The following is a 57,671-nucleotide window of genomic DNA, read 5'->3' on the forward strand; positions in this document are numbered from 1 at the left end:
CCACATTCAAGCAATATCTAGTTTAAATAGCTACAAATTTTGTAGAAAGTCTTTAACTAAATAAAGTATGGAACCCTTATTTAACATAATGGTGGTTATACGCAATACACTTGTATATTAATATAAATATCAGATACTTAATAAAACCAGAAAAATCTAAAAATGCACAAAAAGCCGATTTTGAAACAAGTCGGCTTTTTTATGAGCGGTTTTGATATTTTTTGCCAACATTTTTGCTCAAAAAACACTCAAAACAGAAAATCACCTACAATCTATAAGGCTTTCAACCTGAAAAAAATCCACAATTTATGGGGATAACTCTGGGGCTATTTTTAAGCCATTTTTGTACGCTTTGACGTACAGTAATTTAAGGAATCTGCTTCTAGCTGATCAAAGCTTTATTTCTTATGATGTAGTCAAGGAAAGCAGGAAGCTCCAAACAACAAGAATAAGAAAGATCAGCACAAGGATGGTTAGGTACGACAGAAGTTATACCTTGCAACCAAACACGAAAAACCCCGACAGGATGTCGGGGTTTTTTATTACCATTTGAAAACTGACTAAGTTCACTATAAAATATAGACTATAATCTATATTTTGGTTGTGATATGTGGACAGTCATCACAACAGATCTGTTTAATGAGTGGCTTGAGCAGCAAGATGAATCAACACAAGAGAAAGTCCTCGCAGCTTTGGTCGTTCTACAGCAGCAGGGACCTAGCTTAGGTCGCCCTTTAGTGGATACCGTGTATGACTCTAAATTTACCAATATGAAAGAGCTACGCGTTCAGCATAGAGGTAAACCACTTAGAGCCTTTTTTGCATTTGATCCATTACGACAGGCCATTGTGCTTTGCATCGGTGATAAAGGCGGTAAAAAGCGTTTCTATAAAAGAGATGCTGGACATTGCAGAACAGCAATACGAACTTCATCTCTCAACCCTAGGAGAACAATCTAATGGCTAAAACCTTACAGGAATTATTGGTTAGTCGCTCTCCAGAGAGCCAAGCACGTATTAAAAAAATGGCTGATGAGCTACTGTTAGAGACTCAGCTCCATCTTATTCGAGAAGAGTTAGAGATTTCCCAAAAAGAACTTGCTGAAACTTTGGGAATAAAACAGCCATCACTTTCAGCAATTGAAAATCGTGGTAATGATTTAAAGATTTCAACCATGAAAAAGTATGTTGAGGCAATGGGTGGTAAGCTCCGTATTGATGTGGAGCTTCCAACAGGAAAACATATAGGATTTAATGTGTAACGATAAAAAAGGTAGCTATAAGCCACTGCTGTCCCACAATTTTTCACAAGAGGAAGCTTAAATAAGCTTCCTCTTGTTTAATGGGGATTTTATCGGGTGAGAATAAAGCTTTTAACGTTTTTCTTTCAAACAAATTCACTTGAATGATTCTGAGTAAGCGCTGCACTGTCCAGCCTTCTTTCCCCAGATGTTGAGCGAAACTCACCAGCAAATAGGCGATTAACGCGATCCAAATTTGAGTTTGTATGGCATTACGGCTTCGGCCTAGAAATGACTTTAATTTTAAATTCTGTTTAAGTGCTTTAAAGAACAGCTCCACTTTCCAACGGTCTTTATAAATTGCAGCAATCGTTAATGCTGCCAGATGAAAGTTATTACTCAGAAACTCAAACGTCCTGTTCTTATCGGTATCATAAAATTCTATACGTCTTAATAATTTGGGAGCACCTCTTTTCTTTGCATAAGCACTACTTAATTCAATCCATTCATCCGCAATAATACCTTTAGATGCTAATACGCTGCGGCTAGATTTCACTTGATAAACTGTCTTTGGGCGCAATCGGGTGACAAAACTGACCTTTTGATGAGTCAATTGGGCAAACCATTGATAATCAATATATCCTTTGTCAAATACGACAATACTGCCAGCAGGAAATTTGAATGCTCTGCCTTGTACCATATCATTTTCAATGCCATCCCCAAGCGCCACAAATTCAGGAATGGTATTGCTGTAATTTAAGCCAACGCTAAGTTTCATGCTGGCTTTGGATTCATGCACTTTGGCCCATTCACATAAGGAAAATGACAGATCAATATGGCTGGCATCCAGGGAATATAAGGGATTCTTAAAGCGGAATTTATGAGCTACTTTTGAGTGTTCATAAGATTTAAGCAAGGTGTAAAATAGCTGTTCATACAAGGCTGCAGGCTGTTCCTGATTGATTCGAGCCAGTGTACTGCGAGGGTGATAGACTTTGCTCCGAGAGCATTCAGCTTTTCTTGTTGACACTCTAGATTAGATTGAATATCCCGCAGACTTTGTCTGCAGGAAAGTTGAGACATCAGTATGGCAATGAACTGATCCCATCTTGAAGCGGCTCTAAATTTCTGACCGACATGATGTATTTGAACAAGACGTTCAAAATCTTGTCGGAGTATGGGTTTAATCAATTGATGAAATACGGTATTCTGATATGACAAAACCTGAGTCCTTGGTCGTTAAAGTGTTGGTTCGCACTTATATTTTAACGATTCAGACTCAGGTTTTTTTATTTAAATCAAACTATGGGACAGCAGTGAGCTATAAGCTCCCTTTTTTGTGTTAGAAACCATTTAAAGTGTCTGTATTCTCACCATTAAAAATGTCTGGTTTATGATGATCTAAATAACTTCTCAGGATATGACTCTATGAACGACACTGAAAATCAAAAAAAACTCCCATTCTCAGAGGATGAATTACTCGAAAATATAGATGAATATAAAGCACATGCAGATGAAATTACTGTGCTTACAGAAACCGAATTCGATTATTCATATTTCAAACACTCTACTCCATTTTTTCAAAAACAAATTAATTACTGTAGAGACAAAACCCTTGCTACATAAGGTTTTGGAGTCGTTTGTCTAAAAATAATCATAAAACAACCTAGAGCCTGTTTATTTCCTCTTTGTATCCTTAAACGGATAAGATTTTAGAAAAACCGATGGCTCAGAATTAAAAATCATTTAACTTTTATTTGTAATTGTAAACCGAAAGTATCGAGTAATTTCTGCATGGATTTCAAAGTAGGATTGCTCCCTGGTTGCTCCATTTTTTGCAGTGTCTGTGGCGCAATCTTAGTAATTTTAGCCATATCATTCAGTGTTAAATGTAGCTCTGTTCGAATAAATCGAGCAACTTGATAAAAAGACCAGTCTGGATGATTATTGATGGTTTCAAGCACAGATAGTCTTTTTTCCATTTGTTGAATAGGGGTCAATGGTTTAAAACGTTTATCCATGGCTGATCTCCTCCAACTGCTGGCAAATATTGATTATTCGATATTGGCTATTTTCCAGAATTTCATCCGCTACTTGAAGAGCCTGCATCTTTTCTAACAATCCCCGATAAATTGGTAACTGTTCAATTAATAAAGTTTTAATTTCTTGTGGACCAATCGAAGTGCTTTCAGCTATCTGCTCAATCACAGAACTCAAAAGTGGCATACCACCATGATCATCTCTTTCCCAACGAGTAGTACGTGCAATACCATCAGGATGTAACCACATTGGCGCAAAATCAAATAATGGTGTGAGCTGAATTTTACCATTATTGAAGCGTTGGATTGCTGTATTGCGAGTATGGTTATCTTTATTGCCTAAGGCAACATTTGCGAGATCACGCTTCAAATACTCAAATACTTCCTGCTTTGGTTCGGTACAAGCCTCCATAAGCAGGGTACATATTTGATTATGGGTCATTCTAACCCCAAAGCCCGCCTTCCCACCTAGAGATGCAAGGCTTTCCTGAGCAATTCTTTCAACTTTGCCATTAATTACTTTGCGATCAAATCTTGGAATAAACAAAGTCTTGCCATGTAGCTCAAGATCCCGGTGTACACGTAGTTGCAAGTACTGAGCGACTTTCATATACAAAGCTTCGTTCATCAGGATTTTATTCAAATTTTGATCACTGCCGCGGCTAAATTTAACCAACCAATGCTGCTTAACTTGATCATCTGGAAGAGTATGATCTAGATAGAAAAGATCATCATAACCTTGTGTTAACAACAATTTTGGCCACTCACCCTGAATACCAGATGAACCAGCAATAAAAAGTCCATAAGATGCGAGCGATTCAATAAACTTCTCTTTACGTTCAATAATTTGGCTTAGGCTAAATCCCTGATTCTGCAGCTTTGGGAAATGACTTTGTAACCACTCATGAGCCTCTTTGACTCGCAGATTCCCAATTGGATTTCCTGCGCCTGCTTTTAAAAGCGCCCAGTCCGCTTGTTCCTGAACATTCTCAGAAAAATCAAGCTGTATTAGTAATTCTTTGCGGCCGTATCCTTGAGGTAATAGATCCATAAGAAATGCTGGCCAAGTTGATTCCAATCTATTTTGAACGTTCACTGGTAAGTCATAAGCAAGCGCATGACCATCTCTTAGATCCATATATGAAATAGCATATTCGAACAAATATGATGTACGTGTAGCTGCCTGCCATCCAGCATTTTGATCATCCGTAACCTCAACCAAAGCACAGTCATGCCATTCATAGTCTTGGTAGATTTGCAGTGTACAGTATTGCTTCATAATTTTATTAAAATAGTAAAATATAATGATTTTATTGATTATATATCTATTTTAATATAAAAGTATAATTAAACTAAAAATCTCAATGATCACTCTAGGTGTCTAAGAAGAACTTATACATTTCTCAAAATTGCAATAAACTCATCTGATTTGCAGTAGAATTGATCAATATTAGGTTAAATCTCACCTCCTTATATTTTAGCTATCCTTTACATCATGTCAGAACGTCAACAACTCAGCCTTAGTGAATACCTTGCCACTGTACAGGAAGTCATCCATCTGACTTTTGATGGGGCAGTGTGGGTCAAGGCTGAGATCCGTAATTTAAGTATTAAAGGCGGTCACTATTATCTTGAGTTGGCTGAGAAAGATGAAGAAAGCCATAAGGTGATCGCTAGTTGTAAAGGCACCATTTGGAAATTTACGGCACAAAAAATAGTTCTAAAGTTTGAACGAGAAAGTGGTATTGAACTGTCGAAAGACCTGAATGTACTGATCAAGGTCAAAGCTAGATTTGATCCGCAATATGGCTTCTCGGTCAATATCGAAGATATCGACTCTAGCTTTACTCTAGGAGACATCGCCAAACGCTATCAGCAGATTCTGCTGCGACTGACTGAGGAAGGCCTGCTCAATAACAATAAACAGTTGCCGGTACCCTTTGATATTCAGAATGTCTTGGTCATTGCACCGGAAAATGCTGCAGGGTTAGGTGACTTTAAAAAAGATGCGGATGCCCTGGCTCAGGCTGGTGTCTGCCATTTCGTTTATCATTCAGCAACTTTTCAGGGTAATACTGCTTCTGCCAGCATCATTCAGGTTTTGGGCCGTGCCTTAAGACAGTGGGCTCAAGATTACTTGATAGCACCAGACCTTATTGTGATTATCCGTGGTGGTGGAGCCGTGAATGACCTAGCTTACCTGAATGATTATGATCTGGCCGCACTGCTGTGTAAAAGAACTGTGCCTATCTGGGTCGGTATTGGCCACGAGAAAGACCACACTATTTTGGATGAAATTGCACACCGTTCCTTTGATACTCCGAGTAAAGTGATCGCAGGGATCCGTAACCTGATTGTGGAGCGAGTCAATGAAGTTAGTACTGCTTTGCAGACCATCAAGCTACTGTCACAGCACCAGTTGATCACCTACCAGAGCCAGAGTGATCAGTATCTGAAAACTATCAAAACTCTGACACAGAACCAGATCAATGAAGCCCAACGTAGAGTTGATATGCTGAAGAGTGATACTAAGTATCTTGCTCAACAACAGATTAAACTAGCTTCACAGCAGGTAGAGTCATTGATGAGGGAAACCTTGCTACAGAATCCACGTAATGTGATGGCCAAGGGCTATGCAATTGTCCGTAGCCAAGGCAAAGCCATCCGTTCCATACAGCAGATTACTGACCAGCAATTACAGATTGAACTTAAGGATGGCACCATTGATGCCACCGTGACACAGGTAAACGCACATGAACAATGAAGAACTAAGTTTCAAGAAAGGTTATGAAATTCTCAAGAAAAATGCCGAATTTCTTGAATCTCAGGAAGAACCGGATATTGATAACCTTATGGCGATCGTTGAAGAGTCCATGACTGCCTATAAAGCCTGCAAATTACGTATTGATGCTGTGCAACAGGCGTTGAATGACACCTTTAAAGAATAAAAATTCTAGGTCGAGAAAAGTCTAGAATGTTCTAGAAATAAAGGACATGAGATGGTGAAAACTGACAGTTAACCCAATAAATTTGCTTGAGCAGAGTTTTATTACTAACCACCTTTTCCTCGAGAGGTGTTACATGGATCCCAAACAACATACTTACGTTGTTAAATGGTTGACTGAGGATCAAGCCTGTGTCGGCTTATGTGTCGAGTTCTTCATTAAGCTGACTTAAACCAAATAGGTGAGGCTAATTAATTTAATGGCTGATCTTTAATAATCCCTGCCAGCTGAAATAGTTTTGGGTCAAATGGGTACGATTCATGGACCACTTTCGTTGTGGCAAGTAGCAGCTGCCAACAGCTAATTTAGTTTTCCCATATCTCGCCTGTACCGCTTCTAAAGTCTGCATGAGGCTTTCATTACTTTCACGCTGGCTGTGGTCCGTCAGCAGGTCAGGAGTAAAGCGCTGCTTAGCAATTAAATCCGTCAGAATTACACCACACTTTTTATATTTCACGTCAGATTTATAAATGTGTTCCAGCAGTTGCATAGCTGTTTTAATCAGATCCAAAACACAATCCGTCGGTTCAGGAAACTCAAAAGCCAACGATTTACTGTAATAGGGAACCTTTGAATCAAAAGGATTCGATTGCACAAAAGCAATGACACATCCACATAAGGAAGCGTCTGCTCGTAAACGTATGACCGCATCCTGTACATACTTGCCCATAGCCTCTTTGAGATCATCTTGCTCGGTAACTTTTTCACCAAATGAACGACTTGCTATGATTTGCTGTTTGGGGGGAGGGGCATCATCTAACTGCATACAAGAAACACCTTGCAGCTCCAATACTGTTCTTTGCATTACCACAGAAAAAAGGCTCGCCATGCGATGAGAATCTTGCATCACTAAATCCAGTACCGAATAGATTCCCATGGCATTTAGTTTTTTAACTAACTTACGACCAACGCCCCAAACTTCACCGACCTCAATGTCTGAATAAAGCATTTCCTGATCTAGGAAATCCATATTGAGTAAGTTACACACACCCTTGAAACCCTGTCTTTTTTTGGCAAGATGGTTGGCCATTTTGGCTTCAGTTTTACTACGCCCGATACCAATCGAGACGGGCAAGCCAATCCAATCCAACAATCGTTGTTTCATGTGATGCGCATACTGAGTTAAGTCAAAATTTTGTGCATAACTGGTCAGGTCTAAAAAACACTCATCAATTGAATAGATTTCCTGTTCAGGTGGCGCAACAAAACTAGCCAAAATTGAATGAAAACGCTTGGACATTTCAGCATATAAAGCATAGTTACTGGATAACACCACGACCTGATGTTGCTGAACAATATCTTGTATTTGAAAGAGAGGAACGCCCATTTTGATGCCCAGCGCTTTGGCTTCATTACTTCTTGCCACAGCACAGCCATCGTTATTGCTGAGAACAATGACAGGTTTGTTGTTTAGACTGGGATTAAATACCCGCTCACAACTGACATAACAGTTGTTAATATCAATCAGGGCATAAATCCGCTCGTAACTGCTCATCTGAACTTCTTGATCACACTGGTAACCACACCCCAAATCAGCATGGTTTGATTATCTTTCAAATAGATATCAGCAAAATCAGGATTAGCCGCCTGCAACCAGCATTGATTACCCTCAATCATTAAACGTTTAATCGTAAAATCATTGTCTATCAATGCCAGAACAATATCCCCATGCTTGGCTTCAATACTACGGTCAACGATTAGCTTGTCATTCAGATCAATCCCTGCATCACGCATGGATAAGGATTCCACTTCAACGATAAAGGTTGCCTGTTGGTTTTGAATAAGAAACTCGTTTAGATCAAGGGTCTTATCGATATAGTCCTGAGCAGGGGAAGGGAAGCCTGCAGCAACTTTTTGCAAAGCAACAGGAATCTCATAATGTGTTTTTGTCTCAAGCAATGTAATAGAGGAAATATCGTTAAACTTTGGAGTGTCATTTTTTTTCAGGTATTTCTTGATTTCCAATACACGAGACTCTGGCACCCGAATGACCTTGGTCGGTTCGTTATAGACAAAAGGACGGCCAGAACCTTTGCGTGCACCACCATGCTTATTTTGCGTCATTTTTATTATCAATCTTGATTATGTAACATAATTAAGATTATAGAAAACTCAGAATATAAAAACAAGATTGTCCGTTCTTTAATAAAGTATTATCCCAAATCTTGGGATTGCCATGATATTAGCAAAGCCACAAGATCAGTCAGACGACACAATAAAGATTGTCTAATCCTTGATCGTAGAGACTTTATATTTGAAGCAACAGAAGACCTAAAGGGCTTTACTGGTATCCATTGATTGTTCAGCAACATTAAATAAAACCGTGGAACATTGATTAAAGAATAGGCGTGGAACGTGAAAAATCATAAAAAAAGCCCACTCGAGGGTGAGTGGGCTGTAAACTAGGTGTTAGCATACTGAATTATAACACAATTTAAAAAGCTGTTGTTATTCACCAATTAAAATGTCTATGCGATAAACCATTTAAAATGTCCTGTTTTTAACTGCAAGAGTCAAGAACAGGATTTAAATTTCTTTGTTCATTGCTAGCTTTCTGAGCTTTACGACTCGGCATACTTTTCTTGGCACGGGAACGTTTATTCTGTTTTTCCAACTCTTCATGCTGTTGTTGGATATGGGCCAGAACTGCGCCTAACCGTTTATTCTCAACCACTTCATTCTGCTGCAGTCCAGTCAGTTTATTGAAGATACTGTAGTTGATCTTCCGTCCTTCATACATGATCGCAACAGTGCCATCCGGGTACTCCAGAAATGAAATGTATTGTCCAACTAATTTCTGGTTCAATTCAGTCGGTTCAAGCATATAAATACATTTGTCATACGTCAGGGTTAGATTCTTGGTGACCTTACGTGGTTCCTGCCAGGTAAAAATATCATCCAGTTCAAGATCAGATTCGGTTAATGGTCGATGTAAATTCTTTGAGTTACGCGCACACTTGGCGAACTTCTGATTGAACTGCTCAATGAAGCAGGGTAGCCAAGCATTGGCTTCAGCAATCGAACTGATGCCTTCCAGACGCATCTCTTTGATCAGACGATCCTGAAGTGTCCTGTTAGCACGTTCCACACGTCCTTTGGCCTGTGGTGAGTTGGCAAAAATAATATCGATGTTTAACTCATTCAGAATCCGCCCAAATTGCGTGATCTTGCTGTCTTGGCTCGATTTCTGATTCACTCGGAATACTGAGTGTTTATCGCTATAAAAGGCCAAAGGCTTGCCATATTGCTTAATGTAGGCTCTCGTGGAAAGCATATAGTCGAAGGTCGTTTCAGCCTCACAAAAGCGCAGATGCAACAGCTTTCCAGTGGCGTCATCGATATAAACCAGCAAACAGCATTTGGCGGATCGTCCTTCAAACCAGTCATGATAGGAGCCATCAATCTGGATCAGTTCACCGAAGCAATCACGGTTATATCTAGGCTGATATGGACGTTTCAGACGCTTGGATCGCGGAATCCAGAGCTCATTGGCAGTCATCCAGCGACGAACTGTTTCCACAGGAATATTCAGCTCAAACATGCTGCTGAGCTTCTCATGCGCCAAGGTGGGCCCAAAGCCCAGCAGATGTTCAGAAATAATGGAAAGGCACTTTGCTTTTAACAAGTCATCATGGCGACGATGGCCAGGTTGACCACGACTGGCATGAGCCAGACCTGAAACACCATCTTGATTGAGCTTCTGCAATAACCGGGTAATTTGACGGGGGAAAGATTCAGGATTTCAGCAGCACGGACTTGGGTAATACGATGATCTCGAACGTCTTGCAGAACCGCAAGACGTTGAATTTCTTTGTCAGACATAGTGATCAGCATCTATATTTCATATCCAGTCCATGATGGTTAAATCATCATAAACTAGACATTTTTATTGGTGAGAATACAGACACTTTAAATGGGTTCTAACATCTGTATTTCGTATAACATTGATTATGTTAAATAGAATAGAATTTGAACGATAAAAAATTAACAGTCATACATTATCATTAACAAATAATAGGGGACATTTTTTATGGGTGATAAATTGAAAGAAATACCAGCACTTACTGGGTGTTTTATTGCGGGTACTCTAGTGCGTGTACAGAGGGATCTAAATTTACCACGGAGAATTTGGAAAAAAATCGAAGATATACAGGTAGGTGATCTAGTTTTTGATCCTAGACAGTATCGTGGACAACAAATCCCTCTAAATTCTTGAAATATTTCTGTTCAAAGGCTTCTGGGCTTAAACAGCCGTTTGCAGAATGTCTTCTGATTCGATTGTAATAAATCTCAATATAGTCAAACAAGACAGCATTCGCTTCTTTTCGAGTGGCAAATACACTGCCATGGACCACATGAACTTTCAATGTATGAAAGAAGCTTTCGGTCACTGCATTATCCCAGCAGTTTCCCCTGCGTGACATACTTTGAACGCAGTTATTCGTCAATAATAGCGCCCTAAAATCACGACTACAGTACTGTGAGCCTTGGTCCGAATGTACCATGACACCCATTGGATACCCCTGACGAGCCATTGCATAATGAAACGCATCACATACCAATTGACGGTCTATTCGATAGCTGGTTTGCCAACCGACAATACGACGGCTGAATAGATCCAGCATCACACATAAATACAGCCAACCTTGCTTAGTACGGATATAGGTAATATCTGTTGTCCAGATCTTATTGGGTTCATTGACCGTAAATTGACGATCTAACAAGTTAGGTGCTGTAGGCAAACGATGGTTTGAATCAGTCGTATGCTTGTATTTACGTGCAATCCTGCTACGTAAACCAAGCTTTTTAAGCATTCTTCCAACGGTTCGTTCGCTCATGCTGTAACCTAAATCATGCATGTCATGTACCAATGAAGGTGCACCCAATCGTGCATGATGCTGCCAATATACGGCTTTTAAATCATTATATTTCTGCGCTAGATTGGTCTGGCGCTTTCGCCAGGCATAATAGCCTGAAGTGCTGACACCCAGGCATTTACAGACAGAAGATACAGTGACTTCATTCACATCCAGATCTTGAATTACCGTGTACTTTTCTTGGCATGATCTGTCAGAAAGTACACATGCGCTTTTTTTAAGATGTCATTGACTTCCCTAAGCTGTTTGACTTCTTTCTCTAATTCCAATATCCGCTGTTGTTCTGGTGAAAGTTGACGTTTGCTTGAACCCACTGGATTGGCTTCACGAATCCATTTGTCTAAAGTTGAATAACCCACACCTAATTTCTGGGCGATTGCAGCTGTAGGCTCGTGTGAGTTTGAAAGTGCATAATCAATTGCTTGCTGTTTAAATTTGGGATTAAAACGTTTGGCCATTTCTTGGATCTCCAAAGTTAACGTTACGTTATCTTTAGAGGGAAGTACTGTCCATTATTTTGGCTAGGATCAACATGATGAAATAGCTCTCTTAAAATCAAAGGTTCAGCTTGATCAAATGCAATATCCCTAGTCTGAACGATCTGCTTCAAGAATTTATTCACATTGTTGTCGATATGAGTGACTGTGATCTCCTGCCAGATACTAGGCACAATCAGGGCTAAAGGACGTATTTTATAAAAATGAGAGGCAATATTAATCCCATACGGATCAAGATCACCATAAAATGCCAACAAGCAGTTATCCGATACTTGTTCTAATAATTTAACTACTGTTTTAATGTTGGCCCCATGCCCACGATAGACAAACAGGCTCGACTGCCACTCAAGAGGCAACTGCATATACCAATCAAATACCCTATTCATCATGGCACCATTTTCAATAATAATGATGCGCTGTATCGATTGTATGTCATCCCTGGATGAATTTGGTCAAAAGTGAGACGATAAATATCCTCAAATCAGTAAATCATGGCTTGCCAACTGGTCGAATCTCAACACGTTCTTTGCCTATCCAATGGACATTCGCAAGGCGATTTATACCACCAATGCAATTGAATCCTTGAACAGTGTCATTCGCCATGCCACCAAGAAAAGAAAAATCTTCCCAACCGATGAATCTGTGAAAAAAGTGGTATATTTAGCGATTATGGCAGCAAGCAAAAAATGGACGATGCCCATTCAGAATTGGAAAGCTGCCATGAATCGTTTTAGTATCATGTTTGATGAACGTGTAACCAAGTATTTTTAAAACCACATTTACACAGAATTATTTACACCCTCATTAAATAGTGTAATTATCAGTAGATACCAAATTTACAATCTTCAATGGCTTGCATTTTTTTAGTAGTTGACTCAGCCAACGTTTTACGTTGCTCTTGAATTGCAGGGTCACGAGTAAAAATAGGTAGTTCTTTAACTTTAGTCCGATATTCTGTTTCAATTTCATGACACACTTTAATATTTTCTATTGTTTTATTGACAAAATTTTCATCTACTTTTTTGTACTGATTTTTAGAAATACGTAATGTTTGACCATCATCAGATAAATGTAAGGGCATAGCAGCTAAACCATTATTAACCGCTAAAGTATCATCTTTTTTTTCCAATACGAGAGAACTTCCCTCTTTACCATTCACCACATTACTACGAGCAACCACATTTTCTTTAAGAATATAACTATCTTTACCCTCTTTAAAAATTTGCATAATGCGCTTTCCTTGCACATTTTCTAATTGCCAGTAGCCAACCATTTTGTCATGTTTATTACCACAAGCTGATAAAAAAACCGTCGACATTGATAATAAGATTACTAACTTTTTCATAAGTAAACCTCTGAAAATAATAAAGATTCTTCTAAGCACAACTTTTTATAACTATCACTAGTCGTTTTTAGGTTAAACTGAAATATATCAAAAAATAAATAAAATACATACATTTATTTTTAATTGAATTATTTCAAGTGGAAACTACACCCCAAATTTGCTAAATAGGTTTTCCAGCGTTTCAGTTATACAATGTTTTATGAGATCTGGACTAAATTCAACAGCATCATGAAAAGTTAGAACAACAAAATATCCGAAACTATTCCCAAAAGATGTCAAACAGGAAGCCCATTTGAAACTTTACTTAATGGAAAACGAATTTGGGCTGATAAGAATTTAGCCCAAATTTAACCTGACAGGCACAATAAAAAACGGGGAACTGTCAGATCAGTTTTGAGCTAGTATAAGTGAAGGGTTGTCCTTGTTAGCAGCAGTGTAAAAATGCCCCCTTGGTTATGGTTAATATAGCGGTCTTTTTGAACACTATCTGTACCCTATTCTTTTGAACTGGAAAGCTCTTCAGCCAACTGCTCAGCCTGTTCCAATACAGTTTCTGTAGCCAATAAAGCCATATCAGGTGGATAGCCATACTTCTTCAGCAATCTCTTCACGATGACTCTTAACTTTGCTCTAGCAGCTTCCTTGATCGTCCAATCCAAAGTCACATTCTTACGAATAGAATCAGTGAGTACGACTGCAAGTTCTCTCAATATGTCTTTCTGCATCAATTCTCGAGCACTGTCATTGTCTGCTACTGCTGAGTAGAACGCATATTCGTATTCAGTCAGGTTGAGTTCTTCAGCCAGTTTGTCTGACTCCTGAATTGTCTTAGCTAACTTGATCAGTTCATCAATGACTTCTGCTGCAGTAAGTACCTTGTTCTGATAACCCTTAATTGCTGAAATCAACATATCCATGAGCTTCTTACCTTGGGTGACACTGCGTTGCTCTCGTACCTTAATCTCATCACCAAGTAACTTCTTAAGTGTTTCAAGCGCAATGTTCTTATGCTTATAGTCTTTCATCTCCTGCATAAACTCATCAGAGAGAATCGAGATATCTGGTTTCTGAATCCCTGCAGCATCGAAGATATCTACCACTTGCTCTGTGACTAGAGCTTGGTCAATGGTTTGCTTTACCTTGGCTTCAAGCTCAGCATTACTTAAGCCAGAAATCTTGCCTGTACCATCACTAAACTTAGCAAGACGTGCTTTGACTGCTTGGAAGAATGCCACCACTGGTGCAGCTTCCATAGCATGTGGATGAGGTACAGCTAATGCGAATGCCTGTGACATCGCTGTGACTGCTGTCAGGAAGCGAGTCTTCCCTTCTCCTTGATCTACACCAAGGATATGCTCTTCCGCTTCTAAAATGATGTTGAGCTTACGAGAAGTATCTGCAGTGAAGTACTCTTGGTAGTTGAAGCCATGCAAAATGCCATCAAGCACTTCTAGCTTTTCTTGCAGGATCGTTGCAGCTTCATCCTGCACCAATGCAGGATCACCTTTACCACCTGCTTCTGAGTAAAACGATAAGGCTTCTTTCAAGTCAGATGCGATACCAAGATAGTCCACAACCAAGCCACCAGCCTTGTCTTTGTAGACACGGTTGACTCGTGCAATCGCTTGCATGAGGTTGTGACCTTTCATTGGTTTGTCGATGTAAAGGGTGTGCATACTTGGGGCATCGAAACCAGTCAGCCACATATCACGAACAATAACGAGTTTGAGCTTATCATCATTGTCTTTCATACGATCTGCTAAGCGTTGGCGCTGTTGCTTGGTAGTGTGATGTTTAGCAATCACCTCACCATCTGAAGCTGAGGCAGTCATCACAACTTTGATTACACCATCATTCAGATCATCACTGTGCCACTCTGGTTTGATCTTTACAATCTCGTTGTAAAGGTCTACAGCGATCCTGCGAGACATGCTGACGATCATGCCTTTGCCTTGGTTTGCATTGGCTTTAAGACGCTGCTCAAAGTGTTCTACGATGTCCTTTGCAATGGCTTTGATACGTTCTTTACTGCCGATCAAACCTTCGACTCTTGCCCACTTCGCACGTTCTTTTTGAGTTTGGTTTAAGTCATCTTCAGTAAACTGGTCATCAAAGTCTTCAATCAGCTCTTTGCCTTCCTCACTGATGGCAATCTTAGCTAGGCGGCTTTCATAGAAGATACGAACAGTTGCACCATCCTCCACTGCTTGCGAGATGTCATAGATATCTACATAGTTCCCGAAGACTGCAGGTGTGTTTACATCCGTCTTCTCAATTGGTGTTCCTGTGAAACCAAGGTAAGTAGCATTAGGAAGTGCATCACGCATGTACTTGGCAAAACCATAGACAGTACGTTTACCGACAACCTTGCCATCTTCATCTTTGACATCGACTTCCTTGGCATTAAAGCCATACTGAGAACGATGTGCTTCATCTGCAATCACGACAATGTTGGTTCGGTCTGACAGTTGCTCGTAGACGCTAGTGCCATCATCCGGTTGGAACTTTTGGATGGTGGTGAAGATCACGCCACCTGAACCCACCTTGAGTAACTCTTTGAGTTCTTCTCGGCTGTCTGCTTGTCGTGGTGTTTGTCTAAGGAGTTGGCTTGATGCAGCGAATGTACCAAAGAGCTGATCATCTAGATCATTACGATCTGTGATCACAACGACTGTTGGATTATCCAAAGCCAAGACAATCTTGCCTGTGTAGAAAACCATAGACAAAGACTTACCTGAGCCTTGGGTATGCCATACCACACCGGCTTTCTTGTCACCGACTGCTTGTTGCTGTACCAATTCGAGCTTACTTCTACCTTGATGTTGCATGGCAACTTCTGCTGATTTCGAGTCCGAGTTCACTGCAGACGCACGAATAGTCGAGAGGACTGCTGCATTCACTGCATAGTACTGATGATATGCAGCCATCTTCTTGATGGTCTTAATGGTGATTAAGCCATTGGTATCCTCGTGCTTCGTTGATTCATAGACAATGAAGTGTCGAATCATGTCGAGTAGTGTGACTGGATTCAGTAAACCATGAATCAGGACTTCTAGCTGTGCTTGTGTCTTCTTGGCTTTGGTTTGACCATTGTTTGTCTTCCACGCCATGTAGCGACTGTAGTCTGCTGAGACAGTACCTGCTTTCGCCTCTAAACCATCAGAGATGACGTTGAAAGCATTGTAGGTAAACAAGCTAGGGATTTGGCTTTGATAGGTCTGTATTTGCTTGTATGCGCCTTCTACAGTGGCATTCTCGTCTGTTGCATTCTTGAGTTCAATGACCACCAAGGGTAAGCCATTCACATACAAGATAATGTCTGGTCGTCTTGTCCAGCGATCTTCTTTGATGGTTACTTGATTGACGACAAGGAATTCGTTATTGGTTGGATTCTCAAAGTCAATCAACCAAGCATACTCACCTTGAGTGTTACCCTCTTTGCTCACCTCAATGTTAATGCCCTCAGTGAGCAGTCGGTGGAATGCTTGGTTATTACTGAGTAGATCAGGGGATTGAATATTGGTGACTTGCTTTAGTGCTTCAGTACATTTGTCTTGGCTTAAATGAGGATTTAAGCGTTGTAATGCATCAAGCACTTTGTCTTCCAAGATGACCTGCTTATAGCTTCGTAGAGGGTTAGTGCCCTTCGATTCAATCTCAGGTCCATACACATAGGTATAGCCCAATCCCTCTAGTTGCTCTATCGCCATCAGCTCAATGTCTGATTCGGTCATCTTAGTCACTTGATTATTTCCCCCTAAACTTATCCATATAACCTGGACTCATTAATTTTTTATATGATGTAAAGCTAAGAAACCTTATTCATCGTCCTGCACGTTATAGCCATACTTCTGCACAGCATTCTCAATAGCGCCCTCAAACTTATGGCAAACATATAGATAGAGTTCAGCATCTACCATCAGTACTCCAGGAACACCTAAACCATCATTGAGTGGAATCAGAGTCTTTTGTGAACCAATCTGAACTGTTGGTCGTTGGTATGAGCAATTCACAGTGACTTTATGTGGCGATCTATTCCAGTCAATTTTCTTGGCTTCCCACTCACGACTACCGCCCAGCAAGGTGACTTGAATCTTGGATTCAGTCGCTGTCTTATTCAGTTGTTTGTAAGAGACAAACTTGGCGACTGAACAAGGAGAGTGATAACAGGTTTCTATGACTTTACCTTTTTGTATGCCGCTATGATTGAATTTAGCCGGTGCTGCTTGAACGGTTGCAGCAAAGCTAACTACAGCAATCAAGCCAAATCCCATTTGAATCATGCGCTTTATCATTCTGTTTTTCCTCTTTGTTCTCTTTTACTTAATCCATCGGCACAGCGATCTTATTCACTTTCCAACTCAAACCATCACGAACCATTTTGACAGTGACGGCTTTGGAATCATTTGGATGTTGGATCACAACCTCAAAGTCACTGAATGAGGTATAGCGAGTTTTGTACTCTGCTTGATCTTCTTCTTTGGTTTCTGTTGTTGATGCTCCCTGTGATGAATGTGCTGCATCTTTAAGGTCTTTGCCTTGCATCATCATGGTCATCCCTTCAGGTGTGACAAAACCATCAATCATCTTGTCTACCATGGTAGATGCAAGCATGGCACCTAGTGCTGCGAAACCATCATCTTTATGGGTTGCCATCTCTTTCATCATCATGGCATTCATTTGATCTTTGAAGCTCTGACGCACACTTGGATAGTCGATGTACTTGGACACCTTTTCGCTATCACCTACTTGTGCAGCATTCTTGATGTTATTGATGGCAATGTATGGCGAAGCATACAAGTAGCCACAGATCACTACGACTAAGGCAATGATTGCCCCTATAATTTTTTTATTCAATTCAGCCCCCTGAATGTAAAAAAGGTGAAGCCATCAAATGACTTCACCTCAAATGTTATGCAACTTCTTCTGTTTGGTATTGGACTCTGACTTCGCCGCTCATCAGCTTAGGAAGCAAGGTATCTCGTAGTTGTTCAAGTGTTTGGATTTGCTTCTTGTTAGATGAAACCTTTTGCATCGAAGGAGTAATCAACAGCGAATACTCTTCAAGGTAGTCTAAACTTGGAGTCTTAAAAGAGATATTTAACATATCTTCTGGCTTAACCCTTTGATGACTGCCACTGGTTCCCGAAGCACTCATTGCTAATTCATCAATAACATCTCTTGAATTGAATAAGCTATACAAGAACATTAAATGAGATCCTACTTTAGGCTTCAAATTCTGAAACTCTGTTGAACATACATAATTATCTTTGACATCAGTTAATAACCATATACGAGGCACTCTTGGATTCAGCTTTGAGACTAAAATTGAGTTCTCACATACTCTGTACTTATTACTCAGAATTTCCGCACCCAATTCAATAGTAGGCTTTTCTCCTGAATCAAAAGCAGGCAAACTAAAATGATAGTATGTCTTAAGAGGATCTTTTGATGGGTTCACATTGTCTTTGATATGAGTAGCTATATCACTTACTAGTAAATCATCCCAATCCTCTTTCGCTTCCTCAATAAACCATTGACGAAACAGTGTTTCAGCCATGGCTTCCAAAGTCTTGTTCTGACAGTGCAGTAAGTCGATCTTGTCATCTAATGATGAAAGGATTGAGGCTATGGCTTTTTGTTCAGGGAGAGACGGAAAGCATATCTCTTCTTGATGAACATCATTACGGTTAACTCCAGGCACCGCACTTTTGTCACTAAATTTTTCCCAATCCAATGTTTGCAAAAAGTAGTAGATGAACTTTTTGTCATTCCCCTTAAAGTCGTTTACATAAAGAGATGTGTTTAATGGCCAAAATGGTACATCACTGAAAAAAACTGAACCAATGGTTCCATATCGGCCCGTCACAACACCTGATTCATTTACTTTGGCTTCATTATGAAAATCAGCAAAACCTGAAGAAGCAATGATGGGAACACTACCAGAAACACGAGATTGCTTTGGTAAGTCATAACCACGTTTTAGGGTAAAGAAGCTATCTAATCGCCCAACCTGCCACTCACTCATACAACCACCTTTGCTAAGTTCTCAGCAATGGCTTGGTTTAGCTTGGCTTCCTCAGCAAGCTGTGCTTCAAACTCTGCCTTTAAGCTTGTAAAGCGTACCTTGAAGTCGAACTCATCTTCATCATCAGCTAAACCAACATAACGACCTGGCGTCAGTACATAATCAAGCTCAGCGACTTTCTCAAGTGGTACAGATGCACAGAAGCCTGCAACATCCTCATACTCACCACCCTTGTTACGCCAATTGTGGTAAGTGTCTGTGATGAGCTTAATATCTTCATCAGACAAGACTTTGGTTCTGCGGTTAATCAGATGACCTAGGTTACGAGCATCAATGAACAGAATCTCATTGCTACGATCTTGGTATTGGCTTGAGTTAACACGGTCACGACGCATAAACCATAAAGCAGCAGGAATCTGTGTGTTCAGGAACAGCTTGGCAGGTAGGTTCACAATACAGTCGATGACATTGGCTTCTGAAACCAAGGCTTTACGAATCTCACCTTCACCACTGGTCTTAGAGGTTAATGCACCTTTAGCAAGCACAACGCCTGCCTGACCTTTAGGACTCATGTGATACAAGAAGTGTTGCATCCATGCGAAGTTCGCATTGCCTGCAGGTGGTGTACCTAGAGACCAACGAGCATCACCCACTAACTGCTCACCGCTCCAATCAGAGACGTTGAATGGTGGATTAGCAATGATGTAATCCGCTTTCAGGTCTTTGTGTGCATCATTCAGGAATGAACCCTCAGAGTTCCATTTCACATGCTCTGAGTTAATGCCACGAATGGCTAAGTTCATCTTGGCCAAACGCCAAGTTGTCTGGTTACTTTCTTGACCATAGATGGAGATGTCGTCCACTAAACCCTGATGCGATTCTACGAATTTCTCAGACTGTACGAACATACCACCTGAACCACAGCAAGGATCGAATACACGTCCTTTGTATGGCTCTAGCATTTCAACCAATAAGCTCACGATGGATTTAGGCGTGTAGAACTGCCCACCTTGCTTACCTTCAGCTAAAGCGAACTCACCTAGGAAGTACTCGAATACGTGTCCTAAAACGTCGGCAGAGCGATCTTTTGCATCACCTAGGGCAATGTTACCAATGAGGTCTATCAGCTCACCTAGGCTCGTAGGATCGAGATTTTGACGTGCATAGACTTTAGGTAGTACACCTTTGAGCTGAGGGTTCTCATTCTCAATGGCTTCCATTGCATCGTCTACAATCTTACCAATGGTGACTTGCTTTGCTTGGTTTAACAGGTATGACCAACGTGCGATCTCAGGAACGAAGAAGACGTTGTATGCAGTGTATTCATCACGATCTTCAGGATCAGCTCCTGCAAACTCTCCCTCACCTTCAACCAATAGGTTGTAGTGAGCTTCAAATGAGTCAGAGATGTACTTGAGGAAGATCAAACCAAGGACTACATGCTTGTACTCAGCAGCATCAATGTTCTTACGAAGTTTGTCTGCAGCTTTCCAAAGAATGACCTCAATGGGTTCTTGTTTGGTTTGCTTTGGAGTACGTGCCATGGAATTGTCCTGCAATGAATAGGTTATCTAGTTTTAGTTAAACCAATAGTACCCAATAATACGCTCGTGTGTAAGTATTGATACGTCATTTCTTGTCGTACAATTTAAGTATTAAAAAAGTGTAGCAAGTTGCTACACTTTTCAGACTAATCACAAACCCCACTTTAGCGATCGTTAAAGTGGGGGTATTTTCTAAACTTCTATCGCTTATTCATAGTGATTTATTTTTAAGCGTATTGATGGCTAAAAAATACAATAAAAATTAACTTCGATAAGTGCAAGGCGATTTTCTTCAAGTTTTGTGCTGTAACTGACAGTAAACATTGCTGCGTTACTTGCATAACAGAGACCCTGTAATTATTTTGCAACGGCAAAATTCGTTCAACAGTCTCCTTATCGGGACAATATAGATGCGCGACACGTTCATGAATGATATTGAGATCAATCGCTTTGTCTATTTTACGTATAAGATAATTTTTAGGAATAAACTCTTCTAGCGTAACCATATCAATTTCAGTTTGGGTGGTATAATTTTTCGCATGTGATAATTATAAAAAATTCTCACGTAAGTGTGAGAGTTTTATGAGCAAACTGAAAAGTGTAGCAAGTTGCTACACTTTTTCACTTTTCTGAATAAGCTGTTTTAAAAAATCTTCTAGTTGTAAAAGACTAGCTTCATCAATTTCTGAAATTTTAAGAGAGATATTGAGCTGTTTTTGATTCAGTTTGATATTTCCAGCAACCTTACCATCATATTCGATTTTTCTTACCACTGATGTCGTGGTTACTTTTTCTGGATCTTGACTCAATAGTTTTTCAGCATAAGAAGTAACTTTGCTTTGCTCCAGTTTTTTTTCTTTTAATTTCTCCCAAGCACCGAGTAAAGCTGTTTCCGCCTCCGAAAGTTGCTCTATATGATCCGATAAAAATTTCTTGAACGCTGTTGCAGCAGTACGACCGACTAGACCTGGCTCCAAATCCAGGTCATTCAACATTGCTTTAGGCAGCTTTTCATACGATAGATATTTGTACATATCTTCGCGATTTAAACCCAATGAATTAGCTAAACGTTGCTTGTTCTTCTTCAACTTTTCATCAAGTGAGTTCAAACCAATAAAAATTTCATAATCTGTCAGATCTTGACGCTTTAAATTTTCAGCTAGGGTTAACAAAGATGCTTCTTCATCATTAGCATCAATGATAATGGCTTCAATCACCGACTTGCCGAGTAATTGATGCGCCCGTAAGCGTCGCTCGCCTGCAATCAGTTCATATTTCAGATTATCAAGTTTACGCACTGTAATGGGCTGCAAAAGGCCGATTTCATTAATAGAATCCGCCAGTTCTTTTAATTGAGAATCTTCAAATACTTTACGCGGTTGGTTGGGACTGCGACTGATATCCTCAATAGGAACATTACGTCTAAATTCTTTTAGCTCTTTAATATTGTCTTTCTGTGCTTGCTGATGTTTTTCTGTATTTTGTTTCAATTTTTGAGCTAAAAGCTCTTTAGTGCTTGCCATAATACTCTCAGGTTTAAACTTTCGCTACAATTTCATAAGCAAGGCTTTCAAAAGCCTTACGTACTTTTGAATTTTTTTCTACTTTCAAAAGTGGCTGTTGCAGAATTGCTGCTTGATTAACTTTAGTACTTTGAGGAATGGTAGTTTGTAAAATTTTTCCAACCTGTTTTAAAGCTTCATCCCGAATCAATTTACAAACATTCTGACGTTCATCATGTTTAATCAGTAAAGCGCCTAAAAGCTCTAAATCTGGATTAATACGTTTTATCTTTTCAAGATGGTTTAAAAGATCTGTTACCCCATACAGTCCATATTGTGATCCAGATTCGATAGGGATAATGACATGTGTTGATGATGCTAAGGCATTACTGGTTAATAGTTTAAGACTAGGTGGGCAATCAATTAATATGAAGTCGTAAAGATCTTTTAACAGTTCTAGCTTGATGCTTAATTCTTCTGAAGGACGAGGAGCTTCTTCTTTAAGCTGGTCTTCAGTTTTTCCTAAATTTAATGAGCCATAAATTAATGATACTTTTTCAAAGTTTGTTTCTTCTTGTAATGCATCAGCTAATAATGAAATATCACCAACGAGTAATTCTGCTGAAGTAACAACAATTTCGCTTGGATGTTGGATCCCAATGTGTAAACTTGCGTTTGCTTGAGGATCTAAATCAATGACTAAAACTTTATTGCCAAGATTTGCAAGTTCAGAGGCTAGATGTACAACGGTCGTTGTTTTGCCACATCCACCTTTGTGGTTAGCAACCGTAATAATTTTTGCAGACATACGTGTCAGATGCTTCCGTATTTGAATGTTTAACAATATAAATAACTTTCACTCATCATACTATAGTTTTTAAATTTATAAATCTTATTTATTTAGGTGTAAAACAACTTAAAAAACTAATTTTTAAATAAGCTAGCTTAATTAATAATTAGTATAATTATTTATTTAGCTAATTAATAATTAAGACTGTTTTTTTGCTATATAAAACAAATGCTTATAAGTTTAAAAGTGGAGGGCTTGTCACCGTAAAGTGGAAGGTTTGTCACTCAAAGGTGGAAGGTCTGTCACTCAAAGGTGGAAGGTCTGTCACTCAAAGGTGGGAGGTCTGTCACCGTAAAGTGGAAAGTTTGTCACAAGAGTGGAAGGTTTGTCACTACTATTTTTAAAAAGGTTATATTTTTTAAAAAACTCTTGCAAAAATAAATACTTAATTTGTTGATAAAGTTGGCTAAACAATCTTTAAGGGTGGAAGGTTTGTCACTATGTGTTAGCACCCTGTGGATAAATTTTTTTTATTGGATATTTCCTGATGATTATCTATTCATTTATACCTTTCAAATCTAATGAAAGGTGGAAGCCTTGTCACATCTAGGTTTCTATCTGACATAGCATACCTAAATTTGGAAGAAATAAGTGAAAATGGGTATTTTGAACTGTTAGTTTAGAGCTAAAGGTGGAAGGTCTGTCACTATATGGTGGAAATAATATATTTCATTCCACTTTAAGGACAATAAATCGTCAAAAATGCATATTTCTGATGACAAGCCTTCCACTCTTAGATTCTTGTGGTGAAAGTCTTGAAAGTTTTTCCACTTTTGTATATAAAAATAGAATTAAATATATAAATATCACGGTTATGACAGAATCAGAATCATTGCAAGAAGAATTGAATCATATTCCTTACTGTATAGGCAATATTCGTCATAATGGCGTTGTTAGCACTAGTAACCGCTTAATTCGCCCAATTGAGTTATCAGCCAATGAATATAAGGCGCTCCTATATGCAATGGCTGTTGCAAATTATAGTGAGAAAAATAGGGTAAATGGTGAAATCACAGAACAAACCTATATTTATCTGTATAAGGATGATTTGGCAGATTTACTAGGATTGAATAAACGCAATTCGATTAATGTTGCAATAGACCGGATTTATAAAGAACTTTCATCTAGGGTGGCTCATTTTATTATTGAGGAACCTACTGATGATGGTAAGAGAAAGACTAAAAAAGTACATTCTGTCGTTCCTATTATCCGTGAGTTAAGATGGGAAGATGATTCTAAAAATGCCATTCAGATTCGTTTTACCAGTGAGGTGTTACCGTATTTCACGCAGTTGGCTGGGGGGAATTTCACCACCTATCAATTGAAACATCTGTTTGCCTTGGATTCTGTTGCTAGTATGAGTCTTTATACGTATTTCATTAAAAATGAATTCAAGTACGCAAGCCAAAAGAGTTATGAAGTCCCAATGCTTTTAGAAAACTTGAAAGCTCTGATTGATATTAATGAAACTAAATATGATCGCTGGGTAGATTTTAGACGCTATGTATTAGATAAAATAGTTGCAGAAATTAACGAAAATACAGATCTACAACTAGAGTATGAAACCATAAAAAAAGGGCGCCCAATTGTGGGGGTGAATTTTAAACTGCATCAGCGTATTACTGATAAAACACTAAATGAAACTGCTGTAATTGAAAAAATTTATCTTGATGTTCCATTTGAAGAGAATGCATTAGTAAAAGAATTGGGGGCAAAATTCGATACGAATGTACGTTCCTGGTACATTTTTAATAATGATGAAAAGTATTCGCAGTTCAAGAAGTGGTTTAAAAAAATTGGTTGTCTCACTGACTCTCAAGCAAATATTGTTATTAATGACACTTTATTCCAAATGGATTTTGCTGAAGTTGGTATGAGCTTGAATGACTTTAAACGTAATATGAAGCATAAACTAAAAAATAATCCGGAATTTGTACAAAGTATTCGTGATAGGCTGAATGATATTTTTGGTAAAGAGCTTGTCTAAGGAAAAATGTAGCAACTTGCTACACATTTTTTAATGTATCACTGAAGAATTCAAGTACTAAGAAAATTGGATACAAAATATCTGTGTGTATAGCTGAATGAAAAATAGTTAAAAGAATAGATATTATTTTTAGATTTTACACTTTTGTTGTTCCTCATATATTTTTGCAGAAAAAAGTTTTTCAGTGCTCAAAAAATGGTGTGGTTAAGATAGGGAGATCAACCAAGTTTTAAGTATATAGAGTAATTTAGATAAAAAATTACTAAATATTTTTATAGCCTTTGTATAAAGCAGCGGATCATGAAAACTATTAAAATAGCCTAAGCTTATTAGCTTTGTTGTAAAAATTTACTCTGAGATGCTTCTTAAGCTAGATATTTGATGCTGTTGCGTCTAGCCACAAATGATAAGCTAAAGACCGTTTTAGCTAAAGATGATGACGATCAACTTGGCGATACCATTGATTTGTAAGTGTCCTCTAAACTCTATGCCAATCTTTTAATTTGGATCACTTTGTATGTCGGCAACTTTTGCAGTACACCATTTAAATAGGCATACAGATCTAGACCATTCAACTTTGCTGACTGGATCAATGTCATGATGTTAGCAACTCGCTGACCACTGCGCAGTGATCCAACATACAACCAGTTCTTACGACTTAAAGCCCAAGGGTGCATTTGGTTCTCCACCAAATCATTGTAAATAGATAGATTACCATCATCTGAATAGCGGCTTAAGGCTTGCCAGCGCTTTAGAGTGTAATTGATTGCCTTAGCGGTGGTAGAGCTTGATGGCACCATCAGATGATGTTGGTTGAGCAATTCATATAGTTGTTGCATCACTGGTTGACTATGCCGTTGCCGGTATTCGCAGCGTTGTTGCGCTGTACCGTCGGTCTTGTGCCTTAACTCTGCTTCTATCGCATACAATTTCTGAATCAGCACCAGTGCCTGTTCAGCAATCTGACTTTTCCCAGTGATATGCAGTTCATGGAATTTACGACATGCATGTGCCATGCAACCTACTTCAATGATCTGACCTGATTTGAAATGTGCTTTATAACCACTGTAATCATCACAGACCAGATGTCCCTGCCAGCCATTCAGGAATTCTTCTGCATGCAGACCTGAACGGTTTCTTGAAAGTCATAGATCACCCCCTTGCTGCAGCACCACCTGTTTTAAGGCATTGACCAGAGGTTCAAGTGTCTACACCACAGCGACCAATCCAATCTGACAGGGTGGATCTAGATAGATCTACACCTGCGCGCAGAAAGATCTGTCGCTGACGATACAGCGGTAAGTGATCAGCATATTTGGATACCAGCACATGGCTAAGTAACTCAAGTGTCGCAATACATTTATCGATCACATAGGCAGGCATCGTTTGCTGAGTCAGGGTGTCACATTGATCACAAACCCATTTACCACGCACATGCTGTTCTTTATAGAACTGCGCTGGTCTGAAATTCAATTTTTCACTGATATTCGCCGATACGACGCAGTGTGCACCCACAGATGTATTGCGTTGATGCAGATTCATGCTCAATACGTACGGTTGCTAAATGATCTGGGAGTAGTCGACGTTTATGTTTATTTATCCAATGAGCCGTAAAACACCCTCATTTATGGAGGTGATATAAGGCTCGATTTTTAATTCTAATGAGGTGATTGTTGTTGCTCGATGTATTGTTTAATAATTTCTAATGGCGCACCACCGCAACTTGAAGCAAAGTAACTTGGCGACCATAAAGAATCACCCCAAAGTTTGTTTTTAATTTCAGGAAAGTCTTTTCTAAGGTGGCGACTAGATAGACCTTTTAAGCTATTCACTAAATTTGAAATAGCAACTTTTGGTGGGTAATTAATTAATAAATGAACATGATCATCCTCCCCATTAAATTCAATCAATACAGCATCAAAATCCAAAGCCCGATATTGGCAATAGTCACCAACATAATATACATTAAATTGTATAAATTGCTGTGTATATAAGTACAATGAAATAAACAACTTACGTTTTCAAATATTTTTTATTGGAATTAATTTTTATTAAGATCGTTTAATTGTGGTCACATAAGTTTTTAAAAATTTACCAAATTATCACCAACATAATTTTGTGATGATTAATTAGGTAAACCGAATGGTAAAAAATCAGGTTGATGGAATTATATATGGCCAGCCTAGGCTTTTATCAGCATTAATTAACTGTATAACCCCCAAAAAAAATTAAAACAGACACTCACCATTAAAACTTAGGTGTAGCACGAGAGTTAAGCAGTATCCGTTACGATGATTTATTGAAGTCATTTTATTTCTAACTGCAATTGAGCAGGCCTACCAATGCAAGCCAGATGTAAACAAAATTTAAAAGCCGGTAGTGCTTTGCCTTGTTTTAAGGAATATAGCTGTAAGCGTGCATTATTTTCTTTTGTTGTTGGGTAACCTTCTAGTTTCTGATTTGCCTTGGCAAGTTTGAGTAGATTCGGCGTAATTTCTTTGTTTAAAAAATTAACCATATCTATTCCAAGTAAATGCCACATGTTGGCAGGAAACAGATCTTTGGCCGCATAGTAGAATTTTTCCAGATTCTGAATATTTTTCCGCGTTGAATGTAAACCTGTATGTGAAGCAGTTACGTGATTAATAAAGAATTCTAAGACATACCTAATATTTTCAGGTGACTTTTGATAGCAGGCTTGTAGATAGTTAAAAAAATGTGTGACCAATAAAAGGTCCTCATTAGTATCAATCATTGACGGTTTGATGTATTGCAGTTCGGTTATATGAAAAAGTCTTGGATTGTTTTTTCTAGATTTAAGTTGTTTGAGTTGGATTGCATTGTCATACCAATACTTGATGAGCTCATGAGATAGGCAAAGTTCTTGTGCTACGCGCTCCGTATCATATTTGTATAACTCTAATAAGCAGAGTGCCTTATAAAATAGATCAAGATCGATTTTAGATTCTGGAGTCGCGACAAAATAGTCAAAAATACAATGTTCTTGCGTTTGATTTACCTCTAATTCTGCATGTAGTGTGTGAGCATTGCTCGCTATCCATTTTTCTTGATTGTTTAGAAGGAGTTTACAGAGCGTTGTAGCATGCATTTCAAAATTGAATTCAGACTGATCATTGAGCGATTTTAGAAAATGTAACTCTTGTGTTGAATTGCTTATCCCCAGCATTTTCTTAACCAAACCATTGCTTAGTAATGGGCGATATTTGGAAAATTGATAACCTGCAATAAAGTAAGCTACATGAATATAACTTTTAAAGGTCTCGATGGGTTCGAGATGCCCCAAAAGATGTGCGATGATAATCCAATGATTTTGATCAATTGAATTACGTAATAACTCAGCCCTGAGCTGATTATATTCAACTTCCGTATAGTCTGTGAGGCTATCAGACAAAAAATGATAATCACATTTAAAAATTAATGCTAAATGATTTGCTGCAGAATGTCTAAATGAATGAAATGTATAGTGATGTTGCTTGAATAACTGATCCATAAAATTTTTAAAGGGTGCAGTCAGCATGTGCTGGCTGAGTTTCTTATTCTCATTGAACTGACTGAATAAATAATCATTCGGTTTTTTTGTTAACCGCTGTTTGACAACATATTGATGAAATTGTTGATACTCAGATGCTTTGAGTAAGCAATACACGGGCACGCTACGTTGCGCGCTGTCAGTCTTTAATCTGTGTTCATTGCCTATTTTTTCTGACCCATATGGCTTGACCAATAATGATATTCTGTTTAATCCTTCAGTATCTTTGATACGTAAACCAATCATTTCATTAATTCGCATCCCAGTTCTGTAAGCAAGCGTATAAATAAGACTAAGATTTTCATAGTCATGTTGAGAGATGATATTTTGTAGATGTGCTTGTTGAAGTTTTTTGATTAACAGTTGAAATGTGACTGGGCTGATAATACGTGTGCGTGGTCTGGTTTGTTGATCCAGCGTCTCTAAAGTGAATGCTGGGGCATCGAATAGTTGTTCTTGAAATTGATGAAAACGTTTGAGTGTTTTTACAATTTGAGCAGCCGATTTTTTAACAGTATCTTCGAGCAGACTTTCAGCAATACAGTTATTTTGATAAATCTGTGCATATATTTTTTGCAGGCGTGTTTCTTCATCGTCCTCAGAAAATTGATATTGTAAAGAATAGATTAGCCAAGGCTCACCAATTCGAGTGTAGTATGTGTAAATTGAGCTTTTGGCTAACTGGCTATTGTTGGAAATGATTTTAGCAAAAATTGTAGCGCAAAAATCAAATCTCTGAGCTAGCAGATCTATATCTTCTTGAGGTGGTTTAAAGAGACTAATTAACCACAGGGTGATTCGTTTACTGTATTCATTAAAGAGTTTTGCATTCTCCATACAATAATCGATCATGAGTTGATAGATTGGGGCATCTGTTTGGCGAAGACGAATAATTTTTAATAAGTCTTTATGAATTTTTAGTACATCTTTTAGTGCATCTTGCTCATGATGCAAATAAACAGTTTGTGGAGGTAAATTCTTAGACTGATGAATGACTTCAGTAGTGAGCTCATGCTTATATTTAAATTTTGGTTGCACAAAACGCTCAAACTCTTGTTCGGGTAAACCACAACTGAGTAAATTCCCGATGAGGCATTCAGAGAGCGCCGGATCTATATCTACGTTGGGAAGCTGTAACCAGTTGTAGCGAGCATGCTGAAGTAAATGCGATAAGCTATTTTTTTTAAACTTTTTCTTTATTTTTCGAAAGATATACTCAAGATAGCCCTCTACGGGAAGATGAACATGTCGAATATCTCTCAGATTAAAATGTATTAGCCACAGACGTGTGACGGGGTCTGGAATAAAATTTCTAGATTTTCGAACAGTATATTCATCAATAAAAATATCGCCATAATGATTAGAATGGGATTCTAAAAAAAGAATATTAAGGTCTTTATAATGGCGTACTTTTACTGGATTTCTGAGGTGTTCAAGCAAGGCATTAAGTTCAGCTTTTTCATTTAAGCCACCAAATAGAATGGCAGACAATATAATATTGCCCACGATTTCCTCATTTGAGAATGAGTCACAGCTTTCAGCCAATTCCCAATAATTATAAAGCTGTTGTACGAGGTCATTTATTTCATGACCATCGGCATTCCAGCTCATGGTCACGATAGGCTTATCTCTTTTAATATCTAAAACAGCATGAGGCAGCTCTAAATCCAAGCGATGCTGAGCATTTAACTCTTTGATGTAATCTTCAAAAAAATCATATGCAAACTTGATCCACTTTTTACTCGTAGAGTTTTTCTTGATGTGGCTATAAACCTCGCCGTAATCACCTAGCAAATGTGGATTCTGATCAAACTGCTGTTCTGAAAAATATTTGCGGAGTGAAGCATGAACTTCATTTTGAATTTTTTGTTCATTTAATTGTCGAGTAAGTTCTCGTTTCTTTTCGGCAAACAGTTGATCTGCTTTTTTAAGCGATGAGGACATTTAAATTCACTCCAATAATTTCAAAATATTCCTGCATTTCATTTAAATGTGTTGCGAGCGCGCGATATTGGTTCAGAGACAAACTAGAAAATGGATGTGCGGCTTCCTGTTGGAAGGCTTCATGTCCAAAAAGTGCAAGTATTAAAGGCTCGGGGATTTGTTTGTTGGTGAGAAAGGCACGTGTTGTATGGCGGTGCCAGTTGGGATGTGCTAACCCAACTTCAGGATGAAAGTCACGCACATTGGAAGGTGTAAGCGGAGTGAGTGTGCCATTTTGTAAAAGATTTAACAGAGGCTGTTCATTATTAAATATGGCATCAATTTGGGCTGAGATTTCGCGGTTAATCGCCATGTAATGTTGTTGGATATGTTCGAGGAAACGAAGATATTTCTTTAATTCACCGATGAGAAATGCACAAAGTGGAATCAAGCGTCCAAAGCCACGTCTACCACCGACCTCTTTGTCAGACAGCATAATTGTCTGTTGCTGAAAACTTATATTATTCAAAAAACCTGGAAAGTCCCGAACAGGTCGTGCAGCGGTAAACAAAAGTAGGATATGCCACATCCAAATGCTATAAGCATTAAAACTTTCTACCCAGTCGTTATCTGAAGTCGTATAAATTTTGGTGTAAAGATAGAAAAGGATGTCCTTTATGACATTTTTACTTGGTGCTTTTTGGCTACCAAAGCAGATGGACTGATCACTATAGACAATATCACCGTAGTCATTTTCAGCGAGCTGTGTACATAGTTCAGATAAAACTTTGACATAATTTTTTTGTAATTTATTTACATTGTAATGGCAGTAAGAGCTTGAAGAAGAGTGACTTGCATCTACACCAGTGATGATGTCAGCAAGTTGCCTATTGCCTGTTTTTTGCAAAATAACATGATGCAGTAATGAGCTAGTTTTTGATAAGTTCAGCTGAGGAATTTTGACTTCATCTTTTATTATTCTAATTTTTTTCTTTAGCTCATCTTCAGTGATGATTGGTTCTGCTTTGATACGATCAATAAAGTGATTTGGGATAGGGATATCTAAATGAACGGTGTTATTGATCAGTGACTCCGGATATTCAAACGTTGCATCTTCAAAAATGCTGAATTTGGTTGAGAGATAGTATTGGTCACTTTGCAATTTAATGACTTGGCGATGATTTAATCTTTTTACACGCCTTTTTTGAAAATTTAACCAGTCTTTAAAGCCAACGCCTGTGATTAAGCAAAGTAATACAACGAGCACGCTTTTATCATTATGTTTTTTATCATCATGATACAGGTATGTAATTAGGTCAGAAATAGTATAAACACTTGGGAGTAAACAACTTGCAGTGAGCAAATGATCTTGTCGTTGCATATGTTTTGGAATTAACGAAAGTGCCATACGTTGGGCATTTTTAGAATGTCTGGCAAGTGGTGTAATCTGATCTGCTTGAACAATAACAGAGGGGTCTTCTTGCTCGTCAAGGGCTTGCTCATTAGCTAAACCTCTATTACTTTTTTTAGTCTCAATGATTTCGTTAATAGTTCCATCGGTATCCCATGTACGATATTGCAGTTTACTATCTACACTTGATTTGGCAATTTTTGGACGGCTTTTTAGTACATAATTGAATGCAATACGTAATTCATCACAGAAATTTTTCTGAAAATCATTTAGTTCTTGATCTGCTTCAGGTTGAAGAGCAGACTCTACAAATTGCTCTAATGATAGAAATAAAGCAGGGAATTTAAGAGTTAAGAATGCTTGATAATCTAATGCGTGAGCATCTTTTTTTTTTGCAAAAAAAGACTTGTTTGCAACGCGGAAACGCTGAAATAAGCGCTTAATCGTATTGAGATGCTCTGTATGTTGTTTTTCAAATAAATCTGGTTTGATCTGCGGCAATGCTAATAAATATAGTGCTGCTTTAAGGACGAGCACATTCCAGGTGAGTAGTTCCGTGTGCGCATGATAAATGCTGGCAATACTGTTGATGTAATACGTGATTGGGGAATCACCAATTTTAGATTTTCTAGACGCTTGGAGAGTAGCGGGAATGCGAGGTGGTGAACTTGTAGAAATATCAGATTCAATCTCACTGAGAACAAGCCCCTTAAGATAATCTGAGCAGTCATGGTAAACCAATAGATCTGCGATAAAGTTAATATGTGCATGAAGACACAAATCCTCTGCATTAAAAAGCTTTTTTAATAAGTCTGATAATAAAATTTTGGGTTGAGGAAGGGGCTTAGTTTCACTTTCGTGCATATGAACAATTCCAAAAATCTGTTGGATTTGGTGAAAAATCATTTTGATTTAAATAATGATCGACGACTTTTGATTGCTTGCTGACTTCGTCAAGTAGATGCTGGCGACGTGCATGGATTTTTCTGTTTCTATTGTGGAGTTGTGTATGGCTAAAATTGAGTAACTTACCAAGCCCCTCAAGACTGAGCGTTTTATGTGCTTTGAATGAATGTAAGCGATTAAAGTCGAGTAAAACTTCAGTCGAAATATATCGGTTGATCGCTTGCTGAAGATGCTGCGGATTTAAATTGTGTATATCAAAAGTATTTGCTTGCAAAAAACTTAAGAATTCAAAGCTTGCATAGTGTTTGAGTTGTTGTTGTAAGTTGGCATCAGGTGGGAACGTATATACATGTAATTCCTGAGGTGAAGGCGGAAGCTTCATGTGATGCAGGTACAAATCAAAATTATCAGCGATCCAGAAATTGGATATTCCTGCTATAGACCAAACATTGAGTTTGTTTGATGCTAAACGAAAATGAGAAGTTAATCGTAGAGCTCGAAAGGCCATGTGATAGCAGTGATGAATGCCAGCAAAATCTGGATGAGTGTTTAATGCGAGTTTAGAAAGATCTCGCTTGAAGATAATTTTGGGGTTATCAAAATTAAATGAACATTCAGAAGTTACTTGTTTACGCGTTCCACGGCACATATTTAGATTATTAAAATATAACTATGATACATTTCTACTATTTAACTGTTTACTTTTCAAGTAATCTAACGGTATTTATTGTGTAAGTGTAGAAAAGTAGACACAATTTATAGTTTTGGTGTGCATAATTTAATTTGGTTCTATTTTTATTAGTAATATTTTTAAGCTATTACCGAGGTTGGGATTGATTGATTGTATGGCTGTGATTCCTGCTACAAAGTAGTAAAAGTTAGATCATAAAAATTTACCCCAACCTTGGCAAGGTCACCGAGATTTATTCCATTAAATGACCTTAATTATAAGTATATGATTTGATTACTGGTATATAGTTTTTGGTGGAGTAAAATTTTGATCAATTTAGATCATTTAATGTGGTTTTGGTCACTTCATTTTAGACATTTTAGTTTATAAAAGTCACCTATGTTTTGATGCTGATTTTCGTGAGAAATAATAACAATATATAGTTTAATATAATGATTATTAATAATTTATAAATCGACTACAACATGTAGTAGCGAAGATGCTCAAAATGCACTTACTACGTAACATCAGTTAAATAAAAGTCTCCCACAAACCCAATACGGTTCACTTGGGCCTATGCAGTCTGAAATAGGTTTATAAACTTAATCTGATCTTAAGAACTTAATCTTAGCTTTGTAGAGAAAATCTCTTGAAGGATGAAACGAGTGGATCAGCGAGTAGATGTACTAAATTTTAAAAAACTATTATATCTAATGAGCGTCTTGATCTTGATTAGCCTTGGGCTATGGTGGGGAAGTAAGCTGCTCTCGAATAAAAATATAGAGGCTAAAGTAGAGAGACAGGTTTCAGAGGCTGAGAGGAGTCCTGAAGTCTCAGAGCAACAAATCTTAATTTCTTCAAAACAAATTGAGCAAGTTGGGATCAAATTACACACATTAGGTGCTTCTTCTACTAACATACAAAAACAAATTATTTTACAAGGGCAAGTACAGTGGTCACCAGAAAGCAAAGTTGTACTGACTAGTCCTGTTTCAGGAATGGTGCAGCAAGTTTTGGTACAACCCTTGGCAGAAGTTACCCGGAATCATCATGTACTTGCTGTACATAGTCCAGATTTAATTCAGATTCAAAATGAAATATTGCAGCTTCGTGCTCAACAACAATTAGCCCAGCAAAATTTAACACGTGAACGTAGCTTATATGCTGAAGGCATTATTGCCGAGAAGCGTGTGCAAGAGGCACAGAATCAAGTACAGCGTCTTAATATTAACTTAGGTGCAAAACAGCGAATGCTGCAATTTATGGGAGGAGGGCAGGTAAATAGTCTAAATTCCATTGTCTATGTTAAAAGCCCAACAAGTGGTTATATAGAAAACTTACAGGTTTCTACAGGTCAGTATGTTGAGGCTGGTACAGTATTAGGTCAACTTGTAAACGCTGATTCACCGTTACAATTGTTATTACAAGCTAATTTAGCTGACAGTAAATATGTGCATATTGGGGATGTTGTTCAGGTTGAAGGTTGTGATATTACAGGGCATATACAAAATATCGCTCCAGCACTTGTAGGGAATACACAAACTCAAAATATCATCGTACAAATGGATACCAAACATAATTGTTTGCGGGTGCAACAATTTGTCAAAGTTCATGTTCAAAGTAAGCAGCCAACAGTAATTGCAGCATGGCCAGTACCAAGTACTGCCATAACCTCACAAGATGGTAAACACATTATTTTTGTTAAAAATCAGAAGGGGTTTGAAGCTGTAACGGTTGAAGTTCTATCAGCTGATCAGCAGCAAAGTTATATTACAGCTGAAAAATTAAAACCCAAAATGCAACTTGCTATCAGTGGTGTAGAGCGTCTCAAGGCGGTGTGGTCTGGCTTTGGTGCAGAGCAAGCACCTATTAGCACTACAGAACGTTGAGGTGAGACATATGTTAAAACGTCTTATCGCCTTTTCACTTAGTCAGCGCATTTTAATATTATTGCTCACATTGGCGATCAGTGTGGCAGGCTACATTGCTTTTACGAAACTACCAATTGATGCTTTTCCTGATGTGTCAAGTACGCAAGTACAAATTGTGATGAAATCGCCCGGCATGACGCCCGAAGAGGTGGAAAGCCGTATTGTTGTACCCATTGAACAAGAAATGTTGGGAATATCTCATCAGACAGTAATGCGTTCGCAATCTAAATACGCGATTGCGATTATCACATTAGACTTTGCTGAAGGCACTGACCCTTATTGGGCTAGACAACAGGTGAATGAACGTTTAAGTAATGTGATGTCTGCATTACCAAGTAGTACGTCAGGTGGAATTGCACCCATGACGACCCCATTAGGTGAATCTTTTATGTTTACCTTACATGGGCCACTCAGTGATATGGAAAAACGAACTCTACTTGATCGGGTGGTTCGTCCACAACTTCGTAAAATTGAAGGGGTCGCCGATGTTAACGCTTTGGGGGGACTTGTTCGTACATTTGAAGTGACCCCTAATTTAGAGGCCCTGGCGGCACGAGGCTTATCTTTAACACAGCTACAACAGGCAATCGAGCTAAATAATGCCAGTGATGGTGCTGGGCGGCTTAATGAAAATGGAGAGTCATTACTGATCCGAAGCGATAGCCGCGTCAGAAACCTTGAAGAGTTAGGCGATATTATTGTTTCTAGCCATCAAGGAACATTGGTGCGGGTTAAAGATGTTGCACAGGTACATACTGGAGCACTCACACGCTATGGTGCAGTGACTGAAAATGGCCAAGGTGAGGCTGTCCAAGGTATTGTATTAACTTTAAAAGGTGCGAATGCACGTCAAGTCGTTCAACATGTTCGTGAGCATTTGTCCGACATTGAAAAAACTCTGCCACAGGGTACAACGATTGAACCATTTTATGATCGTGGTGAGTTGGTAAACCGAGCCATTCATACCGTAAGTAAAACGTTATTAGAAGCTATTGTCTTAGTCTTGATTTTACTTTTATTGTTCTTAGGAAACCTAAGGTCTGCTTTAGTGGTTGCGGCAGTTTTACCATTATCTGCACTAAGTACTTTTTTGATGATGCACCATTTTGGTTTAAGTGCCAATTTAATGTCTTTAGGTGGTTTGACGATTGCGATTGGTTTATTAGTGGATGCTGCAGTTGTAGTGGTTGAAAATATTGAAATGCAACTTGCTGAAGCAAAAGAGTCACCGCAACGTTCTTTTTTACCGCCATTAAATATGATTTACCGCGCAGTGTCTGAGGTTGCAGTACCAGTCACAGCAGGCATGATCATTATTATGTTAGTGTTTATTCCATTGGTCACGCTTGAAGGATTGGAAGGGAAGCTCTTTTCACCTGTGGCTTTAACAATTGTATTTGCTTTATCAAGTTCACTAATTTTTTCTTTGACAGTGATTCCTGTACTGTGTTCATTCTTTCTAAAACCGAAAGCACATCACACACCCTTTTTAGTAGCTAAATTAGAAACTGGTTACCGAAAACTTTTGAATCTGAGTTTAGCCCATCCTAAACAGATTTATGTCTTAGCAGGTGGTACCTTACTTCTGGCTGCATTGATTTTCCCATTCATTGGAAAGTCATTTATGCCAACCATGGATGAGGGAGATACTATTTTACAGTTAGAAAAAATCCCTTCGATTAGCTTACAAAACTCAATTGCATTAGATCTGGATATTCAAAAACGTATTTTGGAACAAGTGCCTGAAGTTGAAAGAATTGTGGCACGTACAGGTTCTGATGAATTGGGATTAGACCCTATGGGGTTAAATGAAACAGATAGTTTCATTGTGCTAAAACCACAAACGCAATGGCAAGTCAAAAATAAAGAGCAAATTTTAGAAAAAATTCGTCTTGTACTTCAAGATGTTCCTGGCGTGAACTTAACATTTAGTCAACCCATAGAGATGCGCACTTCAGAAATGTTGTCTGGAGTACGAGGAGATTTGGCTGTCAAAATTTTTGGAAGTGATTTAGACCAGCTTAATGATTTATCAAAGCAAATTGCAATAGTTCTACAAGGCATTGAAGGCAATGAAGATGTCATGACACTCGAAAATTCGGGAGTACAGTATCAAGAGCTGCGAATCCATCGTGATATGGCTATACGAAATCAATTGGACAGTCAAAATGTTCAAGCCCAACTCAAGATGCTCGTGGAAGGCAAAGAAATAGGTTCCATTATTGAACAGGGGCGCCCTGTTCCATTAATGATGAAAGGGGATCCACGTTTGGGAGAGTCGAGTTTTGAATTTTCCAATATTGCCTTGCCAATTGAGAATGCAGCTGCAGTGCCATTGTTATCTTTAGCAGAAGTGGTTAAGACTGAGGGTGTCGTAAAAATTGATCGTGAAAATGCATCACGAATGTCAGTGGTACGTGCCAACGTACGTGATCGTGATTTAGTTAGTTTTGTAGATGAAGCAAAACAATTGGTTGCAGAGAAAGTCAAGTTACCAACCGGCTACTCACTCAAATGGGGGGGGCAATTTGAAAACCAACAACGTGCGGCTGCTCGCTTAATGCTTGTTGTACCTGCTGCATTAACAATGATCTTCTTTTTACTATTTACGACTTTGGGTTCGGTGCGTCAAGCCGTATTGGTTTTCGTCAATATTCCCTTTGCGTTAGTCGGTGGAGTATTTGCATTAGCATTAACAGGTGAGTATTTATCTGTTCCTGCATCAGTTGGTTTTATTGCCTTGATGGGGATTGCTGTACTGAATGGTTTAGTGATGATTAGTTATTTTAATCAACTGATTTCTCGTGGTGTTGCAATTGAGGAAGTTGTTCGTGAAGGTGCTATGCGCCGTTTACGTCCAGTCATGATGACCGCGAGTATTGCAGCTTTAGGTTTGATCCCATTGTTATTTACTACTGGCCCTGGTGCCGAGATTCAACGTCCATTGGCGATAGTTGTGATTGGAGGGCTTATTTCTTGTACTTTGCTGACTCTGATTTTACTTCCTAACTTGTTTAAAAAATTTGGTTTAGCGCGAGATCATCATGTCTGAAATATGCCAACTCTCTATTAACGTGTCCTCTGATATTGCTGAAGAACTTATGGAGCATTTGTGGTTAATTCCTGAGTTGATTTCAGGGTGTACTTGTGTCAACGCACAAGGGTTTGGTAATCGCCAACATTATCGTAATGTTCAGGAAAAAATTCGCGGAGCAACTGAACGGAATCTTATATTGCTGATTGTACAACACGAATCTGTATCATTGGTTTTGGCGCATATTCAGCAAAAATTTAAATCAAGTGATTGTTTTTATTGGGTCATACCTACATTAATTTCTGGTTATATGAGCCAAGGAGCACTTGACTAATGACATTAAATATCAAATTTAAATCAACACTTCTAGGCCAAATTTGGTATCTGTTTGGGTTGGGCTATTGTTTTACAGTGGCTTCGACAGCAATTGCAAAACCTCAACTTGAAGCTGCTTTGCCACCACTTGAAGCAGTACAACAGAGTCTAGTAGAACATCCGAATGTGCGTGCTGCAATATCAGAGCAAGATTATGCAGACTTTGCCCGACAAGGATTAAAAGTAGGGCAAAATCCGTGGACTGTTACAGCCGGTATGCAAGTACGTAAGACGGATACACAACTAGAGCGAAAACAAGCCAATAGTTATGAACCTAGTTTGGGGATAGAAAAACAAATACGTTTGCCTAATAAATACCGGCTAGATCAAGATCTAGCACAACGTATTTCAAGTATTGCAGAACTGAAGTATGAGAATGCTCAACATCAAGCATCTAAAATGTTGTTAAATAGTTGGTTTGCTTATATGCGAAGCACATTGCATTTGAAGCGACTGCAAGAACAGCTGGATCAAATTCAGCAATTTATCCAAGTGACTGAACAACGTATTCGAGCAGGAGATGCACCACGACTTGAGCTAATGCTCTTGAAGAATGAGTACCAACAACTTGAGGAACAATATATACAAGCTAAAGCTGCATATATTCAAGCTCAGCAATTGTTGGCCCGCGATTATAGAGGAAAGATCCCTGAACAGTGGAGCAGCGATGTTATACAGCCTAGCCCTATACAGTATAGTCAAGCAGAGTGGGTACAGAAAATTTTGTCAGTTAATCATGAGTTAGCACTCGTAAGGATGCAAGCTACACAGCAATACGCAGTATTAAAAAGAGAGCAGCTTAATAGACTGCCAGATCCTACGATTGGTTTTGGTTACAGTAGGGAGCAATCGGGAGAGGAGAATTTATTAGGGGTTAGTGTTTCAATTCCTTTGACTGCGCGACAAGTCGGTATTGCTTCAGGAATGGCAGCGGCAGAAGCAAAAAAAGCGGATTTGGAGGTATTGCGTGTAGAAAAACGTCTGCGTCAAGAAATACAGGGGTGGGTGATTCAAATGGAGTCAGCGACTGTACGGAATACGAAGGCGCAAGAAAACTTACAACTGTTGCAACAACAACATCACTTGATGCAAAAAGCGTATAAATTAGGTGAGTTGAATCTCAATGAGCTTTTGTTGCATTCGCAGCAATTGATTGAAGCACGTAGCCGAGTCGATCAAGCTAAAGTAGATTATGCAGAAAGTATGAGTTCCTTATTACTTGATTCTCATCAATTGTGGCCTTTACATGAGATGGATAGAATTTAACAGTAATATTTACGAGCATAGTAGGGATTATAAATTTGCGCTGTAGTTTGGTAAGCAAGAGAAAAAGGTGTTATGAGAGTTCTATTGGTAGAAGATGATAGCTTGTTGGCAAAAGCAACTGCACGTGGTCTAGATCAAATGGGCTTTGTAGTTGACATTGCGAGCACAGCAGAGCAAGCGTACCATTTTTTAGTGAGTTATCATTATCACTTTATTCTACTAGACTTAGGTTTGCCTGATCGAAATGGGATTGAAATTTTAAAATCACTACGTCGCAAAAAGAATCAAGTTGGAATTATTATTCTGACTGCTCAAGATCAAGTTGATGATCGTATTACAGGTCTAGAGGCAGGAGCTGATGATTTTGTTGTTAAACCTTATGATTTACATGAGGTCGTAGCAAGGATTCATGCTGTATTACGCCGAATTTCAGGAGAGGTAGGGGACCTAATTCAGGTTGGAAATATTAGTATTAACAAAGCGAGTAAACAAGTACTGTTAAATCAAGTCGAAATTGAGTTGACACATAAAGAGTTTCATTTATTGGAGTTATTTACTCTCAATCGTGGTCGTGTAATTTCGCGTGAAAATATAGAAAATTCATTTTATGCTTATGACGTTGATGTGAGTAGTAATGTTGTACAAGTCCATATTCATAACTTGCGTCGGAAATTAGGTAAAAATATTATCCGTACAGTACAAGGTTTTGGATATATCATGGATGAACAGCATTAAATGGCTGATCCAATTCGCAGCTATTCATTAACCCAGCGCTTATCTATAATTTTACTGGCAATTACCACTAGCGTTTGGTTGGGTAGTTTAGGAAGTATTTATTGGGGAATGCAAAACACTGCCAATAATATTTTTGATAAGTCATTAGCAGAAACTGCTCATGCTTTATTGTCTACGACTCTAAGTACCCTAGATGGAAAAGTACCGCAGCATACAGTGATTGAAAAAGCTAAGGGTGAGCATTATGACCAAATTGTATTTCAAATTTGGCATCGTGATGGACAATTAATTTATCGTTCTATTGGTGTGGAAACACAGCCATTTGTTCAGCAAGATAATTTTGGTTGGATTAAACTGAATAATAATACTTATCGTAGTTATTCTGTTTGGGATAGTACGCATACAATACAGGTACAAATTGCGCAGGTTTGGACAATTCGAAAAGATATTCAGCAAGATATGTTGCTGTTTTTGATTTTGGTTTCAATCATATTTTTGCCATTATTATTATGGTTGATTATTTGCACGATCCGTCGTCATTTATTGGCTGTATATAGCATTAGTCAAAACTTAGAAAAACAATCCATTGAACATTTAAATCCAATTAAGCCAGTTGTACCGAAAGAAATAGAACCTTTAGTGAGCTCTTTAAATACCTTACTTAGTGAGATTGCTGAAAGTATGCAACGTGAAAAACGTTTTACCTCAAATGCCGCTCATGAACTCCGTACACCATTAGCTGCTATACGCTTACATGCCCAAGTACTTCAAAATGCACGTTCCAATGAGGAGTCTAAGGAAGCTGCACAGGACATTATTACAGGAGTAGACAAAGCATCAAGAATGATTACTCAGTTGCTTACATTAGCGAGGCTTGAACCGAATGCCACACAAAACAAAAGCAATATTGATTTGGTAGATATTGTTAAAGGTACAGTTGAAATGATGGGTATTCAGTTCAGAAAAGCAGGTGTAGACTTACAATTGCATCTCACCTCAGTGTGCGTTTGGGGGCAGTCAGATCAGTTGGAAATTATGTTGAGAAATATACTCGAAAATGCCATTCTTTATCGTAGTTCAATACATAAACCTATTATTAAAGTCAGTTGTGGAAGTATTGGAAATGGTAGTTTTATACAGGTTGAAGATAACGGCATAGGTCTAGATGAAGCACAAATCCCATTTATATTTCAGCGTTTTTATAGAATAAATCAAGCCAGTTCTGTAGTAGGAAGTGGTCTGGGATTATCTATTGTGAAGCAGATTATTGACTCTCATTTAGGCAAGATTACTTTACAACGTGCAAATGCAGTTGGAGGATTGATTGTCAGAATTGAATTTTTCAAAAAATTGAATATTTATTAAAACGATAGTCAAAAAAATAGATTTTATCATATTGATTTATAAATTTAATTTAAATGCTGGCGTATATCGTTGTCCACTCATAATGTTCTCTCCTATGCAAAAAGAATAGACGAAATTTGTCTAGGAGAATGGTGGCAGTCCAGGGCCTGGTTCAAGCATGACTTGAGTAATACTCGGGCTGTGCTCATGATTTGCTTGAGCATTACTTGCGGATTTTCCCCAACGTGCTTGGGCTGCATTTTTGGTTTTATCAGATTTGATTTGAAATCAAAATATGTATAAGTTTTTGTAGCTCTCAGATTATTTTAAGTCATTTTTAAGATTCAAATTTTAGGCTAAAGCATATTAAAGTCTTTGAACTAAAAAAAATGCTTAAGCTGCCTTCTTTTCCCGGTCTACGCCAGATCAAACCCCTCAGCCTTGCACGCTTCAACCTGTTACTCGCCATTTGGCTGGGACTGGTCTTAAACTTTGCTTTCTATCAGAAAATCCATCAACTGACGCCTTATACCAACCTCAAGGCAGACGCATTATTGGCGGCTACAGTCTTGGTAGTTATCGGCTTGTACAATCTGGTCTTGCAGTGGCTGAACTGGAAATGGAATGCCAAGATACTGGCCAGTGTGCTGATCATTCTGGGCGGTTTTAGTGCTTATTTTGTCAATAGTCTGGGGGTTGTTATTACGCCGGACCAGATCCAGAATATGCTGCAGACCGATGCCCGGGAAGTCCGTGATCTCTGGTCAATACGGCTGGTGATCTGGACGCTGGTCTTTGTGATTTTTCCTTTGTGTATCGTCTGGATGCTGAACATTCAGCCTGCATCTTTCGGGCGTCAATTGTTGCATAAAAGCCTGAGCAGTCTGTTTTCGGCCGTATTGATTCTAGGACTGTTATTCTGTTTTTATGTCGATTATGCAGCCATCTTCCGCGAGCACCGCGATCTGAAGGGCATGATTTCCCCGCAAAATAGTATTGCATCCACCGTATCCTACTATAAAAAGAAAGCACCTAAAGCCAATTTGCCTTTGATTCCTTATGGTGAAGATGCCCATCTGCTGCAGCAGGCTCAAATACAGAAACAACCCAAATTGATGGTGCTGGTGGTTGGGGAGACTGCACGTGCCGAGAGTTTTGCTTTAAATGGTTATGCACGCAATACCAATCCTGAACTGAGCAAGTTACCGATAATTAATTTCAATCAAGTCAGTTCTTGCGGAACTGCCACAGCTGTTTCAGTACCGTGTATGTTTTCAGGGATGACACGTCAAAACTATAATGAACAGTTGGCTAGCCACCGAGAAGGTTTGCTGGATATTGCTCAGCGGGCCGGTTATCAGGTGACCTGGATTGATAATAATTCGGGCTGTAAAGGTGCCTGTGACCGCGTACAAAAATACCAGATTCCAGCCCAACTGAAACAGAGATGGTGTGATGCTGGTGGTGAATGTTTTGATGAAATCCTGGTGGATAGCCTGAAAGATTATCTGGCGCATCTGGATAAAAACAACTCGAAACCGCAGTTAATTGTACTGCATCAGATGGGCAGTCATGGCCCCGCATATTTCAAGCGCTCCAAAGCACCATATCAGCCATTTCAACCGACCTGTAATACCAATGCCATTCAGGGCTGCAGTACAGAAGAATTAAAGAATAGCTATGATAATTCGATTGTATATACAGACCATGTTCTTGCCGAGATCATTGAAACTTTAAAGCAACAGACTCAATATCAAACCGGTTTCTGGTATCTGTCTGATCATGGAGAATCTACCGGAGAGCACGGTTTATACCTGCATGGTGCTCCTTATAGCATGGCGCCCACGCAGCAAACCCATATCCCAATGCTGATGTGGTTTTCTGATACCTGGCAACAGTATAATGCCCTGCAGCTAAACTGTTTAAAAACACAGACCGGACAGGCACGCAGTCACGATCATCTTTTCCCCAGCTTATTAAGTATGCTGGATATAAAAACGCAAGTGATTGAAGCTAAAAATGATATGCTTGCACAATGCTCATCATCATTAAAAAACAGAGCTTGAAATGCATAAAATACTGATTATTGAAGATGACTTTATGATTGCCGAGTCGACTGAAACATTGCTTAAACTGCATCAGTTTGAGGTGTACTGGGTCAATAATGGGATTGAGGGTTTAAAACAATTACAGCAGCAGGTCTACGATATTGTGCTGCTCGATTTAGGTTTGCCAATGATGGATGGCATGTTGGTGCTAAAAAATATCCGGCAGAAGTTTCCGAATTTACCGGTATTGATTATCTCTGCCCGGGATCAATTACAAAACCGGGTAGATGGGCTGAATCAGGGAGCTGATGACTACTTGATTAAACCCTATGAGTTTGACGAACTGCTGGCCCGTATTCATGCCTTAATCCGACGTGCCGGCTTAAAAAATACTGTGACAGATATGAATAAGAAATTATCACACAGTGGGCTGGAACTGGACCTGGAACAGCACATCGTATGCTTTAATGGTGAACCGATCGAGTTGTCTAATCGGGAATGGTCTATTCTCACTGCACTCCTCATGCATCCTAGCAAAATTTTTTCTAAAAACGATTTAGAAGACAAACTTTATGATTTCGATAAGTTGACAAAAATAACTAATCATGCGAAAAAGTTTTTTTAGTTAACAGATGTTCACACATGCCTCGAATTGTTTCTGTACCACTTAGTTTAGAACAGCGAGAATGACTCATTTTTCTGGCCAAGCATGCAAAACATTGGCGTGAAAGACAACGTGCCCAAACTATTCTCTGGCTTTCTGAAGGTAAAAGTGTTGCGGAAGTTGCCACTCTACAAGAAACCCCAACCTTGGCAATAGTCACCAACATAATTTACATTAAATTGTATAAATTGCTGTGTATATAAGTACAATAACATCAATAACTTACGTTTTAAAATATTTTTATTGGAATTAATGTTTATTAAGATCGTTTAATTTTGGTCACATAAGTTTTTAAAAATTTACCAAATAATCACCAACATAATTTTGTGATGATTAATTAGGTAAACCGAATGGTAAAAAATCAGGTTGATGGAGTTATATATGGCTGAACCGTACCGGGTTTGTCGGAGACTTTTTTATTTAAGTTAGGCCACCTGACCTAACGGGTTAATCTTATGCTGCTGTTAGGGTCTAAAAATAGCAGTTTTGAAGGGCTTTATCGAGTGATTTTTTCAACACTCTACGCAATTATGGATATCATAGTATCCACTTTATGTTTTATTTCGCTATAATGGATATAACTGTATCCATTTGGTCTTTGCGGATGAATTTTACCTTACTTGATGATACCGATGTAAGCCAAGCTTATGCGGCTTATTTACGTGAGTTACGCAAGCAGGCAAAGCTGTCGCGCGCTGCATTGGCTGAGCGAAGCTGCGTACCTGCGGCCACCATTAAGAAATTTGAGCTGACCGGGCAAATTTCATTTCGTCAATTGCTGTTGCTATGGCAGACACTTGATTCGCTAGATAGGCTTTATCAGCTCACGCAACTTAGCAAAGAACGCGCTGCTATACCCATGAGTATTGATGAGGTGCTAAAAGATGAGTTTTAAACCGATTCAGAAGCTTAATGTTACTCGTACGCTAAGCTCAGGTGAGCAGATATCTGTTGGAGTCTTGGCGCAGAATCGGCAAGGCGTTTTTTTTCAGTATACTGACGACTATTTGCAGCAGTTTGGCAATTTATCACCGTTTACCTTGCAAGCGAATACGCTAGTTCAAGCCGCACCTAAAGCGCCGCACCAAGGTGTACATGGCGTATTTGGGGATTGTTTGCCCGATGGCTGGGGCATGTTGTTACAAGATCGTATTTTCCGGCAAAAGGGCATCCTACCTAATCAATTAACGGCGATGGATAGACTGGCCTTTGTCGGTGATAAAGGCATGGGAGCGCTGTCTTTTGCTCCGGTGTCTGAGTTTTCAGCCACGACATACGCGGACATTGATTTAGCAACCTTGGGCTTAGAAGCACAAACGCTGTTCGATGCTTCAATGTCAGATTATATGGATGATAATCACGATGAGTTAGATGGGCATACGCAACAGGTGTTGGCCGCATTAGTCGCCGGTGGTAGTTCGGGTGGAGCAAGGCCTAAGGCGCAGATTTATATGCCTGCAGGGGAAACTCAGCATTGTCGAACCTTTGCTCAGCCTGGAGATGAGGCTTGGCTGATTAAGTTTACCTCGAAAAATCTCGCGCTCGGGCATGAAGAAGGGTTGTGTGAAGCGGTTTATTTGCAAATGGCCGAGCTTGCCAAGTGCCAACCACCAGTCTGGCAACTCATTGAAGCACCAACTACAAGCGGTGCGTCTGCCTGGTTGGCGCTTAAGCGTTTTGATTATGTCACGGAGCAGGCCCGTTTAAGCGGTAATCGCAGTTCAGGTCGCTTGCATATGCACAGCGCTTGCGGGCTGCTGGATGCAGACTTTCGAACGCCAAGTTTAGATTATATTGACTTGATCAAAGCCAGCCGTCAGTTGTGTAAATCTCCTGCTGCTGGGCAGCTGCAATTTCGCCGTGCCGTTTTTAACCTGCTGTCGTCTAACCAAGACGACCACAGTAAAAACTGGGCGTTTTTGCAAGCGGATGACGGTCAATGGAACCCTGCACCTTTTTACGATGTTACCTACAGCCCACATCCATTCAACGAACACGCCACTGCTTTCGGCGGTTATGGCAAAGCGCCATCGCTTAAGGTGATGCAAAAACTTGCTACTAGTGCTGGCTTTGCGAATTGGAATGATGCAAAGCAAGTTATTGAAGAAGTCGCAGAAGCCATCAGCCAATTTACGTATCTTGCCAAGCAACAAGGGATCAGTAAAACAACAATGTCCGTGATTGCTAAGACATTGGAGCAGCGTAAACAAGAAAATGCAGCGCTTTTTCTATAACAATAAGAAGGGACAGTAATGAAGCTCGGCCGAAACGATCCTTGCCATTGTGGCAGTGGTAAAAAATTTAAACGTTGTTGTATGAGCAGCGTTTCCAAGCAACATGCCCAAGTCTTCGATGATGTTGAAACCATGCTGGCAATGAACCCAAATTTGAGTCTTGATGAACTCAATGCCGCTTTGCAGCACAAAGTGCAAGAACGCAATCATCAACCTCATCCCGATTTTTGTGGCGTAACGCCAACGCAAATGGCCAATTGGCTTTATGCGCCTTTTGATGAATTAAAGTGGGTGACAATTTGCACTCCCGACTCTCTTTCTGCCAGCCCAATAATGCGTTATCTAGCCCTCATTCTTGATGAGGCCATGGCGCAAGAAGGCTCCTTCAAAGCCACGAGTAAAGGCAACTTACCGGCTAAGTTGGTTAAACAGGCCAGTGAGTTATTGCCTGAGTTTGCCGTTGCTCAATTAGAACGTAGTATAAGCATCAGCGAGTTTTCGGGCAGCAATGAAGACAAATTTAATGCCTTGCACTACACCCGAGTGCTTGCCGAAATTAGCGGTATTATTTATCGGCGCAGTGGCCGCTACCATGTAAAAAAATCAGCGCAAAAGCAGTATCAAGCGCTAGGCATACAGGCCTTTTTCAAACCTATGTTAGAGGCCGCTATCAGCAAATATAACTGGGGTTATTTGGACAGTTTCGAATACGATGTCGACTTGCGCACTTTTTGGTTGTTTATGCTGTGGCGTATTCAAAGCCACAACAGTGTGGAGCAGCTTGTGAAAGAGGTGATGACAGCTTTCCCTAATCTATTGCTGGTATTCCCTACGGATGATTACTTCTCGCCAGAAAGAAACTTAAGTATGCTCATCGAATCACGATTTATTGAGCGATTTTTGCAGTTTTGGGGATTTGTAACGATTGACCCAAGACGTTATATAAACGCTGAACAAGTCGCCAGAGTGATTCAGGTACAGCCTTTGTTAAAACAAACTTTTCAATTCACAATAAATAAATAGCAAGGTCACCGTGAGCGAATTTCAATACTATAAATTTGAGCGTCTGGATGGGTATTTAGATGCTAAAGCACGTCAAGCACTCAGAGCCATTTCAAGCCGTGCCGAGATCAGCGCTACGGCCTTTCAGGTGTATTACACCTACAGTGATCTAAAGGCCGAGCCTTTTGAGCTGATGTTAAAATACTTTGATATCGGTTTTTACTATGCCGATTGGGGCTCAATCGATGTATACATCAAGCTACCAGCAGGAACGCTTCCAGATGCGTTACTTGGCTTTTCAAGTGATGGACTTCATGTTCACGAAAACGATGAGTGGCAGTTGCTGATTTTTTCCCTTGAGGAGTGTGATGAGTATTTTGACGATGAGCATGCTGACGACTTTTTCCAGCATTTAGCCGCTTTACGCGGCGGGTTAATGCAAGGGGATTGGCGCCTTGTGTACTTAATGTGGCTCAAAGCGTTTGATTTTAATGATGGCGTTGAGCGAGTGCCGTTAATTCAATTCGATTTTGAGCACCTCAGGGAAGAGGAGCAGTCGTTTGCTGCGCTGTATGATATTCCCTTAGCATTGGTTAAGGCGCTCGCCATGGTGCTGAGCGAACAACCCAGTCACCAAGCCAAACAAACTCAGCTTACGCTTGATGCGTGGATCCATAATCTCTCGCAAGCAGAGAAAGACACGCTATTACGCACGTTGTTTGAGCAAGGCCAGCTAACCCGTCACCAAGCCTTAGCGCTGACGCGAAAAGAACCTGTCAACACAGACGAGATCTATCAATACTGGTTAACTTCCGCCGTCATTTCTCCTTTCATTGAGCAAGCGCAAAGTCAATTACAGCAAGAGCAAGCCGCAGCACTCGCAAAAAAATTAGCTATCGAAAAAGCGGAAAAAGAAAAAGCGTTGACGTATATCTACAATCAACGTGAGCACTACTGGCAGCAATCACAAGAGCAAGCGGATCGAACTTGCGCCAGTGGTTACGATGCGGCATCACGCTATCTGCATCAGCTGTTTGAGGCCTATCAGTTCAAAGCTGATGAAGCGGCGTTTGAACAACGTTTTAAGCGCTTTGTTGTGGCGAATAATAGCCGTAAAGCACTGTTAAATCGCTTGAGTGATTTGCTTTAAACGATGAGGCGATAGGCTGGCCAAATGACGTTAGCAAAAAACCGATTGAGGGTTGGTTGAAAGGTTGTAAGCCCACCAAAGGTCTACAAATTGTTACCTATGAAGTCACTTTGTGTAGACCTCGGGGTCTAAGTAACGCGCTTTTACCATCTCTGTGGTAAATACTGCGTGAAATACAAAGGCATCACGATATTGGTTTGCTCTAATGCGGATGAGCCTTGTGTACCCGTTAACTTAAAGGTTTTACTTGGAGTACATTTTTCAACGTAGGATGCCAACGATTTTGCTCTTGTACGTTTACCACTTTTGACCTCCACAGGGACGATATCGCCTTCATCGGTCGCCAAAATAAATTCGATTTCGGCACGGGCGTCATTCCATGAATAGCTTGGGTCAACGCCAATGGCAGTGAGCTCTTGTTGCACAAAGTTTTCAGCCACATAACCTTTGTATTCATAGTTTTGTTGCTTAATTTCTTTATAACTGCTGCCGAGCATATGATTAAGCAGACCCACATCAAACAAAAACAGTTTCACCATATTTTCTTTTTTATAGGCCGCTAACGGAGATTTCGGCAATCCTTCAATAGGGTAGTTTGGCAAAGCTAGGCGGCAGCAGTTAAGCCAATGGATCGCGGTTTCAAAATCGCTATAACGAGATTTACGCTCATGCACATGCTTAAATTTAAAGCGTTTAACCGACTCATCGCTGACAAGTGATAGCTGGGCTGGAATGCTATTAAATACCGATTCAATCAGTGTGGTGTCGACCTTGCCCGCGTACTTACCAAAATCGCGGCGATAACCTTCCACTAAATCGGCATGAATTTTTGTGACTTTTTCAACACGCTCTAGAATGCTTGAATCCTTATACTGATACCAAGCAGAAACGGCTTCCGGCATACCACCAGTAAAAAAGTAGTCAGTGAGTTTGTCCATCAATTTGGTGTGTACTGCCGGTGTGCTTGCTTGACTATCAAACGCTTTGATCAGCGCTTGCTCGTTGGATGCGTAAATAAATTCTTGGAAGGTCAGTGGTCGTAAATTGTATTGTTCTACCTTGCCCACAGGGAAGGTGTTGAGCAAACCAATATTCGAGCCGCTGGCAGCGACAAAATAGGACGGTGCTTTTTCAGCAAAGTACTTTAGTGAGGTAACGGCACGTTCACATTCGCCAATTTCATCTAATATCAGCAGATCGGTTTCTGGGTTGAACGCTTGGTTGGTTAACAACTCAATATTCATTACTAGCTCGTCAGGTGACAGAGAGCCATCGAACGCTTCTTTGTAGGCAGGGTTTTCAAGGAAGTCGATACGAAGGATGTTGGCAAAGGTATTCCCAAATAACTCTTGTAGCAGATAGGTTTTACCTGTTTGTCTTGCACCATCGATCAATAATGGCTTGCGCACCGGTTGATTTTTCCATGTTATTAGGGCGTTTAGTAAGTTGCGCTGCATTGTCATTTCCCGCCAATTAAGACTGTTAACTGCCTGTAGTATAACTCAGCCTACACTTTTACGCGCAGAAAAGTGCGGAATTTTACATTTTTATGCGCATAAAAGTGTAATTTGATGACCTTTGGCATTCAGGGATTCACATCATCGCCTTGGCCAACGCGCAAGCTAAACCTAAAAGTAGGATATAAATCCAATTATATTGAGTAAAGTGGGAATATAGTCCCTTTGGTTGGTGATATGGCTAAGCGTGACTTACACAATATATTGTTTCCAAAGCAGCGTAAAATCCTGACGCAGTTTGGTGAAGACTTGCTGTTGGCGATGAAAAGACGTGGTTTTACCAAAAAGCTACTGTGTGAACGTACTGGTTTTGATCATAAAACCGTGAATTAAGTCTTAGCCGGTGATCCGGGCGTTGCCATAGGCACTTACTTAAAGGTGATGGCCGTTCTTGGCATGGAAAGCAACTTTGCAGAAATGGCCGCCCATGATGAAGTGGGTATCAAGCTGCAAAACATAAAATTGCTGGAAGGTTCAAGATGAGCCGTGAAATCGTTGAAGTCTATGCCGACTGGCAGCCAATTGAAGCACCTTTGCTAATAGGGCTGCTTTCTTACAGCGATTCAAGCCGAGGTGGCGTGTTTAGTTTTGCCTACGATAAAGCATTTTTAACCTCAGCCTATCGCTTGCAAATTGATCCCATCCTGACCCTCCACTCCGGTGTACTCTAAAACGATGAAGTCGATAAAAGCTTCCGCGCATTTCTTGATTCATCGCCTGATAGATGGGGGCGTATTTTAATGCAGCGGCGTGCGGCGATTGAGGCGCGCAAAGGCATTCGAGCAACAAGTCGATTAAACGAATTGGATTACCTGCTGGGCGTAAATGACTCTTACCGGATGGGTGGTATTCGATTTAAGCGAACAGGCTCGAATGCTTTTTTGGACGACAATTCTGAATTTGCTGCGCCGCCAATGGCTTCTTTGCGAGAGCTAGAGCATGCAGCAATGCAGATTGAAAAAGACGATAACATCGACAGTGACGAGTATTACCGCTGGTTGAAAATGCTGATTTCTCCAGGCTCATCATTAGGTGGTGCAAGGCCCAAAGCTTGTGTCACAGATGAACAAGACCACTTGTGGATTGCTAAGTTTCCCAATTTAAACGATACCCATGATGTGGGCGCGTGGGAGATGGTCTGTTATGAATTGGCGTTAGCGGCAGGTGTTGACATGTTTCCAAGTGAGATGAGGCAATTTTCGTCACAGCACCATACCTTCTTAACAAAACGGTTTGACCGCGACGGTGACAAGCGGCTGCATTTTTCGTCGGCCATGACACAGCTTCAATACTATGATGGTGAACAATCTCAAGGTGCCAGCTACTTAGAGATTGCTGAATTTATTTCCAATTGTGGAGCACAAACCACAGCTGATTTAGCTCAGTTTTGGCGTATGGGGGTAAAGGCATGGGGAAGTGTTTAATGAAGTGCTGCTGTTTATTTTGGCTTGGTATTTGGTGAAGGGATGTTTTCTAATTTCAATGAAGGTTGCTTGTTACTGTTGTCATCAATGTACTCAAGGGCGTACCTCATAGCCTTGTAGCTTTTCTCGCGTTTTTTAAACATGCGTTGCAGCATAGGGAGAGTGCAGTCCACATAGTCGTGAATAGTGACTTGTGTTTTGCCTTCCGATTCACGATGAATACGACCGGCATATTGAGCCAATGTTCCTTTCCATGAGATGGGCATGGCCAAAAACAACGTATCCAGTCTTGGTAGGTCAAACCCTTCGCCTACATATTTTCCTGTTGCGACGACGACTTGAGCCGATTGCAGATGATTGTCAGCGTTCTTGCGTTCCGCAGCTTTCATGGCGCCTTTAAGTACGACAGTGCTTATACCCATTTCGGTAAGTCGTGAGTGTATGGATTCTGCGTGCTCTCTACGCTCTGTAAGGACTAACGGGTGTCCGCCATTTTGAACACACTCGTAGGCGTCTGAGACGATTTTTGAAGTGCGCTGCTCATTATTGACGAGCCAGCGGTAGGCATCGCTTATTTTGGGGCGCTCATCTGTTTTTATAAGCTCTGCTGCTGGTACATCGTAGAGCTGATGAATCATCACGGTTTGAGTAAATTGCTCATCAGGGCTTTGTTTCACTTTGTAGCGAATAGGCCCTGCCGCCATAAAAATGATCTTTTGATGACCATCTTGTCGCTCTGGTGTTGCTGTAAGGCCCAATACATATTTTGCTCTTACCTCGTTGAGTACCATTTCAAACCTTGGTGCAGATAGGTGGTGGCATTCGTCAACAATAATATGGCCGTAGTCTTGAATGAGAGGAGTGATGGAATTGTCTTTTTTATTAACCAAACTTTGGTAGGTGGCTATGTCGATAATGCCACTCGGCTTTCTTTTACCTCCGCCTATACTGCCAATGGTTACTTCGGGTAGGAACGTGCGTAAGCGCTCTTGCCATTGTCGAGCAGTTGTCGGCTATGAACCAGTATGAGGGTATTTACTTTGCGTTTTACGATCATAGCAATGGCAGTAACCGTTTTTCCAAATGCAGTTGGCGCATGCAAAATACCGAAGTCATGTTTAGATATTGCGGCCACTGCGTCACGCTGGTTCTTTCGCAAAGTGAACTCAGGGGTAAGCTTTAATAATGGTTTACCAATTTCACGCTTATCGTCAAATAGTGGCGAAATGTTTTGCTCTTGTAGCAAAGCAATCGCATCATCGAGGCAGCCTCGCGGTAGTGCTAGATAACCGTTTTCAATACGAGCACAGGAAATAAACCTCGGAATGCCATGGGTTGAAAAGCGCAACGCTTGTGTTTTAAAAAACACAGGATTAGAAAAACTAGCTAATCGCTTTAGTCCGGCCAGTAATGGCCCAGGTAACTCGCTCATCAAAAAGTAGATATGGTTGGCCAAGGTAATGGTCACGTTTTTCGGCAAAGACTCTAATTTTATTGGTGCGGCTTTGGCTGTGATTTCCCAAGGAGGGCGGTTGTCTGTTAGCCCTTGCTCGGACAGTAATAGGGTGTTGGGTGAAATAGTTGTTATGAGTTGGTCAATACTCGACTGAGTGAGCGTTTTAAGCTCAGCAAGGTACCGCCATTGATCATCGATGGCATTCAGGTCACTGTCAACAAAGCAACTACGACCTGAAAGGCGAGCCTCCTTTTGAAGTGGTAACGCAATGAGATTGCCAAACCCGCCTTCAGGAAGTACATCTTGGTTAGGAAAGAGCCTGTCATAGGAGTCAAACGATAGATTTGGAAATATTTCCATGGCTTTATCAAGCAAAGCGAAACCCAGTGCCCGAGCATGGTTCGCTGGGATATTGGTTTCAAAAAATATCCATAAGTGAGCCCCGTTGCCAGAACGCGAGATTTCTATCGCGTGCGGAATATCAAACGCTTGGCACACTTTAGACATTGCTTTGACTTCTTCTTGCCAACAGCCTTTGTCAAAATCGGCTGCCAACAAATAGCACGAATTATCTTTAAGTAGTGGATACAGACCTACCACTTGATGACCGGCAAGGTGCCTGTAAATAATGTGCTCGTTTAATTCGCTAAACTTTCGGTGTGAACAGTCTTGGCATTTAATGCGGGGTTTGTTGCATAGCCCGCTTACCCACTCATTATCACAGGCTACGGAATAGCCACTGCGCCCCTGTTGATTTTGCCAACGATTGGCAAAGATATCCTCTCTTCCACGAAATCGTTGTCTGAATAAGGCGACCTTTTGTTCTGGCGTGAATGTCTGTACTGAACGCTCGATTTGAGCGCTACGCAAAGCCTCTCTTAATGCGAGAAGCTGCTGCTTTTCATTTTCAAGCTCAGCTAGCCTGTTATCAATAGCAGAAATGTTTGGGTAGCGAGCGTCATTCATAACAAACTAATTTTGATTCGCAGCACTATAAAGCGCGAACTTGCGGTGGCTTGATCAGCGACTCTGCTGGAATACCTAACCCTTCATGAAGTTTCCAAATCATTTTTAGCGTGAGTGATCGCTTATGGTTTAGGATTTCATAAACACGATTGCTTTTACCTATCATGGGTTCAAGATCTTTAACGGTTAAGCCTTTGCGCTCCATCTCAAACTTTATTGCCTCAACAGGGTCTGGCAAATCCATTGGAAAATGCTTTGCTTCGTAGGCCTCGACTAACGTAACCAAAATGTCCAGCTTTTCGCCTTCGACGGTATCAGGCTCCGCCATCATTAGGTTTTCGATGTCGTTTAATGCCGCGCGGTAGTCGGCATCTGTTTTAATAGGTCTGATGTCCATTATATTTACCTCTTGTTACTACCTTTTGGCTTCAAATCGTTTGTACATCAATTTTATCGTATTGCGCATGGCTGCCGATAAACCGTATGTAAACCACTTTGTACGCATAATTGATCCAAGCAACTAACCGGTATTTATTACCGGCAATGTTAAACACGACACGCCCATCTTTGAGGATGCTGGCATTTCTAAAGTCCTGTTTCACATCCGCCGGTGCTCCCCAATCAGCGTTTAATGCATGCCTATACCAAGCTAACGTTGGCTCTTTAGCGTCAATGTATTCTGAGCTGTCTTCCCAAAATGTTTTTAAGGTTGATAGTGCGATAATTCTCATAAATAGATATTAGTCCCAATTTGGGACTTTTGCAAGTTTGGTATTCTTGATGCGGTTAGGAGTTGTTACCGCATCCCCAATTGCCCCATTCCTTGGGGCGGTTCACATCCCTCTTATTCACCCTCTTAAGCTCGGCATATCAAGTGTTGCCCCATTGTCCCAACTGCCACGGTAAGTGATCAAATGGGGGGCTTGCTATTTTCGCCTGATGGGCCTTTTCGACATGCGGCTGCGTTTGCCATCGAAGAAGGCCAATACTCTGAACCAATAGAGTGATTCTTCATACCCCAAGCTGTGCGTTGGACGTGCAGGCGGGATGAGCCCCAGTTTGCGTCCTAAACTGACAATCACGTAGAAGCGAACGGAAAATACCTATACGAGCCTGAAACTGTGGCTGAAGTTGAGCATATTCTAGGTGCTGTTGTTGTTCTATTAAGACAGCCGATTTATTCACTCGGTTTAGGCTGTGTGATTAATGTGTTTAGAACAGCCCAAGCTTTAAATATTGGGCTTGAAATTGGGGCAGAGAAGGATAACTTGTATCTCAAACCTGATCTGACAGTTACCCATTTTTTATTGTTTCTATCAGGTTAAATTTTCTAGATGTGTATGAAGGCTAATTGCAGAAATTTGATTGATATTGGTACACAAACTGAGTCTTTGTTGCTGTCGAAGTTGGTGCATTATATTGGGTTAAACCTTTTAAAGCACTGAAGCTTAAAGCAGCACGATCAACTACTTTTCTTGTGAAATTCGCATTGGGATCTGAATATTTAAACGAAATTTCTGCTAAAACAGGTTTTAGACTACCGTAAGGCAATAGGGTATACCATAAACTTAACTCTAAATCTGCATCGAATTCACCTAAATCAATCGTTGCACCACTATATTTTCGTTCATAGATAGTTAGACCACCAACTTGATTCAGGGCTAGACTATTATTAAAATTATAGTCATTTTTGAAGCCAGTAAATAGAATATTGATATCCTCAAAATCGTTAATGGTTCGCGAGGTTGGTACGGTTGTTGACTTGCTTGCAACTACAAGGAAACTCAAGTTATCTTTACGAGTAATGTCATCTTCTAGCTTAGTTTTTGCGCCTGATACATTGCTAGTCAAATCTTTGAAGTCAGCAATATAATGGTCATATCCACGATACTTTAAAGTTACTTCTTTTGTACCATTTTCATTACGCTCTCTGAAGCTGTATCCCATATTTTTTAAAGTACAGCTTCCTTGAGTATCGTAAAAGCGGATTTCTCTTTGTGTATCAAAGATCATAGCACCAGTTACGTCACGACTGATTTTATTTTCAATCGCATTTTTCACCGCTGAAAAATAGCTATTTATGCTGCTTGCTTCATTTCCATAATTAAAATTTATGGGATCTAATAGTACTTTGTATTCGCGAGATGTGGCTTTGGGAGATGCATAGCTCAGCGATGGTAGCACTGTAATTGCCAAGAAAGTTATCAAAGCCGATTGAGTTATTCTCATTTTTCTCTCTAGACAAAAGTTGAATTTAAAAAGCCCAAAAGTTTTAGCTTTTGGGCTTCATTCATTGTTATGGGTTGAAAAGATTTAACTTATCGGCAATATATAAGGTAGGTGTATCGACACGCATGCCCACATTATCCAAATACTTTTGCTCTAAACCATTGGTTGTCCAAAGACCCATGTCATCATCATTCACAATGCCAAGAGTTTGTCGGTTAATCAACCATAGACCTTCCATTTTGTCATGCGCATAACTTACACGTTTACCCATATCCAATACCAATGTTTTACTTACTGGCTGAATATTTAGTGCTTGTAATGCTTCCCATTTTTTATCGTTATTGATGAAATATTGCTCGAGGGTTTTACCTGCAATCGTTAAACCAAGTTTAGGATCTTGCACTAGATCGCCCTGAGTTGCGATATCCTCCAAATTGGTAGCATCCTTCAGATCAATACGATAAACATGTTTCATGATATTCGGATCGTCTTTAAGGAATTTGCCATCACGTTCCAGTACTAAAAACTCATGATCATTAATCGCAATAATAGCTGAGTTTGAGTTAGCATCAATTTCTTGACGATAGAGATACTGAGCAACTTTTCCTGTTTCAAGATTGATCGTCACAATACGTGTTAAGGTTGATTTATTAACAGCTTTAGTCGGTAAGTCCATTGTCGATTGCATAATCCCAACCAATGTTTTTTGGTCAGGTGTAATAGTTAAACCTTCCATACCACGGTTGGCACGACGATAACTAAATTCTTGCGGTAAAGTGAAGGTATTGCGCACATCATTTACAAAAGGATTAATACGACCAATTTCTTTTCCATTGGCATCATAGTGCACAATGTGAGGACCATATTCATCACTCACCCAGAATGTACCATCATTCAATGCTGCCAAACCTTCAGAATCGAG

At 39.8% G+C, this 57,671-nt stretch carries 41 protein-coding genes and 10 pseudogenes (1 of these 51 running past the window's edge); 23 read left to right on the forward strand and 28 right to left on the reverse strand.

From position 1 onward, the window contains the following. Positions 1 to 608 precede the first annotated feature (608 nt). Together FTU58_RS10085 and FTU58_RS10090 are read left to right on the forward strand one after the other, a co-directional pair. Positions 609 to 966: pseudogene (locus tag FTU58_RS10085) on the forward strand (type II toxin-antitoxin system RelE/ParE family toxin). Next, entirely contained in the window at positions 959 to 1,261 is a 303-nt protein-coding gene (locus FTU58_RS10090) for a helix-turn-helix domain-containing protein (protein WP_096902794.1), read from the forward strand. The pseudogene FTU58_RS10085 and the gene FTU58_RS10090 overlap by 8 nt, the downstream one beginning before the upstream one ends. 43 nt (positions 1,262 to 1,304) lie before the next feature. Here the strand turns inward: FTU58_RS10090 and FTU58_RS10095 are convergent. Next, a pseudogene (locus FTU58_RS10095) lies at positions 1,305 to 2,461 on the reverse strand (IS4 family transposase). 207 nt (positions 2,462 to 2,668) lie between these two features. Here FTU58_RS10095 and FTU58_RS10100 point away from each other — a divergent pair. Next, complete coding sequence (locus FTU58_RS10100) at positions 2,669 to 2,866, forward strand: hypothetical protein (RefSeq protein ID WP_096902802.1); 198 nt, start codon at positions 2,669 to 2,671, stop codon at positions 2,864 to 2,866. 116 nt (positions 2,867 to 2,982) lie between these two features. On the opposite strand, the gene FTU58_RS10105 is transcribed toward FTU58_RS10100, so the two are convergent. After that, a complete protein-coding gene (locus tag FTU58_RS10105; RefSeq protein WP_000361155.1) occupies positions 2,983 to 3,261 on the reverse strand; it encodes a helix-turn-helix domain-containing protein in 279 nt (92 codons plus the stop codon). Beyond that, a complete protein-coding gene (locus FTU58_RS10110; protein ID WP_000816116.1) occupies positions 3,254 to 4,558 on the reverse strand; it encodes a type II toxin-antitoxin system HipA family toxin in 1,305 nt (434 codons plus the stop codon). The genes FTU58_RS10105 and FTU58_RS10110 overlap by 8 nt, the downstream gene beginning before the upstream one ends. Before the next feature lie 216 nt (positions 4,559 to 4,774). On the opposite strand from FTU58_RS10110, the gene xseA reads away from it, so the two are divergent. Both xseA and xseB read left to right on the forward strand, forming a co-directional pair. Beyond that, positions 4,775 to 6,043 (forward strand): exodeoxyribonuclease VII large subunit, encoded by a 1,269-nt coding sequence (gene xseA, locus FTU58_RS10115; RefSeq protein WP_000004127.1) that lies wholly within the window; start codon positions 4,775 to 4,777, stop codon positions 6,041 to 6,043. Beyond that, on the forward strand, positions 6,033 to 6,227 hold the full coding sequence (xseB, locus tag FTU58_RS10120) for an exodeoxyribonuclease VII small subunit (protein WP_001058302.1): 195 nt from the start codon (positions 6,033 to 6,035) through the stop codon (positions 6,225 to 6,227). The genes xseA and xseB overlap by 11 nt, the downstream gene beginning before the upstream one ends. 253 nt (positions 6,228 to 6,480) lie before the next feature. Here the strand turns inward: xseB and FTU58_RS10125 are convergent, their stop codons facing one another. From FTU58_RS10125 to FTU58_RS10145, 5 genes and pseudogenes are all read right to left on the reverse strand, one after another. Next, the gene (locus FTU58_RS10125) at positions 6,481 to 7,779 is read right to left on the reverse strand and encodes a Y-family DNA polymerase (RefSeq protein ID WP_000100479.1); all 1,299 of its coding nucleotides are present in this window, start codon (positions 7,777 to 7,779) and stop codon (positions 6,481 to 6,483) included. Further along, the gene (locus tag FTU58_RS10130; RefSeq protein ID WP_000193118.1) at positions 7,776 to 8,348 is read right to left on the reverse strand and encodes a LexA family transcriptional regulator; all 573 of its coding nucleotides are present in this window, start codon (positions 8,346 to 8,348) and stop codon (positions 7,776 to 7,778) included. Before FTU58_RS10130 ends, FTU58_RS10125 begins: the two co-directional genes overlap by 4 nt. 436 nt (positions 8,349 to 8,784) lie before the next feature. Then, positions 8,785 to 10,118, reverse strand: a pseudogene (locus FTU58_RS10135) (ISNCY family transposase). 341 nt (positions 10,119 to 10,459) lie between these two features. After that, positions 10,460 to 11,619 (reverse strand): IS3 family transposase gene (locus FTU58_RS10140; protein ID WP_154320140.1). Its coding sequence is split into 2 segments (ribosomal slippage): positions 10,460 to 11,385 and positions 11,385 to 11,619, totalling 1,161 coding nucleotides; the frame shifts between segments, so codons are not numbered across the junction. Between the two features lie 23 nt (positions 11,620 to 11,642). Next, a complete protein-coding gene (locus FTU58_RS10145; RefSeq protein WP_228291712.1) occupies positions 11,643 to 12,089 on the reverse strand; it encodes a Wadjet anti-phage system protein JetD domain-containing protein in 447 nt (148 codons plus the stop codon). A 31-nt stretch (positions 12,090 to 12,120) separates the two neighbouring features. Between FTU58_RS10145 and FTU58_RS10150 the strand changes: the two are divergent. Then, positions 12,121 to 12,429, forward strand: a pseudogene (locus FTU58_RS10150) (transposase); the annotation flags it as partial. Positions 12,430 to 12,478: 49 nt separating this feature from the next. Here FTU58_RS10150 and FTU58_RS10155 read toward each other — a convergent pair. The 8 genes from FTU58_RS10155 to FTU58_RS10195 form a co-directional block, all read right to left on the reverse strand. Further along, complete coding sequence (locus FTU58_RS10155; protein WP_154320138.1) at positions 12,479 to 13,003, reverse strand: hypothetical protein; 525 nt, start codon at positions 13,001 to 13,003, stop codon at positions 12,479 to 12,481. A 494-nt stretch (positions 13,004 to 13,497) separates the two neighbouring features. Beyond that, positions 13,498 to 16,737, reverse strand: coding sequence for a type I restriction endonuclease subunit R (locus tag FTU58_RS10160; protein WP_154320137.1), 3,240 nt, complete (start codon positions 16,735 to 16,737; stop codon positions 13,498 to 13,500). Between the two features lie 84 nt (positions 16,738 to 16,821). After that, on the reverse strand, positions 16,822 to 17,298 hold the full coding sequence (locus tag FTU58_RS10165; protein WP_070153126.1) for a hypothetical protein: 477 nt from the start codon (positions 17,296 to 17,298) through the stop codon (positions 16,822 to 16,824). Between the two features lie 28 nt (positions 17,299 to 17,326). Beyond that, positions 17,327 to 17,860, reverse strand: a complete 534-nt coding sequence (locus tag FTU58_RS10170) for a DUF2939 domain-containing protein (RefSeq protein WP_167846516.1) — start codon at positions 17,858 to 17,860, stop codon at positions 17,327 to 17,329. A gap of 55 nt (positions 17,861 to 17,915) precedes the next feature. Then, on the reverse strand, positions 17,916 to 19,031 hold the full coding sequence (locus FTU58_RS10175; protein ID WP_104915058.1) for a restriction endonuclease subunit S: 1,116 nt from the start codon (positions 19,029 to 19,031) through the stop codon (positions 17,916 to 17,918). Beyond that, positions 19,028 to 20,575 carry a class I SAM-dependent DNA methyltransferase gene (locus FTU58_RS10180; protein ID WP_154320136.1) on the reverse strand — a complete coding sequence of 516 codons (1,548 nt, stop codon included), beginning with the start codon at positions 20,573 to 20,575 and terminating at the stop codon, positions 19,028 to 19,030. Before FTU58_RS10180 ends, FTU58_RS10175 begins: the two co-directional genes overlap by 4 nt. Before the next feature lie 611 nt (positions 20,576 to 21,186). Continuing rightward, positions 21,187 to 22,098: a ParB/RepB/Spo0J family partition protein gene (locus tag FTU58_RS10190; RefSeq protein ID WP_070153141.1), complete on the reverse strand. Its 912-nt coding sequence runs from the start codon at positions 22,096 to 22,098 to the stop codon at positions 21,187 to 21,189. 13 nt (positions 22,099 to 22,111) lie between these two features. Then, a complete protein-coding gene (locus FTU58_RS10195; protein WP_094069344.1) occupies positions 22,112 to 22,885 on the reverse strand; it encodes a ParA family protein in 774 nt (257 codons plus the stop codon). 856 nt (positions 22,886 to 23,741) lie between these two features. Here FTU58_RS10195 and FTU58_RS10200 point away from each other — a divergent pair. Continuing rightward, entirely contained in the window at positions 23,742 to 24,914 is a 1,173-nt protein-coding gene (locus tag FTU58_RS10200; protein WP_094069347.1) for a replication initiation protein, read from the forward strand. A gap of 485 nt (positions 24,915 to 25,399) precedes the next feature. Here FTU58_RS10200 and FTU58_RS10205 read toward each other — a convergent pair. The 5 genes and pseudogenes from FTU58_RS10205 to FTU58_RS10225 form a co-directional block, all read right to left on the reverse strand. Beyond that, positions 25,400 to 26,511, reverse strand: a pseudogene (locus FTU58_RS10205) (IS66 family transposase); the annotation flags it as partial. A gap of 61 nt (positions 26,512 to 26,572) precedes the next feature. Continuing rightward, positions 26,573 to 26,890 carry an IS200/IS605 family transposase gene (gene tnpA / locus FTU58_RS10210; protein ID WP_257229519.1) on the reverse strand — a complete coding sequence of 106 codons (318 nt, stop codon included), beginning with the start codon at positions 26,888 to 26,890 and terminating at the stop codon, positions 26,573 to 26,575. 329 nt (positions 26,891 to 27,219) lie between these two features. Further along, positions 27,220 to 30,408, reverse strand: a complete 3,189-nt coding sequence (locus FTU58_RS10215; RefSeq protein ID WP_154320135.1) for a tyrosine-type recombinase/integrase — start codon at positions 30,406 to 30,408, stop codon at positions 27,220 to 27,222. Then, complete coding sequence (locus FTU58_RS10220) at positions 30,392 to 32,662, reverse strand: hypothetical protein (protein WP_070153152.1); 2,271 nt, start codon at positions 32,660 to 32,662, stop codon at positions 30,392 to 30,394. Before FTU58_RS10220 ends, FTU58_RS10215 begins: the two co-directional genes overlap by 17 nt. After that, entirely contained in the window at positions 32,649 to 33,353 is a 705-nt protein-coding gene (locus tag FTU58_RS10225; RefSeq protein WP_094069346.1) for a hypothetical protein, read from the reverse strand. Before FTU58_RS10225 ends, FTU58_RS10220 begins: the two co-directional genes overlap by 14 nt. Positions 33,354 to 34,039: 686 nt before the next feature. Here FTU58_RS10225 and FTU58_RS10230 point away from each other — a divergent pair. The 13 genes and pseudogenes from FTU58_RS10230 to FTU58_RS10290 all read left to right on the forward strand — a co-directional run bounded on the left by FTU58_RS10230 (position 34,040) and on the right by FTU58_RS10290 (position 49,157). Continuing rightward, the gene (locus tag FTU58_RS10230; protein WP_004974297.1) at positions 34,040 to 35,263 is read left to right on the forward strand and encodes an efflux RND transporter periplasmic adaptor subunit; all 1,224 of its coding nucleotides are present in this window, start codon (positions 34,040 to 34,042) and stop codon (positions 35,261 to 35,263) included. Between the two features lie 10 nt (positions 35,264 to 35,273). Further along, the gene (locus FTU58_RS10235; RefSeq protein ID WP_004974298.1) at positions 35,274 to 38,357 is read left to right on the forward strand and encodes an efflux RND transporter permease subunit; all 3,084 of its coding nucleotides are present in this window, start codon (positions 35,274 to 35,276) and stop codon (positions 38,355 to 38,357) included. Next, on the forward strand, positions 38,350 to 38,673 hold the full coding sequence (locus FTU58_RS10240; protein ID WP_004974301.1) for a DUF3240 family protein: 324 nt from the start codon (positions 38,350 to 38,352) through the stop codon (positions 38,671 to 38,673). Before FTU58_RS10235 ends, FTU58_RS10240 begins: the two co-directional genes overlap by 8 nt. Then, positions 38,673 to 39,980, forward strand: a complete 1,308-nt coding sequence (locus FTU58_RS10245) for a TolC family protein (RefSeq protein ID WP_180062408.1) — start codon at positions 38,673 to 38,675, stop codon at positions 39,978 to 39,980. The genes FTU58_RS10240 and FTU58_RS10245 overlap by 1 nt, the downstream gene beginning before the upstream one ends. A gap of 72 nt (positions 39,981 to 40,052) precedes the next feature. After that, a complete protein-coding gene (locus tag FTU58_RS10250) occupies positions 40,053 to 40,715 on the forward strand; it encodes a response regulator (RefSeq protein ID WP_154320134.1) in 663 nt (220 codons plus the stop codon). Further along, positions 40,716 to 42,080: an ATP-binding protein gene (locus tag FTU58_RS10255; RefSeq protein WP_004974307.1), complete on the forward strand. Its 1,365-nt coding sequence runs from the start codon at positions 40,716 to 40,718 to the stop codon at positions 42,078 to 42,080. A gap of 368 nt (positions 42,081 to 42,448) precedes the next feature. Then, entirely contained in the window at positions 42,449 to 44,125 is a 1,677-nt protein-coding gene (locus FTU58_RS10260) for a phosphoethanolamine transferase (RefSeq protein WP_154320133.1), read from the forward strand. Position 44,126: 1 nt separating this feature from the next. Then, positions 44,127 to 44,690 (forward strand): annotated as a pseudogene (locus FTU58_RS10265) (response regulator transcription factor); the annotation flags it as partial. 110 nt (positions 44,691 to 44,800) lie between these two features. Then, a pseudogene (locus FTU58_RS10270) lies at positions 44,801 to 44,908 on the forward strand (helix-turn-helix domain-containing protein); the annotation flags it as partial. A 467-nt stretch (positions 44,909 to 45,375) separates the two neighbouring features. Beyond that, on the forward strand, positions 45,376 to 45,666 hold the full coding sequence (locus FTU58_RS10275; protein WP_070153163.1) for a helix-turn-helix transcriptional regulator: 291 nt from the start codon (positions 45,376 to 45,378) through the stop codon (positions 45,664 to 45,666). Next, positions 45,656 to 47,005: a type II toxin-antitoxin system HipA family toxin gene (locus FTU58_RS10280; protein ID WP_154320132.1), complete on the forward strand. Its 1,350-nt coding sequence runs from the start codon at positions 45,656 to 45,658 to the stop codon at positions 47,003 to 47,005. The genes FTU58_RS10275 and FTU58_RS10280 overlap by 11 nt, the downstream gene beginning before the upstream one ends. Positions 47,006 to 47,023: 18 nt before the next feature. Then, positions 47,024 to 48,028 carry a YecA family protein gene (locus FTU58_RS10285; RefSeq protein WP_070153169.1) on the forward strand — a complete coding sequence of 335 codons (1,005 nt, stop codon included), beginning with the start codon at positions 47,024 to 47,026 and terminating at the stop codon, positions 48,026 to 48,028. Positions 48,029 to 48,038: 10 nt separating this feature from the next. Beyond that, the gene (locus FTU58_RS10290) at positions 48,039 to 49,157 is read left to right on the forward strand and encodes a hypothetical protein (RefSeq protein ID WP_179989052.1); all 1,119 of its coding nucleotides are present in this window, start codon (positions 48,039 to 48,041) and stop codon (positions 49,155 to 49,157) included. 143 nt (positions 49,158 to 49,300) lie between these two features. Here the strand turns inward: FTU58_RS10290 and FTU58_RS10295 are convergent, their stop codons facing one another. Further along, positions 49,301 to 50,614, reverse strand: coding sequence for an ATP-binding protein (locus tag FTU58_RS10295; RefSeq protein WP_070153175.1), 1,314 nt, complete (start codon positions 50,612 to 50,614; stop codon positions 49,301 to 49,303). A gap of 237 nt (positions 50,615 to 50,851) precedes the next feature. On the opposite strand from FTU58_RS10295, the pseudogene FTU58_RS14160 reads away from it, so the two are divergent. Together FTU58_RS14160 and FTU58_RS10305 are read left to right on the forward strand one after the other, a co-directional pair. Continuing rightward, a pseudogene (locus tag FTU58_RS14160) lies at positions 50,852 to 51,157 on the forward strand (transcriptional regulator). Next, positions 51,154 to 52,068 (forward strand): annotated as a pseudogene (locus FTU58_RS10305) (type II toxin-antitoxin system HipA family toxin); the annotation flags it as partial. The pseudogenes FTU58_RS14160 and FTU58_RS10305, both read left to right, overlap by 4 nt. 44 nt (positions 52,069 to 52,112) lie before the next feature. On the opposite strand, the gene FTU58_RS14110 reads toward FTU58_RS10305, so the two are convergent. The 4 genes and pseudogenes from FTU58_RS14110 to FTU58_RS10320 form a co-directional block, all read right to left on the reverse strand. Continuing rightward, positions 52,113 to 52,889 carry a DEAD/DEAH box helicase gene (locus FTU58_RS14110; RefSeq protein ID WP_257219781.1) on the reverse strand — a complete coding sequence of 259 codons (777 nt, stop codon included), beginning with the start codon at positions 52,887 to 52,889 and terminating at the stop codon, positions 52,113 to 52,115. Further along, positions 52,890 to 54,520, reverse strand: a pseudogene (locus tag FTU58_RS14115) (DEAD/DEAH box helicase family protein); the annotation flags it as partial. Between the two features lie 25 nt (positions 54,521 to 54,545). Then, entirely contained in the window at positions 54,546 to 54,917 is a 372-nt protein-coding gene (locus tag FTU58_RS10315; RefSeq protein WP_000354814.1) for a type II toxin-antitoxin system HigA family antitoxin, read from the reverse strand. 31 nt (positions 54,918 to 54,948) lie between these two features. After that, on the reverse strand, positions 54,949 to 55,251 hold the full coding sequence (locus FTU58_RS10320; protein ID WP_154320130.1) for a type II toxin-antitoxin system HigB family toxin: 303 nt from the start codon (positions 55,249 to 55,251) through the stop codon (positions 54,949 to 54,951). Between the two features lie 390 nt (positions 55,252 to 55,641). Here FTU58_RS10320 and FTU58_RS10325 point away from each other — a divergent pair, with 390 nt between their 5' ends. Further along, positions 55,642 to 55,845: a hypothetical protein gene (locus tag FTU58_RS10325; RefSeq protein WP_094069354.1), complete on the forward strand. Its 204-nt coding sequence runs from the start codon at positions 55,642 to 55,644 to the stop codon at positions 55,843 to 55,845. 22 nt (positions 55,846 to 55,867) lie between these two features. On the opposite strand, the gene FTU58_RS10330 is transcribed toward FTU58_RS10325, so the two are convergent. Further along, positions 55,868 to 56,749 carry a hypothetical protein gene (locus FTU58_RS10330; RefSeq protein WP_179989051.1) on the reverse strand — a complete coding sequence of 294 codons (882 nt, stop codon included), beginning with the start codon at positions 56,747 to 56,749 and terminating at the stop codon, positions 55,868 to 55,870. A gap of 67 nt (positions 56,750 to 56,816) precedes the next feature. Beyond that, on the reverse strand, positions 56,817 to 57,671 hold the 3' portion of the coding sequence (locus tag FTU58_RS10335) for an esterase-like activity of phytase family protein (protein WP_167846514.1). 699 nt of this gene lie beyond the right edge of the window; the window shows 855 of its 1,554 coding nt (coding positions 700-1,554); the start codon falls outside the window, past its right edge — the gene reads right to left on this strand; its stop codon occupies positions 56,817 to 56,819.

It is taken from the genome of Acinetobacter sp. YH12120 (assembly GCF_013418795.1).
Classification (GTDB): Bacteria; Pseudomonadota; Gammaproteobacteria; order Pseudomonadales; family Moraxellaceae; genus Acinetobacter; species Acinetobacter towneri.

What these genes read in the sequence shown, in the direction of transcription:
- xseB (WP_001058302.1), top strand. Translation starts at nt 6,033, where the DNA reads ATGAACAATGAAGAACTAAGTTTCAAGAAAGGTTATGAAATTCTCAAG.
- FTU58_RS10100 (WP_096902802.1), top strand. Translation starts at nt 2,669, where the DNA reads ATGAACGACACTGAAAATCAAAAAAAACTCCCATTCTCAGAGGATGAA.
- FTU58_RS10105 (WP_000361155.1), bottom strand. Translation starts at nt 3,261, where the DNA reads ATGGATAAACGTTTTAAACCATTGACCCCTATTCAACAAATGGAAAAA.
- FTU58_RS10195 (WP_094069344.1), bottom strand. Translation starts at nt 22,885, where the DNA reads ATGTCTGCAAAAATTATTACGGTTGCTAACCACAAAGGTGGATGTGGC.
- FTU58_RS10160 (WP_154320137.1), bottom strand. Translation starts at nt 16,737, where the DNA reads ATGACCGAATCAGACATTGAGCTGATGGCGATAGAGCAACTAGAGGGA.
- FTU58_RS14110 (WP_257219781.1), bottom strand. Translation starts at nt 52,889, where the DNA reads ATGGTACTCAACGAGGTAAGAGCAAAATATGTATTGGGCCTTACAGCA.
- FTU58_RS10130 (WP_000193118.1), bottom strand. Translation starts at nt 8,348, where the DNA reads ATGACGCAAAATAAGCATGGTGGTGCACGCAAAGGTTCTGGCCGTCCT.
- xseA (WP_000004127.1), top strand. Translation starts at nt 4,775, where the DNA reads ATGTCAGAACGTCAACAACTCAGCCTTAGTGAATACCTTGCCACTGTA.
- FTU58_RS10245 (WP_180062408.1), top strand. Translation starts at nt 38,673, where the DNA reads ATGACATTAAATATCAAATTTAAATCAACACTTCTAGGCCAAATTTGG.
- FTU58_RS10190 (WP_070153141.1), bottom strand. Translation starts at nt 22,098, where the DNA reads ATGGCAAGCACTAAAGAGCTTTTAGCTCAAAAATTGAAACAAAATACA.
- FTU58_RS10240 (WP_004974301.1), top strand. Translation starts at nt 38,350, where the DNA reads ATGTCTGAAATATGCCAACTCTCTATTAACGTGTCCTCTGATATTGCT.
- FTU58_RS10220 (WP_070153152.1), bottom strand. Translation starts at nt 32,662, where the DNA reads ATGCACGAAAGTGAAACTAAGCCCCTTCCTCAACCCAAAATTTTATTA.
- FTU58_RS10285 (WP_070153169.1), top strand. Translation starts at nt 47,024, where the DNA reads ATGAAGCTCGGCCGAAACGATCCTTGCCATTGTGGCAGTGGTAAAAAA.
- FTU58_RS10255 (WP_004974307.1), top strand. Translation starts at nt 40,716, where the DNA reads ATGGCTGATCCAATTCGCAGCTATTCATTAACCCAGCGCTTATCTATA.
- FTU58_RS10280 (WP_154320132.1), top strand. Translation starts at nt 45,656, where the DNA reads ATGAGTTTTAAACCGATTCAGAAGCTTAATGTTACTCGTACGCTAAGC.
- FTU58_RS10155 (WP_154320138.1), bottom strand. Translation starts at nt 13,003, where the DNA reads ATGAAAAAGTTAGTAATCTTATTATCAATGTCGACGGTTTTTTTATCA.
- FTU58_RS10200 (WP_094069347.1), top strand. Translation starts at nt 23,742, where the DNA reads ATGACAGAATCAGAATCATTGCAAGAAGAATTGAATCATATTCCTTAC.
- FTU58_RS10175 (WP_104915058.1), bottom strand. Translation starts at nt 19,031, where the DNA reads ATGAGTGAGTGGCAGGTTGGGCGATTAGATAGCTTCTTTACCCTAAAA.
- FTU58_RS10090 (WP_096902794.1), top strand. Translation starts at nt 959, where the DNA reads ATGGCTAAAACCTTACAGGAATTATTGGTTAGTCGCTCTCCAGAGAGC.
- FTU58_RS10110 (WP_000816116.1), bottom strand. Translation starts at nt 4,558, where the DNA reads ATGAAGCAATACTGTACACTGCAAATCTACCAAGACTATGAATGGCAT.
- FTU58_RS10295 (WP_070153175.1), bottom strand. Translation starts at nt 50,614, where the DNA reads ATGCAGCGCAACTTACTAAACGCCCTAATAACATGGAAAAATCAACCG.
- FTU58_RS10320 (WP_154320130.1), bottom strand. Translation starts at nt 55,251, where the DNA reads ATGAGAATTATCGCACTATCAACCTTAAAAACATTTTGGGAAGACAGC.
- FTU58_RS10250 (WP_154320134.1), top strand. Translation starts at nt 40,053, where the DNA reads ATGAGAGTTCTATTGGTAGAAGATGATAGCTTGTTGGCAAAAGCAACT.
- FTU58_RS10165 (WP_070153126.1), bottom strand. Translation starts at nt 17,298, where the DNA reads ATGATAAAGCGCATGATTCAAATGGGATTTGGCTTGATTGCTGTAGTT.
- FTU58_RS10180 (WP_154320136.1), bottom strand. Translation starts at nt 20,575, where the DNA reads ATGGCACGTACTCCAAAGCAAACCAAACAAGAACCCATTGAGGTCATT.
- FTU58_RS10330 (WP_179989051.1), bottom strand. Translation starts at nt 56,749, where the DNA reads ATGAGAATAACTCAATCGGCTTTGATAACTTTCTTGGCAATTACAGTG.
- FTU58_RS10315 (WP_000354814.1), bottom strand. Translation starts at nt 54,917, where the DNA reads ATGGACATCAGACCTATTAAAACAGATGCCGACTACCGCGCGGCATTA.
- FTU58_RS10225 (WP_094069346.1), bottom strand. Translation starts at nt 33,353, where the DNA reads ATGTGCCGTGGAACGCGTAAACAAGTAACTTCTGAATGTTCATTTAAT.
- FTU58_RS10215 (WP_154320135.1), bottom strand. Translation starts at nt 30,408, where the DNA reads ATGTCCTCATCGCTTAAAAAAGCAGATCAACTGTTTGCCGAAAAGAAA.
- FTU58_RS10125 (WP_000100479.1), bottom strand. Translation starts at nt 7,779, where the DNA reads ATGAGCAGTTACGAGCGGATTTATGCCCTGATTGATATTAACAACTGT.
- FTU58_RS10235 (WP_004974298.1), top strand. Translation starts at nt 35,274, where the DNA reads ATGTTAAAACGTCTTATCGCCTTTTCACTTAGTCAGCGCATTTTAATA.
- FTU58_RS10260 (WP_154320133.1), top strand. Translation starts at nt 42,449, where the DNA reads ATGCTTAAGCTGCCTTCTTTTCCCGGTCTACGCCAGATCAAACCCCTC.
- FTU58_RS10275 (WP_070153163.1), top strand. Translation starts at nt 45,376, where the DNA reads ATGAATTTTACCTTACTTGATGATACCGATGTAAGCCAAGCTTATGCG.